Genomic DNA, 56,321 nt, shown 5'->3' on the forward strand with positions numbered 1-56,321 from the left:
GGCGACCTGGACCTCCGGCGTCGGCCCGGTCTGGGACGTGGCCGACTGGTGGAACGAGCCGATCGTCTATCAGAAGCTGGTGCTGTGGACCGTCCTGCTCGAGGCCATCGGCCTGGCCGGTTCCTGGGGTCCGCTCGCGGGCAAGTTCAAGCCGATGACCGGCGGAATCCTGTTCTGGGCGCGGCCAGGCACGATTCGCCTGCGGCCGTGGCGGCGGGTGCCGTTCACCAACGGCGATACCCGCACGCTGCTCGACGTCGTCCTCTACCTGGCGTTCCTCGGCACGCTGCTGATGGCGATCGTGCTGCCGGGCGTCCCGAGCGCGTCGCTACCTGGCCACACCTCTGGGTTGGTGAATCCGGCGCTGCTGATCGCGCCGATCGCGCTCTACCTGCTGTGCGGGCTGCGGGACAAGACGATCTTCCTCGCCGCGCGCGGTGAGCAGTACCTGCCCGCCCTGGTCTTCTTCGCGGCGCTGCCCTTCGTCGACATGATCATCGCGGCCAAGCTGCTGATCTGCGTCGTCTGGATCGGTGCCGGCGTATCCAAGTTCGGCAGCCACTTCTCGAATGTGGTTCCGCCGATGGTGTCCAACAGCCCCGCCGTCCCTTTCCGGTGGATCAAGCGGCAGCAGTACCGCGACTTCCCGCGCGATCTACGCCCGTCCAAGGTCGCCTCGTTCCTCGCCCACGTCGGCGGGACCACGGTGGAGATCATCACGCCGCTGGTGCTGCTGTTCTCGACCAAATACTGGCTGACCCTGGCCGGCGTGGTGATGATGGTGGTGTTCCACTGCTTCATCATCTCCACCTTCCCGCTGGCTGTTCCGCTGGAGTGGAACGTCCTCTTTGCTTACCTGACGGTGTTCCTGTTCCTCGGCTTCCCCGCGGCCGACGGCTATGCGGTCACCGACATGTCCTCGCCGTGGCTGGCCATCGGGATCACCGCAGCGCTGGTGTTCTTCCCGGTCCTCGGCAACCTGCGCCCTGATCTGGTGTCGTTCCTGCCGTCGATGCGGCAGTACGCGGGCAACTGGGCCTCGGCGCTGTGGGCGTTCGCACCCGGCGCCGAGGAGAAGCTGAACACGCTGCCGCACCGGCCTGCCGAGAACCAGATCGACCAGTTGCAGGCCATGGGCTACCCGAAGGCGATCGCCGAGATCACCATGCAGCAGACCATCGCGTGGCGGTCCATGCACAGTCAGGGCCGCGGCCTGTTCTCGCTGCTGTACAAGCACATTCCCGAGCTGGATCGGTGGACGGTGCGCGAGGCCGAGTTCGGCTGCAACTCGCTGATCGGCTTCAACTTCGGCGACGGGCACCTGCACGGCACCGATTTGATCGCGGCGGTGCAATCCCGTGTCGGCTTCGCCCCCGGTGAGTGGATCATCGTGTGGGTGGAGTCCCAGCCGATCCACCGCGGCACCCAGCGGTACCAGGTCATCGACGCGGCGCTCGGCGTCGTCGAGCGCGGCGAGTGGCGGGTGCGCGATGCCGTGCAGACACAGCCATGGCTGCCCGACGGTCCGATCCCGCACGAAGTGACCTGGCGGCGCGCCGGATACGAGGCGCCGACGCTGCCCGTCGGGCCCGCGCCCGAACCCGAGCCGCAGCGCGTCGGCTGATCCGCGACCAACGGAACGGAGAGCGATATGAGCACAGCACTGGTGGTTGGCGGCGGCCCCAACGGCCTCGCGGCGGCGATCGTCCTGGCCAGGGCGGGACTCGAGGTCACCGTGCTGGAGGCCGCCGACGAGATCGGCGGCGGCGCACGGACCCGCGAAGCGATCGTCCCCGGTCTGCTGCACGACCAGTGCTCGGCCATCCATCCGATGGCCGTCGGCTCTCCGTTCCTGCGGGCGCTCGACCTCGCCCGCTACGGGCTGACGTGGGCGTGGCCGGAGATCGACTGCGTCCACCCGCTCGACGACGGCAGCGCCGGTGTGCTGCACCGATCCGTCGCCGACACGGCCGCGGGCCTCGGCGCCGACAGCCGGGCCTGGCGGCTGCTGTTCGAACGCCCCACCGCCCGCTACGACCGCATGAGCCCGGACATCATGCGGCCGCTGCTGCGGGTGCCGCGCCATCCATTGAGCTTGGCGCGCTTCGGGATTCCCGCACTCGCCTCGGCCGACCTGCTCGCGGAGGCCTTCCGCACCCCGCAGGCGCGCGGTCTGTTCGGCGGCGTCGCCGCGCACGCATTCCACCCGCTGAACCGGCCGCTCAGCGCCAGCATCGGCCTCGGCATCCTCACCGCGGGCCACGCCTACGGGTGGGCCGTCGCCGCGGGCGGATCGCAGCGCATCACCGACGCGATGGCGGCGCTGCTCGGCGATCTCGGCGGCAAGATCGAGACCGGGACGCCGGTGCGGACCGCGACGGACCTGCCGCCGGCGAAGGTCGTCCTGTGGGACGTGGCGCCCACGGCCGTCGCCGACATCATGGGCGACCGGCTGCCCGTGCGAATCGGCAAGGCGTTCCGGCGTTTTCGCTACGGCCCCGGCGCCTTCAAGGTCGACTTCGCCGTCCAGGGCGGTATCCCGTGGACCGCCGAAGCCGCCCGCCGCGCGGGCACCGTGCACCTCGGCGGCAGCTACACGGAGATCGCCGCGACCGAGCGCGACATCCACGTCGGGCGGATGCCTGAGCGGCCGTTCGTGCTGGTCGGGCAGCAGTACCTGGCCGACCCGCAGCGCTCGGTCGGCGATATCCACCCGATCTGGGCCTACGCGCACGTCCCGCACGGCTACACCGGCGACGCCACGGCCGCGATCATGGACCAGATCGAACGATTCGCGCCCGGCTTCCGCGACCGCGTCGTCGGCGCCGCCGTGCGCACCACGACAGAATTCGCCGAGTACAACCCCAACTACGTCGGCGGCAACATCATGACCGGAGCCAAGGACATCCCCCAGCTCGTCTTCGGACCGCGAAAAACCCTGTGGCCCTATGACATCGGCATCCGGGGCCACTACCTCTGCTCGGCCGCCACCCCGCCCGGTCCTGGCGCGCACGGCATGTGCGGCGCCAACGCCGCCGAACGCGCCCTGCGCCGCCTGCGGTGAGCGGTGTCGGCAGCGCGTCAGGGTGCAGACGCGCCTGCGTGACCGGACACGGTCTCCGCCTGCGGGGCAAAAACCGGCCCGCTAGCTGCTGGCACGTCGCGGCGGGTAACACCGCGTGGACTGGGTCTCGATTATCTGGGTAGTCCTCATCCGGTGCAGTGAGAGGAGGACCATGAAGATCATCGTCCTGTTGCTGTTGGCCCCGTTCCTGTGGCCTTTCTACCTCGTCGTCTGGTGTTTCCAGAACCCCGACAAAACGAAGCAGGCATACGGCAGGGTGCGGGAGTCGATGCGGCGGCACCCGGGCGCGTGGGCTTGGGCCGTCGCGGCATTCGGCTTGCTCATCGGAATCGGCAACCTGTTCGACGCCGAACTCGATGGCGCCGTCATCGGCTTCGCAATCGTGGCGGGATGTCTCGGTGTCCAGCTGAAGCTGCGCCGCAATGCCGCCGCCGAGGTCGCCGCCGCGCTGTCCGCCCGCGCCGACGCCCAGCATCTCGCATACCTGCGCGGCGACGAGTGGGGGATCTACGGGACGCGGAATCGGCCTGTCCTCTGAGACTCTCGTACTGAAACGCTGTTGCCCCTGATGAACCGGCGATATTCCGGGTGACAAGCCCAATGCGCACCGGGGAGAGCGTGCGCTGTGCGGGGGGTTCCGGTATTCATGGGACCACAGGATGATCATGCGCGCGTCGCCGTCCGACGCCGCGGTCGTCGGGCACCAGGGGAAGGAAAACAGTGACCTTGTCACGACCGGTACTCACCCGCCGCACGCTCCTTGCCGCGGCCGCGCTATTGCCGCTGGCGGGCTGCGCCACGGAACCGGCACCGCCGCCTACCGCGGCTCCGGCCACCCCGGCGGAAGCCCATCACGAGCGCCTCATCGAGTTGGAACGCCAGTTCGACGCCCGCCTCGGTGTCTACGCCCTCGCGACGGGCACCGGCGCGACCGTCGCCCACCGGGCGGACGAACGCTTCGCGTTCTGCTCGACGTTCAAAGGGCTGGCCGCGGCGGCGGTGCTGCACCGTAATCCGCTGTCGCACTTGGACACCGTCGTCTCCTACACCGAGGCCGACCTACTGAAGAACGCCGCCGTCACCCCGCGGCACCTCGAGACGGGCATGACCATCCGCGACTTGTGCGACGCGGCAATCCGTTTCAGCGACGGGACCGCGGGCAATCTGCTGCTCCGCGACCTCGGCGGCCCCGCCGAACTGACGGCGTACGTGCGAAGTCTCGGCGACACCGTCACACGGATGGATCGCATCGAACCCGCGATCACGGAAGCCACACCGGGCGACCCACGCGACACCACCTCGCCCCGCGCCCTCGGCACCGACTACCAGCGGCTCGTGCTGGGCGACGCCCTGCCCGCCGACAAGCGCGCCTTCCTCCGCGACCTCCTCGAGCGCAGCGTCGCTGGCGCACAACGTACCCGGGCCGGGGTGCCGCAGGGTTGGACGGTGGCCAACAAGACCGGCACCGGCGACTACGGCACACTGAACGACATCGGCATCGTGTGGCCGCCTGGCTCCGCCCCGCTCGTCATCGCGCTGATGTCGAGCAAGGCCACCGTGGACGCCCCCTATGACCAGGCTCTGCTCGCCGGGGCCGCCGCTTACGTCGTCGACACGCTCACCTGAGCGTTGTCGCCGAATTCTTCACGACACCAAGGTGATTGCCGCGCAGTCGCCGAGTTCTGCACGGCGTGCAGGTGATTGCGAGGGTCAGGCCACGAGAACGAGCGCGCTGGTAGCCATCGCGAGGATCGAGACCACCTGCATTCCGGCTGCGCCCATCAGCAGGTAGGCCTTCAGCGACGTCCCGGCCCGCAGCGAGGCGATCGACTCCAGATTGCAGTACGCCGCCACGTAGCGGGCGTCCACTTCGGCGTCGCGCCAATGCTCGGTCAGCATCGCGCGCATGGAATCGAGGGAAGTAACGCGATAGCGCCAGCTGACCCCCGCGAGGACGGCCAGCACCGCCGACCCGAGCAGGGCGAGCATCGCGACGTAGAGCGCGACGAGCGCGGTACCGGTGAGCGTGAAGTCCTTGCCCTTCAACACCGCCACCACCGCGAGCACGAGCGTGACGAGCCCGGTCGCGCTGGTGACGGCGGACGCGGCCCGCGTGTTGAGTGTGTCGCGGCGGGAGTACTCGCGCTCGAGCTGGTCGTGAATGAAGCTCGCCCACCCGGCGCCCTGTTCCGCCATCGCCGAACCGTCGCTACTTCGTCCGGAACAATCGCTTGAAGAACCTTCTGATCGCGCCCTCTGCCGGGGCTCCATACGGCCCGCCGTAGGGCTGCTGTGGATACCCCGGCGCCGCGGGGCCGTAGGCGTGATCGAACGTGATCCACCCCGTCGGTGGCGGATCCTTGTCCTCGCCCGAATCCTGCTGCTCGGTCATCAGACTTCGATTGTGGCAGTTTCGGGGTCCGCTCATGCGCGGATCGGCAGCCCGAATCCCATCGGCCGCTTCGGAGCGGGTCCCGCATTCGCCGCGACGCGGTGGTACACCGGACATCGTGCGGTTGCTCATCATCTCCGACACCCACATTCCGAAACGCGCGCGCGACCTCCCGGAGCCGGTCTGGCGCGAGGTGGACGCCGCCGACGTCGTCGTGCACGCGGGCGACTGGGTCGAGGTGGCGCTGCTGGATCGGCTCGAGGCGCGCAGTAAGCGACTCATCGGTGTCTACGGCAACAACGATGGACCCGCGCTGCGGGCGCGCCTACCCGAGACGGCCCGCGCCGACCTCGACGGCCTTCGCCTCGCCGTCGTGCACGAGACCGGCCCGGCCGCGGGCCGCGACGCCCGCTGCGCCCGCGCCTTCCCCGACACCGACGTCCTCGTCTTCGGCCACAGCCACATCCCGTGGGACAGCGTCACCCCCACCGGCCTCCGCCTGCTCAACCCCGGCTCCCCCACCGACAAACGCCGCCAACCCGACCACACCTACCTGACCGCCACCGTTCGCTCGGGTCGGCTGAGCGACGTTGAGTTGCACAAGATTCCGCCCGAAGGTTGTGGGCGCGAGCGACGGATGATTCGATTCAGCCCGTGACCGAGAAGATCGATGAAACTCGTATCGTCAGCGCCAGCCGGGAGATCGCCGCGGATTCGGCCGACATCTTCGAACTCATCGCCGACCCCGCGCAGCAGCCTCGCTGGGACGGCAACGACAACCTCGCCGAGGCCCCCGCGGGCCAGCGGGTGCGCGCAGCGGGCGACGTGTTCGCCATGACCCTCACCAACGGCGCCGTGCGCGACAACCACGTCGTCGAGTTCGTCGAAGGCGAGCGCATCGCCTGGCACCCGTCGGAGCACGGCAAGGAGCCGCCCGGTCACCTGTGGCGCTGGGAGCTTGCGCCCGCGCAGGAGGGCCGGACGCTGGTGACGCACACCTACGACTGGACGAAGCTGACCGACGAGAAGCGTCAGGTTCGGGCCCGCGCCACCACCGGCGAGAAACTGTCCGCTTCCCTCGAACGCCTCGCGCAATTGGCGGAGGCGGAAACGAATTCCGCCGGATAACGCTCCCAGCCCGTTCGTCGCGGGCACGTCCCGGCGGCAGGTCGCGTGGTGGACGACCTCTGAGCCGCCGGGCCTCAGCTCACCGCCTTCTTCACCAGCTCGCCGATCCGCGCTTCCACCTCGGCGGACAGCTCGCTCAGCGCGAACGCGGTCGCCCACATGCCGCCCTCGTCCAGCTTCGCCGGGTCGTTGAAGCCGAGCGTCGCGTACCGCGCCTTGAACTTCTTCGCGGGCTGGAAGAAGCACACGATGGCGCCGTCCTTGGCGTACGCGGGCATTCCGTACCACAGCTTCGGCGTCAACTCCGGCGCATTGGCCGTCACGATGGCATGAACCCGCTCGGCCATCGCACGATCGAAATCCTCCATCTCGGCGATCTTCGCCAGCACATCGTGCTCCCCGTCTGCCTTGGTAGCCCGGGAACCGCGGCGCGCGGCCGTCTTCAACTCCTGCGCGTGCTCCTTCATCGCGGCCCGCTCCTCCTCGGTGAACCCCACCGAAGCAGCACCCTTCGCGACGGTCTCCGTACCGGACTTCTGCGCCTTGCTCATTGTGGGTTCCTTCCTCACGGACTCGATGACGACACTGTCAATGCTAGGAACCGGACGCGCGCGGCGGCTTCTTCAAAACTGATCAATCGGGCCGCACCCCGTCCCGCGAGCCCCGCGCGGCCTCGCCACCTCCGGATTGTGCCGCGGCACAGCCGATCCACTCGAACGAGATGCCCGAGCATATGGCGAGGCCCGGCATACCCGCGTAACGCTGATGAACGCCGAAAAGGAGTTCCTCATGACCGAAACATCGACCGCGACGGCCGCGCAGCCCCTTGGCGAGAAGGCCCTGGCGAGCGCCTCGATCGACCGGCTCACCCGCGGCGTCACCGGCACCGCGGCAACGGTGACCACCACCTCCCCGCTCGACGGCCGGATCCTGGCGACCTTGCCGCAGAGCACGCCCGCCGACGTCGAGGCGGCGTTCGACCGGGCCAGGGCCGCGCAGCGCGAATGGGCGCGCGTGCCCGTGCAGCGGCGGGCGGCGCTGTTCCTGAAGCTGCACGACATCATGCTGGATCGGCAGTCGGAAGGACTGGACATCGTCCAGTTGGAGACCGGCAAGTCCCGCATGCACGCGCTCGAGGAGTTGATGGACGGCGTCGGATCGACCCTCTACTTCGCACGGCGCGCGCCGCGGTTGCTGTCCCCCAAACGACGCGCGGGCGCCTTGCCGCTGCTGACCCAGACCCGCGAGGGATACCACCCGAAAGGCGTGGTCACGACGATCACGCCGTGGAACTATCCGCTCTCGCTCACCATGGACGTGATCCCCGCGCGGCTGGCGGGAAACGCCGTGGTGCACAAGCCGGATACCCAGACGGCGCTGTCCAGCCTGTGGCCGCGAATGCTGCTCATCGAGGCGGGACTTCCCGCCGACCTGTGGCAGGTGGTCATCGGCGACCCGGCCGATATCGGCGACACCCTCATCGACAACGCCGACTTCGTCTGCTTCACCGGATCCACCGCGGCGGGCAAGGCCATCGCGACACGGGCCGCCGCCACTCTCACCGGCTGCTCCCTCGAACTCGGCGGCAAGAACCCCATGCTGGTGCTGCGCGACGCCGATATCGACGCCACCGTCACCGCCGCCGTGCGCGGCTGCTTCGCCAATGCCGGGCAGCTGTGTGTGTCCATCGAGCGCATTTACGTCGACAGGGAGGTCTACCCGCGGTTCGTCGACGCCTTCGGCGCCAAGGTGCGCGCGCTACCGCTCGGCGCGGCAATGGAATTCACCGACGGTGTGGGTTCACTGACCTCAGTCGAGCAGCTCGACCGCGTCCGGACGCACGTGGCGGACGCGGTCGCGGCGGGCGCGCAGGTGGTCGCGGGCGGCAAGGCCAGGCCCGATGTCGGTCCGTACTTCTACGAGCCCACCGTGCTCACCGATGTGCCGCCCTCCGCCAAGCTGTATCGCGAGGAGACGTTCGGCCCCGTGGTGTCGGTCGCGCCGTTCGATTCCGAGGACGAGGCGGTCGAGCTGGCCAACGACACCGAATACGGTTTGAACGCGGCCGTTTTCAGCAAGGATGTCAAGCGGGCTCGCACCGTTGCGGCCCGGATTCAGGCGGGCACGGTGAATATCAACGAGGGTTACGCCGCCGCCTACGCCGCTCAGGACGCACCGATGGGCGGCATGAAGCAATCCGGGCTCGGCCGTCGCCACGGCACCACCGGTCTGATGAAATATGTTGAACAGCAAAATATCTCGGCACAGCACGGGGTCGGATTCGACCCCGCGTTCGGCCGCACCGCTGCCCAGCACGCCGACTTCCTGTTGAAGGCCATGAAGGCGATGAAGTTCATGCGCATTCGCTGAACCCAGCCCCGCAGCCGAAAGCCGCCGCCTGGAAGCAGGCGGCGGCTTTCGTCTGTTCAGAGCCCTTTTCCGCATGCATGTCCGTCCTCGATCAGGGATGCCACTCCGCGAAAGCCGGTGGAATGCGGTCCGCGGCTGCGTTCGATGCGGCTGGGACCGAGGGTCAGCCGAGGGGCATTCGAGTAGCGCGCTACTCGTGATAGACGCCTGTCGCATCAATAGGGTCGCGATTGCGGTCGACCGATTGGGCACCGTTTCCGAAAATTCAGAGGGAGGTGCGGTGATGGTTTTTCGGTCCGTTGGCGCGGGTGGCCAGAATCTGCCGGAGGACGTGCAGGATGTCCAGAAATTGATCAACCGCAGTATCGCGCTGCTCGGCCTGCCGTTGCTCTCGGTCGACGGCGCGCTCGGTCCGCTCACCCAAACGGCGATCACGGCGTTTCAGCTCGCCCACGGTGGAGTCGGAGACGGCGTGATGCGCATCGCGGTGGGCGACGAGCCCGTACCGCCCGGTCCGGAGCCGATCGAGTTGACCCAAGGTCAAGCGGACGGCGCGACCATCGCCGAGGCGTGCAAGGCCGCCCGAGAGGACTGCAAGGCGCAGGCGGCTTGCCAGCCGGGGACGCTGAAGATGGACAAGAAATGCATCTGCTGGAAGGGCGGGGCGGCCGGCGGATTCACGTGCACCGTCGGGTGCGGGTGCAGCGTGCCGAACGTCTGATTCTCGCTGAAAGGGGCTCTGCTCCAGAAGAAGTCGGTTCAGCGATGCGCGCCGCACGCTCTGGTGACGACATCGACCCACACCTGCGGATCCGTCGACCACAAGTTGTGGGCCACTCCGGGTAATTCCTCGAAGCTGCCGCGCGGGACCAAGGCCGCGAGTTGCCGGAGCGGCCACGACGGGCGGATATCGTGCTGCGGGGAGATGAACGTCATGGCGACATCGGAATCGGCCAGCAGGCGGAACAGGTCGGCTTCGTGGATCCACTGCACGAACGACGCGTCGAGTGCGGCGTGAACGTCTGGCGCCCAGTCGATTTCGAGGTCGTCTTCCAGATGCCGCGATGAATGGTACGTCTGGGACCAGGTGCGGTCTTTGTGCAATCCGTGCCCGGCGACGCCGACCACGGATCGGACGCGATCGGGGTGTTCCAACGCGTAGCGCACCGCCAGGTCCGCGCCCCAGGAATGGCCGAGGACAACCCAGCTGTCGATGTCTCCGGATCGCCGCACCGCTTCGATATCGGCGACTGCCTGCTCGAGGTCGTGCGGCCCACCCTCGGAGCGTCCAACGCCCCTCGGCTCCGGGTACCACGCCCGCATCCCGCGCGGTGCCAGCTCGTCGTCCTCCAGGTAGTGGACGCAGCCCGGTCCACCGGAGAGAACCACTACATAGGGACCACTTCCCGTAACACCGACGTGCAACAAAGTTCCGTCATCTGCCGACACCATCATTGATCGCAATTCGCCCCCTCACCGCGGGCGAAACCGAGGCACGGCATTCGCCGCGCTCTACCCTATCGCCGCCCCGTCGGATGTGATGCAGAGCGAACCTCCGAGGCGACCGAGCGAGGGACCCCCGCAACAACGGCAGAGCCGACGTCACCTCGCTCCCGCCGTCACACGCTTGGCGGCGGGTCGAATCCGCCCGCGCCGTACGGTGCCGCGCACCCAAACACATCCCGCGTTATCTGGTCCCGTGTTTATCCGGAACCGCTCGGCGGCGAAAACCAATCGAGCGTCTGACCATGCGCACCGGCATATCCCAGCGGAACCCCGTCCAACGCGACAACGAACCGTCCAGGAGTGTCTCGCGCGGACACCGGCAGCCGAGCGGCCACCGATCCCACGACGCCGCAACCCTCGTTGGACAACCAATGACAGGGCAAGTCCCGGACCGTCCGTTCGAAGCGGACACGCTCGTCGACGCTCAGATAAGTCAAGACAGCGCTGTGGAAGACCACCACCGTCGCCCCATCCGGCGCGGCCTCGACCAACTCGGTCACCGTCTCGTTCAGATCGCCGGTCACCACATCCACCGGTCTGGCCCGGGCGATCGCCACCGCTTCGCGCAGGCGTCGCAGCCGCTCTGGCTGCCCGGGCCAGACCAGGCACTCGAGCCAACGCATCTCGTCGGCATCGCGCACATCCAGCGGGTGCAGATCGACGCCCGCGCGCGACACGACCTCGGGCAAGCGATCCGGGATCGGCGGCTCACCCGAAGTCACACACCGCAACGTCACACCGGAGGCGCCACCGGCTGGGTGCAGCTCGCTTCGATCGTCGTAGCGATAGCTGAACAGATCCGGATAGAGACACAGCCCCGCGGACGCACCCACCTCGATCAACGCCAGAGGACCGGGAACCTGCGCCAGCGCCGGGAGCAACACCGCGGCCCTGCCGACCTCGTTGGTTTGCGTCCTGCGCGTCGTCACGACCTGCGCGACAGCATCCCAATGTCGAAACATCCAGTCCCGGAACTCGGAAAACGACGTCTCGGCGACCCCGAGACAGCGTGCCGCCGTCAGCACGAGATTCGGCTGCCTCTTCTCCTCCGGAAGCCGGTCGATCAACGACAGCAGCCGCCGATCCGACGCAATCCCCAACGCCCACAACTCATAACACGACGAATTGCCCCGAGCCTCGAACTCGGCGAAACGTCGATACCGGCCAGCCGTCGTCTCCCACTCCACCCCTCCCTTCTATCCGAACATCCCCCGGCCGACCAGCCAACGGATCCGGTTGACGAAAATCCGTCGCCGACCACATGAGAGGCGCCGTAGGGATTGCCGGATCGGAACCGATGGGATCGCAAGTCCAGCGGCCTGGTCAGCGCCGCGCTGCACCCGATCGAGTGCGGCGAACTCCTCGTCGCGGAGCGCTCGATGTGGCTCGACGTGCCGAATGATGTACGGCCGTCACTGACCGGATGATCGTGCAGGAGACTCTGTGTGGTGAGCAGGTTGAGAATGTGGTTGCCGCCCAGCGGTTTCCGGTCTGGACGCCGATCCGCCCGCCGCGTCGACGACCTGCATCCACTCGTGACCGAGCGAAAGGCACTCAGAGGCCCCTCCGGCTAGGCGCCGGTCGAGAGCAGCTGGTCGAAGAACGCCCGGTAGCCGCGCAGCGCCTGCCGGAGGTCTTCGGTGTCCGACGGGTCGCCGCGCCGCTCGTCCAGTTCGCGCTTGCGCTGCTGGTAAGTGGCGATCATCTTGTCGATCGTGTCGCCGACCAAGTCGTCGGCGCGGGCGACAGCGGTCCTCGGATCGTCGACGAAGGCCACCTGAACCTCCCGCCACTGCGTGCGCAGGCGATCGAAATCGGCTTCGGCGAACAGCGGCGCAGGCCCGTCACCTGCGGCGGGAACCTCGGTCGGCCCGCCGGCCTCGATGCGTTCGGTGTCGGCGGCGGGTTCCCCTGCCGCGGTTCTCTCACGCGCATCGCCGGGCAGTCGCGGCTCGGACTCGGTGCTCATGATTTCACGTCCTTGTTCTCCTGGCCGGTCACACCGACCAGGTCCTGAAACAGTTCTCGGTAGTGCACGATGGCGGTGCGGCGGTCCTCGGTGGACACCGCGTTGCCCGCCGGTCGCGTCGCGATCTCGTGCGCGGCGCGATAGTGGCCCAGCGGCTCGGCGTGCTCCACGGACAGATCGGCGATCTGCTGCTCGTAGTTCTCCGTGGGATAGCCGCGTTCGGACATGATCGTGGTCACCAGGCGGTCGGCCTCGGTCAACGCCCCCGCAGGATCATCGATGAAGCGCTCCTGCACCTCTACCCACCGGGTGTGGTAGACCTGCTTCTCGTCGTCCGACAGCTCACGTAACCGCAATTGTGCGTGCCTGCGTTCACGTTCGGTGAGTTCGCGCTCGGCGGCCTTGCGGTCTTCACGTTCCTGAACCGTCCGGACGTACTCGGGGCCGAACCTGCGGCGTAGTCGCTGTCTGCGCAACATAGCTTGGCTTCCACCGCGTGTCGGCGTTCGGCGGGCGCCGGTCTGCTCAGCGGGAGGTTGGTGTCCGCCCGTTCGAGCCCGGTCGCGAGTCTCGTGACGGCTGCGAGCGGCGACGCGGTGAAGGCCGGACCCGTTACGGGCGCTCGGCCGTTCCCCCGCCGTTGCCGCGGGCTTCGATAGCCTTCACGGTCTTTCCGAGAGCCTGCCGCAAGACGGGCCTGCCGACGGTCCCGACCACGACTCCGAGGACCCGGCCCTTGAGGTTCTTGCCCTCGCGCACCAAGACGACATCCACATCGGTCGTCCCATCGGGCCGGCGCGTGAAGGTATACGTGTGACCCGAATGGCCGCCCCACACATTCGAGTCGGTGGTCGTCATGACGACGCGGTCAGGGTTCGACCAGTCGTAGTGCAGGCGTTCCCAGATGCCGTGCGAGCCCTCGGTGACGTCGGCCTCGCTGCGGCCCCGGTCGTGCACCTCGAGATATTCGTCGGCGCTGTTGCCGAACAGCTGCGAGCGGCCCGGCCCGAAATCGGTGAGCGCCGCCACGAACTGCTCCGGTGTCGAGTTCGTCGTCTCCTTGAAGTGGATGGTGGACATTGTTTGCTCCTTTGCCTCAGAGAATCCGATCGAGGTCCTCCTCGAGGTGTTGGCACACGGCGTAGGGTGCCCCGGCACGAGCCGATAACACCCGTCCGCCCGAGGCAATTCGGAACGATCATCGCCGCCCGAGCTCTACGTGTTCATCGGGCCTTCGGTCGGACCGGCTGCAGCCCCCTTCGACGGAGGTAGGCGGCCAGCCGGGGTGCCGACAGGAATCGTCGTGGTCGATTCCGCTCATGCTCGACGGTTCGTCTCCGGGAACCGGCGCCGGATGCGGTCGATATAGCGTTGCAGGGTACGCCGCTCGGCCACCGATTCCGCGCGGGAGGCGGGGCTGAGGCGGTGAGCGAAACCGAGCTCGCGATCGAGTGCTGTAGCTCGGTTGGCCAGCAACTCCAGGAAGACTCGGGCTTGGGCAAGGTCGGGATCTTCGTCCATCGATCAGGCCGATCTGTTGTATCCAATAGCGTGCGCTCGCCCAGTGCGCTCCCGACCGTCGCGGCCCACGGCGGCATGGGAATCGCCCGATTCTATACCGACACATCCACCCGGACGTCCTGTGCGATCGGAGAGCGCCCCGTCGTCCGCGGGGACCTCACTTCCGAGACCTCGGGACTCTTCATCATCGAAACCGACGCATCCCAAGCGCCAACGCAGGCCCGCGTCAACGGACCACGGGCGACCCCTGACTCCGGTACTGTTTGAGCGTATGAACACTCCGAGCTTGCGAATTCGCTGCAACTTGTGTGTTGTGATGTTGTGACCAACACTTCCGGAGACGCGTATCCCATGGCGGACACGATGACCACCTCCGTCGCAGTGCGTGACGGTGCGACCGTGCTCACGGTGGCCGGCGAGGTCGATCTTGCGACCGCGCCCGCACTGGAGACCGCGATCGAGGGCATCCTGGCGAGCAAGCCGACGGCACTGATCATCGACCTGACCGCGGTCAGTTTCCTCGCCTCAGCGGGGATGGCGGCGCTGGTCGCGGCGCATCAGCGGGCCGGGTCGGCGACGACCATCGCGGTGGTCGCCGACGGACCTGCGACCAGTCGTCAGCTCAAGATGACCAGCCTGGATCAGGTCTTCGCGCTGCATTCGACGCTCGAGGCGGCGCTGGCCTCGCTGCGACCCAACTGACCCGAACACGACGGCGTCCCGGCGTATGTCGCCGGGACGCCGTCGTATTTCGTCAGACCAGCTCGCGCAGCTGCTCGATCAGCTTGACGCGCTCGGCAGGCGTCGCGGCCATCGGCACCACGTTCAGCGCGGTGACGCCCGCCTCGCGGAAGGCGGCGACCCGTTCCTTGACGAAACCGGCCGGTCCGACCAGCGAGATGTCGCGGACCAGATCGTCCGGCACCACCTTGGCCGCCTCGTCCTTGCGGCCGGCCAGGTACAACTCCTGGATGCGATCCGCCTCGGCGCCGTAGCCGTACTTGGTGGCGAGGGTGTGGTAGAAGTTCTTGCCCTTGGCGCCCATGCCGCCGATGTAGAGGGCCAGGTGCGGCTTCACGAACTCCAGCAGCGGCGTCACGTTCTCGCCGATGGCCAGCGCCGGACCGGCGAACACGTCGAGCGGGCCGAGGGCGGGATCGCGCTTGGCCAGCCCCGCGTCCAGCGACGCGCCCCAGACCTCCTTGGCCCGCTCGGGCAGGAAGAAGATCGGCTGCCAGCCCTCGGCGATCTCGGCGGCCAGCTCGACGTTCTTCGGGCCGAGCGCGGCGAGAAGCACCGGAATGCGTTCCCGCACCGGGTGATTGATCAGCTTCAGCGGCTTGCCGAGGCCGGTGCCCTCGCCCTCGGGCAGCGGGATTCGGTAGTGCTTGCCCTGGTATTCGAGCCGTTCCCGGCGCCACACCTTGCGGCAGATCTCCACCAGTTCCCTGGTGCGCCCGATCGGCGCGTCGTAGGGCACGCCGTGGAAGCCCTCGATCACCTGCGGGCCCGACGCGCCGAGGCCGAGCAGGAACCGGCCCTCGGAGACGAAGTCGAGGCCCGCGGCGGTCATCGCCGTCAGGCTCGGGGTACGGGTGTAGATCTGCAGGATGCCGGAGGCCAGCTGCAGTCGCTCGGTCTTCGCCGCCAGGTAGCCGAGCGCGCTGACCGCGTCGAAGGAGTACGCCTCGGGCACGAAGACGGTGTCGAGTCCGGCCCGTTCGAGGTCGGCCACCTCGGCCGCTGCTTCCTTGAACCCGCCCGAGTAGTTGATGCCCAATCCGATCCGCATGTGCTCAACATAACCCCGGGTATGCACCGGCTGCGCACCGGCCGTCCGACGCGGTGGCCGGGCGGGGTGCACGCGGTCGCAGGCGGTAGCGTGATCATCAGTTCACGTCGCCGGAGAACGAAAGGCAACCCGTGTCGCAGCCGAGCACGTCGTCCCAGGAAACTGCGTCTTCCTTCGGCGAGGTCACCCTCGCGCAGTACCTGTCCGATCTGGCCGCCAAGATCCCGGCGCCCGGCGGCGGTGCGGTGGCCGCGCTACACGCGGCACAGGGCGCGGCACTGATCGCCATGGTGGCCCGCTACACGACCCGGGCCAAGGACGTCGAACACCGGCCGATCGTGGACCGCATCATCGAGGCCGCCGACGCCGCAGGCGCACGCGCGCTGGCCCTTGCGGACGCCGACGCGGCCGCGTTCACGGCGGTGGGCGCCGCGTACAAGCTTCCGAAGGGCACCGACGAGGAGGTCGCGGCCCGCACCGCGGCCATCAACGCCGCCCTGGTGGAGGCGGCGCGGGTGCCCGCGGCGGTGGTCGACGAGGCCGACGAGGTGCTCTCGCTGGCCGCGGAACTGCTGCCGATCGGAAACCCGAACGTCGTCACCGACATCGGCGCCGCGGCCGACGCCGCCCGCGCCGCCGCCACGAGCTCGCGGCTCAACATCGAGATCAACGTGGCCTCGCTGCCCGCCGCATTGGGCGACAAGTTCGCGCCCGCGTTGCTGCGCATCGAGGAGATCACCGCGCGTGCCGACAGCCTGCACGCCGAGGTCGTACACACCGTGCGCAGCTAGCAAGACCCTTGGGCGACACGCCCATCAGAGACACGCCGACATCTTCTCGGCGATGAAGCCCTGACCTGGGCGCGGCCGGCGGTGCGGGCCGCGATGTTTCGGCGGGTCTCCCCAGGTGACCATGTCCGGACCTACGGTTGATGATCATGAGTGACGATCGCTCGTCCTCCGAGACGCCCGGCTCCGATCCGGCACTCCAGGTGCGCGCGCGACGCGAGCAAGCCTGGAGCAATTTCCGTGCCGCACGCATCGCGCTCGCGGATCTGCGCATCCGCGCCAACCTGCAGGGCAGGCCCGCCTGGCTCGGCCGCTTGCCGGGCGGTGCGTACGAGCGCGCCGAACGGCGTCTCGACCGGCTGCGGCGCGAACTGGGCAGGCACGGAGTCGGGGCCGACGATCACTGCTGGGGATTGCTCTCCGGCGGCGAGACGCCCACGTTGGCCGGTGTGGTCGGCATCGAGACGACCATCGCCGTCCTCGCTACGCGTTTCGCGGTGATCGCGCCGCAGTGGGCGCGGCAGCTGCGCGCGATCGCCCGCGACTGCCCCTTCGTGCGCGAACAGGCCGCCGAAGGCGACCGCCGGTGCGTCGACGAGCTCACCGACCGGCTGCTGGAGATTGTCCGGCTCGCCCCTTCCGAGGCGGCGCGGCAGCGGCTGATCGACCACCTCCCCGGCGAATTGCGCCCGATCCCCTCCGATATCGCGCAGTTGCGCAGGCGCGGACCGGGCCCGATCGAAATCGACTTCGAGATCCACACCAGCACAATCGAACTCGAGAGCATCACGGTCACGCCCGCGCTACGCGGGATGGGCATGGGCAGCGCGGGGCTGACGCATCTGTGCCGCACGGCCGACGCACACCGCCTGCACATCGCCGGCCAGCTGCTGCCCACCTACCGCGACGACGAGGCCGCGATCCCCGCTCTGGCGAACTGGTGCCGCGGACACGGATTCACGGTGCACGAACGGCTCGGCGGGCGTATTTCCCGCCCGCCCGCGACGCCCAAGCCGGAAGTGCGCTCGGCGTGGGGGCTCGGCGGCGCGCCGCAGGCGTAACCGGACCGGTCCTTCGCATCCGTTCGCCCAGCACACCACAAAGAAACCGACCGGTCTCACGGTTACCTCGCCGAAATCCTGCCCTACATATTCGGCAAGCCGGGTTGATCATGAAGGCGTAGACTGGTTTTTCGCGTACGACACCATCTCGAAAGGGGTGGAGCCATGAGGAGCGTACTTCGCCACCTGTTCCTCACGATCGTGGTCATCGCCGTGACCGCGTTCGGCTCCGGTGCGGCGGAAGCGACGCTGATCGGTCCCCCGTCCTCCGACAGGATCACGGCGATCACGCCGACCGCACGACAGGAAGTCGGCGTCGCGCATCCGGTCACCATCCAGTTCGCCGCACCCGTCACGAATCGTGCTCGCGCCGAACGTCTCGTGACCGTCGGATCGACCGGCCCGCTCGACGGCACGTTCGCCTGGACGACCGATCGCGAGCTCACCTGGACGCCGACGGGCTTCCTACCCGCACGCTCCGACATCACCGTCCGAATCGGCAACGCCCGCACCGAATTCCGCACCAACGAGGGTGTCTACGCCGAAGCCGACATGTCCGCGTACACCTTCACCGTCAGCATCGGCGGCCAAGTCGTGCGGAGCATGCCCGCCTCCATGGGCAAGCCCGGATTCGAAACTCCCACAGGCACTTACCCGGTACTGGAGAAGTTTCGCTCGGTGGTCTTCGATTCCCGCACCATCGGCATCCCGCTGAGTTCGCCGGAGGGCTACCTGATCAACGGCGAGTACGCCGAACGCCTCACGTGGGGCGGCGTTTTCGTGCACTCGGCGCCGTGGTCGGTGGATTCGCAGGGCTATGCCAACGTCAGCCACGGCTGCATCAATCTCGCGCCCGACGACGCGGCCTGGTACTACGAAACGGTCGGCATCGGCGACCCGGTCAACGTGCACTGGTGAGCCCGGGTCCGGCAGCCGCCTCCCCCGCGCGACGCGCCCCCGGACGTTTCGCAGAACGCAGTTCCCTGGCAGTATCGTGCCGGGGAGCTGGTTTCGATGTGGGACTACCCGACGGCGTGACCTGATGAAGGCGGGGAGATGGAACGACCGGACATGACGACACGACCCGGACGAAGCATGATGCCGCGGGCTACCGCGCCCGGGACGCCGCCGTGGCCCGGCGAACAGTATCGCGGCGACCGGCCGGGCGGCGAGCCCCGGCGGCCGTACGACTTTGCGCGCGAACCGGAGTGGGAACCCGAAGCCGAATTCGTCCCGGAGCCAGTGCATTTCCCCGAAGAGGACGTCTTCGCGCGGATGATCGACCGCTCCCCCAAGCGGCCGCCGCTGCGCCGCTGGGCCCCCGCGCTGATCGGTTCCGTCGCCGCGCTGGCGGTAACGGCCGCGGCCTTCCAGTACTTTCGCGGCGGGCCTGCACCGCAGCCCACCGCCGCCAACACCCCCGCCCCGACGATCGAGCCGATGGTTGTTCCCGCGTCCCGCTGCCCCGCGGAGCGCGTCGGCAACAAGATTCAGGGCAACGGCGACGGCGGCACGGATTCCGGTCCGGCCGCGATCTTCGCCTTCCAGTACGCGTACTACGTAACGCGCTCCGCGGAACAGGCGCGCACCGTCGTCGCGCCGAACGCCTCGGTGCCCACCGTGGAAGCCATCCAGCACGGCATCGACAGCATTCCCGCGGGCACCACGCACTGCGTCGCGATCACACCCGGCGCGTTCGCCGGCCAGTATCGCGTCGTGATCACCGAGACCAGACCCGGCCGCGATCCGATGACCTACAACGCCCAGTTCGTCAGCGTGGCGCGGGCGGGCGACCGCACCCTCATCACGAGCATCGCCGCCGCGGCCTGAACCGCACGGTGCGTCTCGGCGACGGTTCCCCGCCGCCCGACGCCCTCAGCCGCGCAGCTTCTCCGCCGCCGCGACCACGTGCCGCATGAGCAGCGCGGTGGTCACCGGGCCGACGCCGCCGGGGACCGGGCTGAGTCCGGCGGCCTTGCCGCGCACCGAATCCGCGTCGACGTCGCCGACGATGCCGCCGTCCGGCGCCTCGTTGGTGCCGACGTCGATGACGATCGCGCCCTCGCGCACATGCTTGCCGGTGATCAACCCGGCCCGGCCCGCCGCCGCGACCACCACGTCGGCGGTCGAGGTCACGGCCGCCAGGTCGGCGGTGCGCGAATGGCACACGGTGACGGTGGCGTCCTCGGCGAGCAGCAGCTGCGCCAGCGGCTTGCCGACGATGTTCGAACGGCCGACGACCGCGACCAGCTTGCCGCGCAGCGGGATCTCGTGGTGCTTCAGCAGTTCCACCACGGCCTCGGACGTGGCGGGCACGAAGCCGTCCAGCCCTGCGGCGAGCAGCCCGAGCGAGAGCGGGCTGACGCCGTCGACGTCCTTGTCGGCGGAGATCGCCGAGCTCACGTCGTCGAGCGAGACGCCGGCGGGCAGCGGGGTCTGCAGCATGATCGCGTCGAAGGAGGGGTCGGCGCTGCGCGCGCCGAGTTCCGCGCGGATCTGGTCCGCCGTGGCGTCGGCGCCCAGATCGATACGGTCGCACGCGATTCCGAGTCGCTCGGCGGCCTTGCGCAGCGAGTTGACGTACCAGGCGCTGGCCGGATCGTCGTTGGCCACGATCAGGGCGAGCCGCGGGGCGTGCACGCCCGCGACGAACGCGGCGGCGCGTTCCTTGGTGTCGGCGTTGATGGCGGCGGCGAGTTCCTTGCCGGTCAGCGAAAGGGTGTCCACGAGGTGACAGCTTAGTGGGCGCAGCCGGAGGCACTCCGACAGCAACCCGTGAATTACCGGATTCCGCCGGCGGCGGTCGTATCGTGGACGGAGCTTTGCCACCGGCCAACTGTCAGCTGACGTACCGAAACCCGTTTTCACGCGTGGAAAGGTGTCGACTGTAGTGAAGATCTCGAGGCATTGGAAAATCCTGGTCGCGTCGTCGTTCGCGGCTTTCACCCTCACCGGTCTGGTCGGCGCGCCCGCCCAGGCGTCCCCAGAAACCGACTCCCTCTACAACTCCGCCCAGCGCCACTTCACCGACGGCAACGAGGGTGCGGGCCTCGCCGACCTGCGCGCGCTGCTCGGCAACGATCCCGGCGACGCCGAAGCGCTCTCGTTGCAGGCCATCTGGTCGCACTACGCCAACGACCTGCCCGCGCTGGCCAACGCCATGGCCCGGCTGCAGGCCACCGATCCGGGGATGGCCGCGGGCACCGGCCACGTGATCAACGCCATCGGCGCCGCGGTCGCCACGCTGCCGAATCCGCTGCCCGCGCTGGTCGGTCCGCAGACGGGCATCGTGGTGCTCGGCTACGGTCTGCTACCCGACGGCGGGCTGCGCCCCGAGCTGGTGAACCGGTTGACCGCCGCCTGGATCCAGGCCGTCGCGTCACCGTTCTCGCCGATCGTGGTGACCGGCGGCAACCCGCAGAACGGGATCACCGAGGCCGACGCCATGCGGCACTGGCTGGTCGGGCGCGGTATCCCGGCCTCCCGCGTCCATGTCGAGAACCGGGCGGGTTCGACGGTGCAGAACGCGCTGTTCAGCAGCAGGCTGCTGCGCGATGTCGGCGCGACAAGCGCCGTCGTGGTGACCTCGCCCAATCACATCCGCCGCGCGGTCGCCGATTTCATCGTCGCGGGAACCCGCGTCGTCGGCGCCACCACGTCGCTCGAACAGCTGGTCTCCCAGCTGCCGCCGCCCACCCGCAACGCCCAGCGTGGCATCTACCTCGACGCGACTCGCACCTTCCAGTTGGACACGTCTCGATAAGCGCTCGCACCGCGGCCCGAGTGAGACGCCCTCGCTCGGGCCGCGCAGCGCTCGAGAGGCGATCTCGCTCCGGCCGCAGGAACACGCGGGTGTGCCGAGGCACATCCGTTCGAAGTCATCGATACCCGCTGGCAGACGCCGGGCCGCCTGGTGCAGGATGGCCGGGTGTCAGGTGTGGAGGCCGCCGAGGTGGCGGCGCGGTTGCGGGTCGCGGGATGTGTGTTCGCCGAGGAGGAGGCGCGGCTATTGATCGATGCGGCGGCCGAGACCGGTAGCGATCTGAACGGTCTTGTCGCGCAACGGGTTTCCGGGAGTCCGCTGGAGCACCTGCTGGGCTGGGCGGAGTTCCGCGGGCTGCGGGTCTCGGTCGGGCCGGGGGTGTTCGTGCCACGGCAGCGCACCGCCTTCCTTGTCGAGGAGGCGCTCGCGCTCGCGGGCGCGGTCGATTCGGTGCCCGTGGTGGTCGACCTGTGCTGCGGTTCAGGGGCGTTGGGTCTGGCGCTGGCCACCGCGCTCCTCGCCGAGGGACGGACCGTCGAACTCGCCGCCGCCGATATCGAACCCGCCGCCGTCGCGTGCGCGCACCGGAATCTCGATCCGCTCGGTGCGGCCGTCTACCAGGGCGACCTGTTCGAGCCGCTCCCCGACGACCTGCGCGGCCGCGTCGACATCCTGCTTGCCAACACCCCGTACGTGCCGTCCGGCCACATCGCGGGCATGCCGCCCGAAGCCCGCGAACACGAACCGCGCACGGCCCTCGACGGCGGCGCCGACGGACTGGACGTCTTCCGCCGCGTCGCCGCCGAGGCGTCCGAGTGGCTCGCCCCCGGCGGGCATCTGCTGGTCGAATCGAGTCCCGAACAGGCGATCGTCGCCATCGAGATCCTCGCGGCACACGGCCTCACCGCCCGCGTCGCGGAGTCCGAGGAGTTCTACGCCACCGTCGTCGTCGGCGCCCGCCCCTGACCACCGCGCTGCCGGGGGCGGTTACTTCTTGCGACCGGTGAACTCGTCCATGGAGCGGTAGACGCCGACCGTGTCGAGGAAGAGGTCGCGGAGCTTGAGCGGCAGAATGCCGGACAGCGCCCGGTTCAGGCGGGAGGTCCACGGGAGGACGACCAGCGGGTTGCCCTGCTTCATCTCTGTCCAGGAGGTGTCGACGACGTCGTCCTGCTCGAGGATCGGGGTGAGCCAGAAACCCTTGGCGCCGTCGAACATTCCGGTGTTGATGTAGGTCGGGCACACGGTGGTGACCTTGACGTGGTCGTGGCCCGCCTGCTCCAGTTCCAGGCGCACCGAGTCGGACCAGCCCAGCGCCGCCCACTTGGACGCGGCGTAGACCGACATGCGCGGGTTGGCCACCAGACCGGCGGAGGAGGCGATGTTCAGCACCCGCGCCTCGCCGGCGCCGCGCACCATGGCGGGCAGGAATTCGAGCGTGATATACATCGGCGCGAGCGAGTTGATCGCCATGGTCTTGTCGATGTCGGCGCGGTTCTCGGTTTCCCAGAAGTAGGTGTTGCCGCGCACGATGCCCGCGTTGTTCACCAGGATGTCGATGTCGCCGACCTCATCGCGCACCGCCGCCGCGGCCGCGGCGATGGCGTCGCGGTCGGACACGTCCACCACGAACTCGTGGATCCGCGACCCGCGACCGGCGAGTTCGGCGGCGGTGCCCTTCAGCGCGACCTCGTTCACGTCCCACAGCACCACCGCCGCGGCGCCCTCGCGCACCGCGCGCTCGGCGAACAGCTTGCCCAACCCCATGGCGGCACCCGTCACGAGGACCTTCTTGCCCGCGACCGTGTCCAGTTTCATCCGTTCCCTATCCCTGCGGTCGGTCTTCACTTCTGGCCTGGCGCTTCACTTCTGGCCGGTGCTTCATTTCTGACGCAGCGTCTTCATGACGTTGAAGTAGAGCGTCATGGTCTTGGCCCACAGCTCCTCCGACATCCCGGGCAGCGGCGCGATCGGCAGCACCCGCTGCACCGCGATGGTCTGGGTGTCGATGTACTTGAGCAGGCCCTCGGGACCGTGCCGTCGGCCGGTACCGGAGATGCCGAGGCCGCCGGACGGCGCGTCGGCGCTGCCCCACGCGGCGATGAAGCCCTCGTTGACGTTCACCGAGCCCGCGTTGATGCGCGCGGCCACCGCGCGGCCGCGGTGCACGTCCTTCGTCCACACGCTGGCGTTGAGTCCGTAGGCGGTGTCGTTTGCCGCCTCGATCGCCTCCTCGTCGCTGCCGACGCGATAGATCGAGACCACCGGGCCGAAGGTCTCCTCGCGGTAGACCGTCATGCCGGGCCGCACGCCGGCGAGCACCGTCGGCTCGTAGAAGAAGGGTCCGAGATCGGGTCGCGCGCGGCCGCCCGCCAGCACCGTCGCGCCCTTGGCCACCGCGTCGTCGACGTGCGCGCGCACGGTGTCCAGCTGACGCTGGAAGGTCAGCGAGCCCATGTCACTGCCGTAGTTCAGCTCCGCGCCGAGCTCGATCGCGCGCACGTTGGCGACGAACTCGGCGACGAACCGGTCGTAGACCGCCTCGTGCACGTAGATGCGCTCCATGGATTCGCACAGCTGCCCGGCCGAGGCGAAGCAGGCGCGGATGGCGATCTTGGCGGCGCGCGACACGTCGGCGTCGGCCAGCACCAGCAGCGGGTTCTTGCCGCCCAGTTCCAGCGAGTAGCCGATCAGTCGTTCGCCCGCCTGCTGGGCGATGGTGCGGCCGGTGGCGCTGGAGCCGGTGTAGTCGACGTAGTCGGCGCGTCCGATGACCTCGCCGCCGATCACCGAGCCGCGGCCGAGCACCGCCTGCCACAGTCCGCGCGGCAGCCCGGCGCGCACGGCGGCATCGATGGCCCACAGCGCGGTGAGCGCGGTCTGGTTGTCGGGCCGCGCGACTACGGCGTTGCCCGCGACGAGCGCGGGCAGCGCGTCGGAGGCGGCCAGCGCGAGGGGGTAGTTCCACGGGGAGATCACCGCGACGACGCCCTTGGGCCGGTTGCGGACGTCCACCTGGGTCAGAACGGGAAGCACGCCGCGCGGCTTGCGGGTGGCGAGCAGCTTCTCGGCGACCGAGGCGTAGTACCTGGCGTTCACCGCCACGTCGCCGACCTCGTCGAAGGCGTGCGCGCGGGACTTGCCGGTCTCGGTCTGCACGATGTCGAGGATGGTGTCCTGCTCGGCGAGCACGATGTCGTGGAAGCGGCGCAGCACGGCGGCGCGCTCGCGCACCGGGCGGCGCGCCCATTCGCGCTGCGCGGCCCGCGCCGTGGCGAAGGCCCGCTCGATATCGGCGGTGGACGACTGGGGCAGTGCGGCGACGAGCCGCCCGGTGGCGGGCGCGAACACCTCGGCCGCGGGCGCGCCGCCCGCGACGGCATGCTCGAGCAGCGGCCGGACCAGGTCGGCGGGCAGTGCTGCGGCTTCGGCGGGCAGCTTGGCGGCGGTCGTCATGGTCGGACCTCTCGAAGGACGGTTCGGGTGCGCATGTCCAGAGCATTTACTGAACAGTGGTGTTAGATTAATCCTCGTGACGTGTCCCGTGTCAAGCTCTCCGTTGTGCAGCACAGACATGCCCGACATCCGGCTGTGAGGCCTCACCATGTCCACTGACGCGACGACGACGCGCCGCGGCCGCCCGCCGCAGACCAGGGAGCAGGCCGAGGAGGTCAAGGCCAGGATCGTGCTGGCCACGGCGGAAGTGTTCACTCGCAACGGCTCCCGCGGCCTGAGCGTCTCCCAGATCATCGAGCACGCCGGGCTGGCGCGACCGACGTTCTACCGATACTTCGGCAACGCTGTCGAACCGCTGCACGTGCTGCTCGCCGCCTCCAACGAGGGCCTGGTCGGCGGCATACGCGCCGCGCTCACCGGCACCGACGAGCCCGTCGACCTCGGCATCCGGCTCATCGACGCCTACCTGGGCTGGGCGCGCGGCCACGGCGCGATGCTGCGCCCGCTGTTCGCCGAGCTGCACGATCCGGCCTCGCCGGTCTCCGCCTATCGGGAGCGCGCCCTCGACGACATCCGCGCGACCGTCCGCGAAACCTTCACCGAGCTGGGCCGCCCGGTCCCCTCGCCGCTCGATCTGGACGCCGCGCTGCACGTCTGCGAGTACGTCGTCTACCGCATCTCCGCAGGCACCACGCCCGGCGCCGAACCCGACGCCGAGACCGTCGACGCCGCGCGGCTCACCATGATCCGCGTCCTGCTGACCACCCTCGGCACCCGCGCCGACATCGAATACGCCCTGGACATCCCGAATCTCTTCCCGGCGGCGTCCAGCTCCCCCGAGGCGGGCTGAACGCCGCCACTCGACCCCTCCGGGGCCGATTCGGGCATGAGAGGATCGGGGGATGGTCGCCGATTCCGACGAATCCTTCGCCCGTATGCGCAACTGGCGTGGCCTGGCCCCCGCCGAGCGAATCGCCACGCGCAGAACACAACTCGTCGAGGCGGCCACCGAGCTGATGGCGACCGTCGGCGCGGCCGAGATCTCCATGCGCGGGGTGTGCAGGCAGGCCGGCCTGACCGAGCGCTATTTCTACGAGAGCTTCCCGAATCTGGAGGCGCTGCTGATCACTGTGCTGGAGACCGTGGTCGTCGGGGCGCGCGACCACCTGCTCGACGCACTGACCGAGGCGCCGATCGAACGCGAGGCGATGTTCCGCCACGTCGTGGCCGCCTTCACCGACTATCTGACGGCGGATCCGCGCCGCGGCCGGATCATGTTCGTGGAATCGCAGGCCACCTCCGTGCTGTCGCAGCGCGGCGACGAGCTCATCGAGTTGTTCACCGCGCCCATCGCCATGACCATCGGCGCGGGCGACTACCGCGAACCCGGCCCGGACCACCTCGACAGCGTGCTCAACGCGAACGCGATCTTCGGCGCGCTGGCCTACCTGTACCGGCCGTGGCTGGACGGCGTGATCGACGTCCCGCGCGAACGGTTCGACGAGCACGCCGCCCGTCTGCTCACCGCCGTCGCGCTGGTCAGGTCCTCGGACGCGAAGTAGGCACAGCCCGGACGCAGTCCGTCCTTACACCGCGCATGGCCGGAGCGAAGGCGGAGTACGCCGGAGCGAAGGCGGAGGACGCCAATAGACGCCGCCGGACGTAGTCCGTCCTTGGACTGCGCACGGCCGGAGCGAAGGCGGAGGTACGCCTACTCCCCGGCCGGCACCGGATCCAGCCGCTCAGCGCGATCGAATCGCATGGCGCCGTCGGTGATCGCGCCGTGGCGAAACGTGAACAGATCGCGTACGTAGTTCATGTGCAGGGCCCAGGGCGCGCGGTCGCCCTGCATGGGGAACAGGGTGGCGGCGCGCAGCACGTAGCCGGGCATGAAGTTGGTGAACAGCGGCGCCTTGCCGACCGAGGGGTCGCGCACCGGCATGCAGCGGGCGTAGCCGCGCGCGTCCATGTGCCGCAGCAGGCGCACCACGTATTCGCTGACCAGGTCCGCCTTGAGCGTCCACGAGGCGTTCGTGTAGCCGATCACGAAGGCGAAGTTCGGCACACCGGAGAGCATCATCGCCTTGTAGGCGAGGTGATCGGCCATATCGACCGGCTTCCCGTCCACCACGAGTTCCATGCCGCCGAAGGCGAGCAGGTTCAAACCCGTTGCGGTGACGACGATGTCGGCATCGAGGTGACCGCCGGAGGCCAGCGCGAGACCGCGCTCGGTGAAGGTCTCGACGCGATCGGTGACGATGTCGAGCTCGCCCTTGCGGATGGCGCGGAAGAAGTCGCCGTTCGGCGCGAGGCACAGCCGCTGATCCCACGGGTTGTACTTCGGCGTGAAGTGGGTGTCGATGTCGTAGCCCGGCGGCAGCCAGCGCTGCTGCCACCCGCGGATGCGCGCCCGCATGCGTTCCGGGTAGCGCTGGCTCAGCTGATAGATCGCGGTCGTGATGGCCACGTTCTTCGCGCGCGCGACCGCGTAGGCGGCCTTGGCGGGCAACCACTTTCGCGCCCGGTGGGCCAGGTCGTCGCGTTCCGGCGCGGAGATGATGTAGCTGGGTGAGCGCTGCAACATGGTGACGTGCGCGCCCTGCGCGGTCAGCGCGGGCCCGAGCGTGACGGCGGTGGCGCCGCTGCCGACGAGCACCACGTGCTTGCCCGCGACGTCCAGTTCGTCCGGCCAGTGCTGCGGGTGGATGATCGGGCCGGCGAAGCGCTCGGTGCCCGCGAAGTCCGGCGTATAGCCCTCGTCGTACCGGTAGTAGCCCGAGCAGCACCACAGGAAATCGGTGGTCAGCGTGACCACGTCGCCCGTGTCGGTCCGTTCGGCGCGCACCGTCCACCGATTGTCCGAAGAGGACCATTCGGCGCGCACCACGCGGTGGTTGTAGCGGATGCGTTCGTCGATCCCGTTCTCCCTCGCGGTGTCGCGCAGGTAATCGAGGATCGTGTGACCGTCGGCGATCGCCTTCTCTCCGAGCCAGGGGCGGAAGCGGTAGCCGAGCGTGTACATGTCCGAGTCCGAGCGAATTCCGGGGTAGCGGAACAGATCCCAGGTGCCGCCGAGGGCGGCGCGGCTCTCCAGCACGGCGAAACTGCGTCCGGGAAAGGCCTGCCGCATGTGGTACGCCGCGCCGATGCCGGACAATCCGGCACCGACGATGAGCACGTCGACGTGCTCGGTCTCGGTCGTCATCACACAGCTCCTCCGGTCTCCTGCGGACGGGTGCGGCGCCGCATCCGCGATACCCGAAGCCTAATCGCGCCGTCGGCGCGGCCCGTCGACGGCCCGTTGCGGAGCCGGAGCAAAAGCGCAGGTATGCCCAGTGCCTGGTTCGATGTCCCCTTGGCCGTCCACCCGGACCGGAGGCGACCGCGCGCGGGCCCGAAATCGGCGGCGAACCGGTTCGGCTCGGCCGCAACGACATTGCCGAGAATGCGGGTCCGGCAACTACCTGACGATACCGACCGGTTCGCAAGCCACCGCCGCCGAGTGAGGTCACTCACAGCAGGGTCGGCGGTACCAGATCGTACAACCGCTCAGCTATTTCGAACCTCTGTTAGCCAATTGTTCGCTCTCACAACGCGGCCGGACCGCGCCGCCGAGCGTCCGCGCCGCGCGGCAAGCTCGCAAAACTGGTGTCAGGACGGTGAAGTGCCCCCTACCGGCCACCATAGCGAGCGGCCATAGCCGAGGGGTATCCAGTTAGTGACACCGCACGAGACAGACACTCCCCCGCGCTCACTGTCTCAGAAGGATGGTCGATTTCGGACCGTACCCATTTCTAGTTACTGTCCGGTAGTGTTCCGACGCACCGACGATCAGAGAAGATCCGGAACCGTATCTGTCAACGATTTCCAGGAGCTCACGTGTCGCATTCTCGCTTCGAATCCATCGGCGCATATCTGCCCTCGAATATCGTCACCACCGAGGACTTGATCGCGCGGCTCAAGGTGCCGCCGTCGTTCGATCTCGAGCGAATCACAGGAATCAAGGAACGCCGGGTGCACGATACGCGTCCGGAAAGTTACGAGGATTCCTTCGCGCTCGCCATCAAGGCCGCCGAGGACTGTCTGTCCAGGTCACGGTACTCTGCCGCCGATCTCGACGTGATCATCTCCAGCTCGATCACGCGCAGCAAGCACGGCACCAGGATGTACATGGAGCCTGCTTTCGCCTCGTCGATCGCCAAACACGTCGGCGCTCGCAAGGCGATCACTTTCGATATCTCGAATGCGTGTGCCGGAATGCTCTCCGGCACCTATATCCTCGATCGGATGATCCGCGCCGGCATCGTCCGAAACGGCATGGTGGTCAGCGGCGAAGCAATTACGCCGATCTCCGAAACCGCGGTGAACGAGATTTCCGAGAAATACGATCTGCAGTTCGCGTCGCTCTCGGTGGGCGACTCGGGATGCGCGATCGTGCTGGACGAGGCGGTCGACGACGCCGACAAGATCCACTACATCGAGATGATGACGGCCTCGGAGCACTCACACCTGTGCCTCGGCATGCCGAGCGGCCGGACCCCGGGTGTCGCGCTCTACACCGACAACCGCAAGATGCACAACGAGGCCCGGTTCATGCTCTGGCCGAACACCCAGGGCAGCTACCTGGACGCCCAGGGCAAGACCTTCGCCGACGAGCAGTTCGACTACATCATCCACCACCAGTTCGGCGCCGCGGCGGTTCCCTATGCCAACGCGATCGCCGCGCGCGAGTTCGGCTCGCCGATGCCGCCGGACCTCAACGTCATCCACAAGTACGGAAACACCTCCACCACTTCGCATTTCATCGTGCTGCACGATCAGCTCAGCGATCAGAACATCCCGGCGGGATCGAAACTGCTGATGATCCCTGCCGCTTCCGGCGTCGTGACCGGCTTCCTGTCCGCCACCATCTCCTCCCTGAAGGTCTGAGGTAATCGACATGGGCGTACGTATCAAGTCCACCGGAGTCAGCCGGGCAGGCGACACCCACAGCATCGTCGTGCACAGCGGTCGCGCCGCGCGGCGCGCGATGGACCGTGCAGGCATCGGGCCCGAGCAGGTCGGCGTGCTGATCAACGCGGGCGTGCACCGCGATTCGAACACCGTGGAACCCGCGGTGTCCGCGCTGATCCAGAAGGCGGCGGGCATCGGCCTCGAGTACGAGAAGGACGATCCGACCTCGTTCTCGTTCGACCTGATGAACGGCGCGGTCGGGGTGCTCAACGCGGTGCAGGTGGCCACCGCGATCCTGGAGACCGGCAGCTCCGAGCACGTGCTGATCGTCTCCGGCGACACCCACCCGTCGCTGACCCGCGCGGTCGCCGACGACGAATTCCCGTACGCCACAGCGGGTGCCGCATTGTTGCTGGAGCGCACCGACGAGCCCGAGGGCTTCGGCCGCGTGCACAACGCGACCGCCGAGGGCACGCCTGCCATCGAGGCCTACGTCGACACCGCCACCATGGGTACCGTCGGCCGCGGCCTGATGACCATCGAGCGCGAAGCAGGCTTCGAGGACCGTCTCCTCGAGGTCGCGCTGGAGACCGCCCGCGCGGCGCTGGCCGAGGCCGACGACGTCGACCTGGCCGCCACGGTGCTCATCGCCTCCACGCCCAGCGGGGAATTCCCGCTGCGGCTGGCGGACGCGCTCGGCATCGCGCGGGATTCGGTGCGCACCCCGGACCTGTCCGACGGTGACCCGCACACCGCCGCGCTGCCGCTGGCCTACGACCGTGCCGTGGCGCAGGATTCGTTCGGCTCGCACACGCGGGTGCTGTTCGTCGCGGCGGGCGCGGGCCCGTCGGCGGCGGCGGTGCTGTACCGGCTGCCTGCCCTCGTCGGGGCGCCCGCGTGACCGCAGGGACTTACTGGCAGGCCATCGACCGGTTCCGTGCGTTCGCGCGCACGGAGCCGGACCGCCAAGCGGTGATCTACCCCGAGGGGCAGAATCCCGATGGCCTGCCGGCCTACCGGCACCTCACCTATCGCGAACTCGACGAATGGTCGGACGCGATCGCCGAACGGCTCACCGCCTCCGGCGTCGGGACCGGCACCCGCACCATCGTGCTGGTGCTGCCGAGTCCCGAGCTCTACGCAATCCTGTTCGCGCTGTTGAAGATCGGCGCCGCGCCCGTGGTCATCGACCCGGGCATGGGCGTGCGCAAGATGCTGCGCTGCCTGCGCGCAGTGGACGCCGAGGCGTTCATCGGCATCCCGCAGGCGCACGCTTTGCGCGTCCTGTTTCCCCGGAGCTTCCGCGGCGTGCGCACCGCGGTCACCGTCGGCAAGCAGTGGTTCTGGCGCGGTGAGCGGTTGCAGGACTGGGCTCGCCGCCCGCAGCGGCCCGCGCCGCAACGCGCACCCGCCGACCTCGACAGTCTGCTGATCATCGCCTTCACCACCGGAAGCACCGGTCCGGCCAAGGCGGTGCAGCTCACCCACGGCAATCTCGCCGCGATGGTGGAGCAGGTCGACACCGCGCGCGGACACGTCCCACCGGACACCTCGCTGATCACGCTGCCGCTGGTCGGCGTGCTGGATCTGCTGCTCGGCGCACGTTGCGTGCTGCCGCCGCTGATTCCCAGCAAGGTCGGCTCGACGGACCCGGCGCACGTGGTCGACGCCATCGGCAAATTCGGTGTGCGGACCATGTTCGCCTCGCCCGCGGTGCTCATCCCGCTGCTGCGCCACCTGGAGCAACACAAGACGGCTCTGCCGACCCTCGCCAGCATCTACTCCGGCGGCGCGCCGGTGCCGGACTGGTGCATCGCCGGGCTGCGCGAGGTGCTGAACGAGGACGTGCAGATCTTCGCGGGCTACGGCTCCACCGAGGCGCTGCCCATGTCCACCATCGAATCCAGGGAACTGCTGGGCGGTTTGGTGACCAGAGCGCACCAGGGCGATGGCACCTGTATCGGGCAACCGTCGGACCGGGTCGAGGCACGCCTGGTGGCCATCACCGACGCGCCGATCCCGACTTGGGCGCGCGCCGAGGAGCTGGCGGGCGAGCTGGAGAAGACCAGGGGCGTCGGCGAACTCGTCGTCTCGGGCCCGAACGTGAGCACCAGGTACTACTGGCCCGACGAGGCCAACCACCAGGGCAAGATCGTCGACGGCGACCGGATCTGGCACCGTACCGGCGATTTGGCCTGGATCGACGAACAAGGCCGAATCTGGTTCTGCGGGCGCAAGAGTCAGCGGGTGGTCACCGCGGACGGACCGATGTTCACCGTGCAGCTCGAACAGATCTTCAACACGGTGCCCGGCGTGGCGCGCACGGCGCTGGTCGGCGTCGGCCCGAAGGGCGCGCAGCGGCCCGTGCTGTGCGTCGAGCTGAAGCCGGGCATGGATCGCACCGCCGTCGAAATGAAGCTGCGCACCCGCGCCACCGAATACGAGCTCACCAAGCGGATCACCGATGTGCTGGTACACCCCAAGTTCCCGGTGGACATCCGGCACAACGCCAAGATCGGGCGCGAACAGCTCGCGGTGTGGGCAGGCAAGCAGCTGAAGGCCGAGGCGCGGCGATGAAAACGACCGCGCTGCGGGCGATTCCGATCCTCGGCTGGCTCTACCTCGCGGCCGGCTTGGCCGCGGCGCTCGCCGAACGGGCGCCGCGCAACCGATGGCTGCGGGCCGTGTGGTGGATCGACGCGTTTCTCAGCGTGGTGGTGCACGCGGCCCAGATCCCGGTCGCGCTGCGCGCCACACGTGGTGCGGGCCATTCCCCGCTGAAGACCGCGGTGCTCACCCAAATCTTCGGCCTGACCTGGTACGGGGATCGGCTCGGCTCCGGCAGGGCCGACGCGACCGGCGACGGCACACCACCCACCGATCATCGAGAGGGGCAGCGATGAAGATTCTCGTTACCGGGGCCTCCGGCTTCCTCGGCGGCGCGCTCGTGCGCAGGCTGGTGGCCGACGGCGCGCACGACGTGCGAATCCTGGTGCGGCGCACCAGCAATCTGAAGGACCTCGGGGACGCGCGCGAGCGGGTCGAGATCGTCTACGGCGACCTCACCGACGCTCCGTCGCTGGTGGAGGCGACCGGCGGGATCGACGCGGTCGTGCACAGCGCCGCGCGCGTCGACGAACGCGGCACCCGCGAGCAGTTCTGGGAAGAGAACGTCCGCGCCACCCAGCGGCTGCTCGACGCGGCCAAGCGGGGCGGCGCGTCGCGGTTCGTGTTCATCTCCAGCCCCAGCGCGATGATGGACTACCACGGCGGCGACCTGCTCGACGTCGACGAGTCGCTCCCCTACCCGCGCCGCTACCTGAACCTCTACGCCGAGACGAAGGCCGCCGCCGAGCGCGCCGTACTCGCCGCGAACGCACCGGGTTTCGCCACCTGCGCACTGCGGCCGAGGGCGATCTGGGGCGCGGGCGACCGATCGGGGCCGATCGTGCGGCTGCTCGACCGCGTCGCCGAGGGCCGCCTGCCGGATCTGTCGTACGGGCGCGACGTGTACGCCTCGCTGTGCCACGTCGACAACATCGTCGAGGCGACGATCATGGCACTCGCCTCCGAATCCGTCGGCGGCAAACCGTATTTCATCGCCGACGCCGAGCAGACGAACGTGTGGCAGTTCCTCGGGCAGGTGGCCGCGAAGCTGGGCTACCAGCCGCCGACGCGGCAGCCGAACCGGCGGGTGCTCGACGCGGTGGTGGCCGTGATCGAGACGGTCTGGCGGATTCCGGCGGTGGCCACCCGCTGGTCGCCGCCGCTGTCGCGCTACGCGGTGGCGCTGATGACCCGCTCGGCGACCTACGACACCGGCGCGGCGAGCCGCGATTTCGGCTACCGGCCGATCGTGGATCGGGAGGCCGGGCTGGCGAGCTTCCTCGCCTGGCTCGACACCCAGGGGGGCGTCCGCGAACTCACCAGGCATCTGCGCTGACCCCGACCCGGAGGCAATCATGAGCAGCGACACCACCTTTCGCCGTCCCATCACCCCGACCGAGCGTCTGTACTTCGCCGCGCGGGAGCTGGCCCCGCCGTTCCTGATGCAGGTGGCGGTGCACGGCCATGGCGCGCTCGATCCCGCCGAACTCCAGCGCGCGGTCGACGTCGCCTCGGCGGCCATCCCCGGCTCCCGGCTCGTCCGGGACGGAGCCGACTGGGTGGACACCGGCATCGCGGCCACCGTGCGGGTCGTCGACGGCCACACGTTGACCTATCCCGAGCTGGAGAACGACCCCGTCCTCAACAGCCCGATCGGCCCGACGCCGGACCGCACCTGCGAAATCCTGCTGCTCACCGCCGATCCGGTGACCATCGTCTTCCGCGCCTTCCACGGCGTGATGGACGGCATGGGCATGCGCATGTGGGTGGACGACGTGTTCCGCGCGCTGCGCGGCGTCGAACCGCTCGGCGCGCCCGACCCGATCGCCGACGCCCAACTGGTCGAACGCATCGGCGCGCCCGGCAAACCCACGGTGCTGCTGCCGACCTTCCAGTCGGCGGCCGGTCGCGGCAAGCAGGATCCGGCCGCATCGCGCTGGCTGCTGCGGCACCGCACGATCGAGGGGACCGGCAAGGGCATCCTCGCGCGGGTCGCCGCCGTGCTCGCCGAGGCCGGGCAGGCCAAGTCCCGCATCATGGTTCCGGTCGACCTGCGCAGGCACGACCACACGCTGCGGTCCACCGCCAACCTCGCGCTGCCGCTGTTCCTCGACATCGCTCCCGGCGACGACTGGAAATCCGTGAACGACCAGTTGCGCGCGGGCCTGAAAGAGAACCGTGAGCTCAACCAGATGGACAACGGCGGGCTGACGGCGTTCCCGGCCGCGGTGGTGCGCGGGGCGATGCGCGCGGGCAACTGGGTCGGCGCGCGCCTGGGCCGGAATCTGGTCTCCGCCGCGGTGACTCACGTGGGTGTCTTCGATCTGGACGGGATGGCGGTACCCGGCTACACCCCGACGTCCATCCGGGTGCTGCCCCAGCACAGCGGGATGATGCCGCTGCTGTTCGCCATCGTGCAATCGGGCGGGCGGCTGGAGATCACGGTGTCCTGCCGCAACGGCGCGGGGGTCGAGCAGCGGCTGGAGGCGCTGCTGGATCGCCTGGTGACCACCTTGGAACGCGAACTCGCGGCCTCGCCGGCGCACTGACGCCGGACAACTACGGCACAACCACTGCGGCACAGGAGTTTCCGATGAGCGAAACCTATCCGTACTTTCCGGGGGACGACCATCGGGCAGGTCGGCGATGATCGCGTGGGCCCGGATCGTTATGGCGCGACCGCGCACGGTGCTCGGTGTCGCGGTGGTTGTGATGGGGTTGTGCGGCCTGTTCGGCGCGGGCGCCGCCGAGCGGCTCAGCGCGGGCGGCGTCATCGACCCGAACAGCGAATCCGCACTGGTCGACCGGCTCGTCACCGAGCACTTCGGCCCGCAGAATCCCGACGTGGTGGCGATCTACACGGCCCCGGAGGGCCAGACACTCGAGGACATCGGGCCGCGGGTGCGCGCGGCGATCGCCGCCATCGATCCCGCGCTGCTGGCGCGGCCGGTCGAAAGCTATTGGAACAGCGTCCCGCCGCGCACGAACTTCCTGCGCTCCCCTGACCGGCGCCACGCGCTCGCGGTGGTGTTCACCGCGGGTGACGAGACCGAGCGCATCGCCGCCTATCCGAAACTCGAAGCGGCGCTACATGTTCCCGGCATCGACACCGAGCTGTCCGGCTACAGCGCGCTGTCCACCGAGATCACCGCCCAGTCGCAGCGGGATCTGCTGGTGGCGGAGTCGATCTCGCTGCCGGTGACCCTGCTGGTGCTGGTGCTGGTGTTCGGCGGCGTCGCGGCGGCCTCGCTGCCGGTGGTTGTCGGCATGCTCGCGGTCGCGGGCGCGATGGGCGCCATCCGGCTGCTCAGCGAGATCACCGAGGTGAGCACCTTCGCGGTCAACATCGCCTCGCTGCTCGGCTTGGGCATGGCGATCGACTATGGACTGTTCCTGGTCAACCGATTTCGCGAGGAGATCGCCGACGGGCACGACGTGCCGAAGGCGATCGAACGCACCTGCGCGACCGCGGGCCGCACCGTCGCCTTCTCCGCGCTGCTGCTGATCTGCGCGTTCGCCGGTACCTTCGTCTTCCCGCAGGCGGTGTTGCGCTCCTTGGGTTTCGGCGCCATCGCCGCCGTCGGGTTGGCCGCCGCGCTGTCGCTGACCGTGCTGCCCGCGATGCTCGCGCTGTTCGGGCCGCGCATCGGGCGCGCCAAGGCGAACGAGCGCACCGAACGGTTCTGGGGCCGTATGGTCGGCGCCGTGCTGCGCAGGCCGGGCACGGTCACCATCGCGGTGGGCGCGGTGCTGCTCGCGCTGGCCGCGCCGCTCGGCGGAATCCGGCTCGGCGACATCGACCACCGGGCGCTGCCCGAGGGTAACGCGATGCGCGCGACCGTCGACCGGCTCACCGCCGACTTCCCCGCCGCGAGTAGCGGTGTCACCGCGGTGCTGCGCGGCGTGGACGGCTCGGTGCCCAATGCGGCCGCGGTCGACGAGACGTGGCGCGCACTCGGTTCCGTGTCCGGCGTCCGCTCGGTGCTGCAAGTCGGGCGGGCCGACGATTTCGTGGTGTTGCACGTCTTCCTGAACGCCACCGATCGCAGCGACGCCGCGACGGCCGCGGTGCGCGACATCCGCGCACTGGAGCCACCGCCGGATACCGTGATTCGGGTCGGCGGCGACACCGCGGCCACCCGGGACAGCGTCGATTCCATCGTCGCGCGAATGCCGCTGATGGCGCTGGCCATGGTGCTCGCCACCGTCGGCCTGCTGCTGGCCGCCTTCCGCTCGATCGTGTTGCCGCTCAAGGCGGTAGCGATGGCCTTCCTCAGCCTCGCGGCGACGTTCGGCGTGCTCACCTGGATCTTCGCCGACGGACACCTGGCGGGCCTGCTCGGCGTCAGCGTCGGGCCGATCGCCGCGGGCATGATGGTGCTGATCATCGCGGTGGTCTTCGGCCTCTCCACCGACTACGAGGTGTTCCTGCTCTCGCGCATGGTCGAGGCGCACAACGCGGGCGCGGACACCGCCGAGGCGGTGCGCGTCGGCACCGTGAAGACGGCGCGCGTCATCACGGCGGCCGCCGTCCTGCTCGTCCTGGTCACCGGCGCGTTCACGCTCTCGCCGCTGACGCCGATGCGGTTCCTCGGCATCGGCATGATCGTCGCCCTTGTCATCGACGCGACCCTGGTGCGGATGCTGCTCGTGCCCGCCCTGGTACAGCTCATGGGCCGCGCCAACTGGTGGATGCCGGGGGCGAAACGTCCCAGACGGCACGTGGCAACCGTGCTGGAAAAGGCTGAGGCCCCCGCGGCCACCTCCTCCTGAGCGAAGCTCGGCAATCGGCGGGCGTCGTCGTCGGCGCGCCCTCCGACACCGGAAGACCGGCGATCACCGGGGGTATCGTCACGGGAGGTGGCCGAGTCCACCGGAACTTTCTCGAGGTCAGCGAGCGCGTGGCACACGAGAGGAGACGGTCATGGCGGTGAATCCGGCGGTCCTGGTGGGCGTGGACGGTTCCGCGGGTTCGGCGGCGGCGGTGGTCTGGGCGGCGCAGACTGCCGCGCGGCATCGGGCGCCACTGCACTTGCTGCACATCGTGGACGTGGTGGCCGACTACGGTCCCGGCGCCACGGAGCCGCTCACCAGCGCCGACTACGCGCGGCTCACCGATCACGGTCGCAGGCTGCTCGACGCGGCGACCCGGCAGGCCGAGAAAGCGGCGGCGGAATTCGGGGGCGTCGAGGTCACCACGGAGCTCGCGCAGGCGGTGACCACCCCGAGCCTGCTCGATCACACCGCGGGCGCACGGATGATCGTGGTGGGGACCAGGGAGCGCGGCAGCCTGCGCCGGGCCCTGCTCGGTTCGGTCAGCTCGGCATTGGCGCGGCGCGCGCACTGTCCCGTCGCGGTCGTGCGGGAAGGCATCGACCTGTCGCCGGAGGTGCGTTCGCGGCCGGTGATCGTCGGCGTGGACGGCACCGAGGTGAGCGAGCCCGCGGTCGGCATCGCGCTGGCCGAGGCGGCGGTGCGCGGGGTGGACGTCGTCGCACTGCACGCCTGGACCGGCGTCGAACTGCCCGAGCGCTACGGATTCGAGCCGGGCTCGATCGCCACCGAGATGGACTACGTGCTCGCCGAGAGCCTGGCGGGCTGGCAGGAGCGCTTCCCTGGCGTCCGCATCCACCGGGAGGTCGTCAAGGACCGGCCGGCACGCCTGCTGCGCGAACGTTCCGAGCGGGCGCAGCTGCTGGTGGTCGGCAGCCGGGGGCGCAGCGGATTCAGCAGCATGGTGCTCGGCTCGACCAGCCAATCCCTGGTTCTCTCCGCGAACTGCCCGATCGTCATCGCCCGCGACACCCACTGACGAGCCGAGCGGCTCGGCTCCGCCGCCCCGCGTGCACAGGAACCGACGGCGCGCTGGGTGAATTCGTGTTTCGATGGAACCGGTTCCGGGGCCAGCGCGTCTGATACATCGACGGAACCAGTGGAAGGGGCGACCGCCATGGCCGTGACGAACCCGTTCGGGGCATTCATCGAGGATGCGAAAGCCGGTGCGCTACAGGTGCGCCTGGAACCCCAGGTGTTTCTGGACCTGGACCGCGCGTGCCAGGAGCTGATCGCCGCGCTGTCGGCCGCGCAGCACGACGCGCGGGCGATCGGCGGCCTCGGCCACTGGGGGCTCGGCGAGGAAGATCCCCGCTTGTGGTCGGCGATCGAATTGGTGAAGCTGTTCCGGGAGAAGGCTTTCGGCGGACCCAACAACGCCTACGACACGCTCGCCGAGTACATCGCGGTCGCCACCGAGATCCAGGCCCTGTTCGGCGCCATCCGCGCGGCTTTCGAGCGCACCGACGCGGAATTCGCCGCGCGCATCAGGGAGATCACCGGGTGAGAACCCGGCGGACCATTTGCCTGTCGTAGAATTCCGTCCGCCGAAAATCCTGATATGTCCCGGCTGCACAGATCGTCGATCGTGCGATCGGAAGCGCCGATCCGACGCTGAAGGGCTGATCGGCGGATTGCCAACGACATATCTTCCAGGCCGGACGGTCGACGTCGGGGATGCGTTCCTTCGCGGCGGCGTTCGATCGCACGTGTCAGCGGTTACCGCGACGACCCATGCGCACATATTCGATCGGTCGGTCGCAATAGGAGAGGATTACGAAACATGGCGCGTACCAAGGAGTTCGACCCGGACGTCGTGCTCGACCTCGCCATGGATCTGTTCTGGCAGCGCGGGTTCGAAGCGACCTCGATGGCCGATCTGGTCGAGCATCTCGGCATAGCCAAGGCCAGCATCTACGCCGCCTTCGGCTGCAAACACGAACTGTTCACCAAGGCGCTGCAACGCTATCTGCAACTCGCCGACGAACAGATCACCGCCGCACTCTCGCAACCGGGCCCTGCCCTGCCCGCCATCCGAGCGCTCATCGATCACTTCGTCACCGAAGCCTGCGTCGAGCACCGCTACCTGGGCTGCCTGGTGTCCAATACCGCCGTCGAACTCGCCGCCCGGGACCCCGATATCGCCGTGCTGGTCGAATCCGGCTGGGCGAGCTGGGAAGCCACGTTCACCTCAGCCTTCACGCGCGCCGAGACGCAGGGCGAACTGGCCGCCGACCGCGATCCCCGTGCGCTGGCCCGCTTCCTGCTGGTTTTCCTCCAAGGCGTCTGGGTTTTCGAACGCACCCCCTACGGCGCCGCACGACTGCACGACGCCGCGGAAATGACAGCGGCGTTCCTGTGTGATTCACCCCGCTGAGCCACGCGGGTTCTCACACCGCCGCGACGGTGAACCTGACGCCGCGGTGCGCCGGACGCTCCGCCTCGTCCAGCAGCGCGACCGCGAAGTCCTCCAGGGAGATCCGGGAGACGCCGTCCTGATCGCTGAGCAGTTCGTCACCGCCGACGCGGTAGGCGCCGGTGCGCTCGCCGGGCACCAGTTCCGCGGGCGGGCTCAGGTAGGTCCAGTCGGCGGCGGCATCGGCGCGGCACACGGCCAGCTGGTCGGCGCAGGCCCGGGCGATGGCCCGCAACTCCGCCGGGAAGTCCGGCATCTCGTGCAAGGTCGCGCCCTCGGCGCCGGGGACGATCAGTGTCGCCGCGCCGCCGACCACCAGGAGCCGAACTCCGGCGCGGGCCGCTCCCGAGAGCAGCGCCGCGGTCATCCCCGACAGCTCGCCTTCCCTGCCGACGGCGGGGCGGGTCGCCGTGATCACCAGATCCTGCCCCGCACCGAGCGTTTCGATATCCTGCGCCTTCGCGGCGTCACCCGTGCGCACCGCGACGCCGACCGGCAGGCCCGCCGCCCTTTCGAGGTCGCGCACCACCGCCGTCACCTCGTGTCCGCGCGCGAGTGCCTCGGCCACGACCCGGCGACCCACCTCTCCCGCCGCTCCGAACACCGTGATTCGCATCGTGAGAACCTCCTCGCTCCGTTATCTCTTAGCGCTAAATAACTTACCTCAACACTAAACTATTCCGGGCGAGCTGCCCCTCGAGGACGCGCCGAGTCCGGCGGCGCTCCTCTAAGCTGCCGACGTGACCGATCACGTCGACCGCGTCCTGGCCCAGTGGCAGGACCAGCGCCCCGACCTGGATGTCTCGCCGATGGCAGTTCTCGGGCGGCTGAGCCGTCTTTCGCTGCTGGTCGGCGTGGAATTACGCAAGACGTTCGCCGCGCACGGGCTCGACGCCGCCTCGTTCGACGTCCTGGCCACGCTGCGCCGCAACGACCCGCCGCACCGGCTGACCCCCACCGAGCTGACCCGCTCGGCGATGGTCACCTCAGGCGCCGTCACCCAGCGCCTCGACCGGCTGGAGGAACGCGGACTGGTGACGCGCTCCCCCGACGATCGAGACGGACGCGGCGTTCAGGTGACCCTCACCGAGGCGGGCCGGGAACTCATCGACACGGCGCTCCCCGACCACGTGTCGACCGAACACCGCCTCCTGGAACCACTTTCGGCGACGCAACGGCAGCGCCTCGCCGCCACCCTGCGGATCCTCCTCGAATCCCTCGGTGACACCGTCTGATGGGCCAGGCAGCGCGAAACACCTTTCCCGGACAACTCACCACGAGGCAAGCCCCGGAGTCGCTGTTCTGGGCTCGGCCGACCGCTCGCTGTATCGAGGAGGTGCTGCACCCACCCGATCCATGACGCCAACTACGGCTTCGATACCCACCATTCGAACAATCGACACCCGCCCCGGCTCGCCGGTCGCGAATGCGACCAACGGCGACCGGAAACGGGGCGGGCTCGGTCCGGCTGACAGACCGACCGCGCTTCGCGGCAACGGTCGGTCTTCGGCGAAACTCTTACGCGGTCTGCCGCTTCGGCAGTTTCCACCCGGGCCGCGGGAAGTGGCAGGTGTATCCGTCCGGGTAGCGCTCCAGGTAATCCTGGTGCTCCGGCTCGGCCTCCCAGAAGTCGCTCGCGGGGGTCACCTCGGTGACGACCTTGCCCGGCCACAACCCCGAGTCGTCGACATCGACGATGGTCTCCAGCGCGGTCCGCCGCTGATCCTCGTCCAGGTAGAAGATGGCCGAGCGGTAGCTGGTGCCGATGTCGTTGCCCTGCCGATCCTTCGTGGTCGGATCGTGGATCTGGAAGAAGAACTCCAGCAGCGCGCGGTAGTCCGTCTCCGCCGGGTCGTACACGATCTCCACGGCCTCCGCGTGCCCCGGATGATTCCGGTACGTGGGGTGATCGTTGCGCCCACCGGTGTACCCGACCCGCGTGGACAGCACCCCCGGCTGCTTACGAATCAAGTCCTGCATGCCCCAGAAGCATCCGCCGGCCAGAATCGCCTTCCGCGTGTCGGTCACGCGTCCTCCTTCGCGAGCTGATGTAGTTCCCGACAACCATTATCGGCCCCACGTTCAACCGCAGACCCGGCGCGAAAAGTCCCGACCTCGTCGTCGGCCCCGCACGGCAGGACGCGGCTGACGGCGTCTCGCTCGTCGCCGCCGACGCGAGCGTTACCAACTGTCCATGGTCCGATGCCCGAGTCGCCAGACCCGGCACACCCCGCCGTCGCTGACGGCGGGGTCCCGCCCGGCTTTCGCTACGAACGGGCGGGAGCGATCAGGCGATCTGCGAACCCACCGCGCCGCCGACGAGGCCGCCGACCGCGGCGGCGGGAATGCCGAGGGCGGCCGCACCGACGGCTGCACCGATCGCGGCGCCCGCCACCGTCCCCGCGCCACCGACGCCGAATCCGACGCCCGCACCGATCAGGCCGCCGCCGACGCCGCCGACGAACGCGGCGGGCACACCCGCGACGGCCGCGCCGATCAGCGCGCCCCCGGCGATGTTGCCCGCTCGATGCGAGTCGATGCCGATGCCTTGCGACGCCGCCGCCACCTGGGCTTCGAAATCGGCGATACCGTGATTCACCCCGGCCAGCAGGTCGCCGGGCACTTCCTGGGGAACCGGGGCGCTGAAGTCACCGACGCGCAAAGTGTGCGGCGCGGCCTCGGGCAGCAGCTGCGGCTCCGGCTGAACCTCCGGCTCGACCGGCGCGCTCTGCGGAACCGGCTGCGGTTCCGGGGTCGCGGGTTCGACGTACTGGAGTCCGGGGTCCGGCTGCGGTTCCGGCACCTGGACGGGCTCCGACGGGCCCGGCTCGGACGGCCGGATCGGCTCGGTGGTGACGCCGGGCTGGCGGGGCGTCTCCGGGGTCACCACGGGCACCGGCTGCTCGGGCTGAGTGATGCCGGGCGTCGCCGGCGTGCCGACCGGGTCCGCGGTCGCCGTGCCCGCGCAGACCACGGCTAACACGATCGGCACCGCACCCACCATGGGCCGGACGGCATTACGTGCCCCGGAGTTGGTTACCCGACGATGCCGACCTGCCACGGCGAACTCCCACTGCGTAGGTGAAACACATTCGGAGAACAGGACATCGATCGCTGCCGCGACGAACCCTCTTCCCGGCCAGTAAGTTACAGCACAACCGCCCCGGTGGACACATCGTGGAAGGCGAGCGCCGATCCGGCACAGCGCCGCAGGGCGAAAGCTCAGCTCACCGCCGTCTCGGTGGCGGTCGCCACGGTGATGCGCGGGCGGCAGACCCTCGATCGCCGCGCCGGAGCCGCCGTGCCCGACCTCACCTAGGTGGTGATCCGCTCCACCCCTGGGGGACGGACCTCAGCACTCGGGGGCCTGCTACCGGCGGCCGATATGGCGGACAGTAGGACAAGCCACCATCAGCGAACCGGAGCACACCATGTCGAACGTCAACAGCATCGCCACCTCGGCGCGACGACGTGTCACGGTCCGGACCGAGGACGGTGTGGAACTCGCCGTTCGCGAATACGGCCCGCGCGACGCGGACCTCACCATCGTGCTGTTGCACGGGCACTGCCTGCACACCGAGTCCTGGACCTACGTCCGAGACGCGCTGTTGCGGCACTACGAGTGCGCCCGGGTCGTCTGCTACGACCATCGCGGCCACGGCGACTCGGCCGCGGCGTCGCGCCGGACCTACACCATCGAGCAGCTCGGCGACGACCTGCGCGACGTGCTCGACACGGTCGCACCCACCGGACCGGTCGTCCTCGCCGGCCACTCGATGGGCGGCATGGCCGCGCTGACCTACGCGGCGCGGAATCCGCACCAGATCGGCACGCGCATCGTCGGCGTAGCGCTGATCGCGACCGCCGCGGCCGGGATCGCCGATGCCGGTTTCGGCCGCCTGCTGCGCAATCCGGCCCTCTCCCTGTTCCAGACCGCGGTCCGTCGCGCTCCCGGCGTGATGCATCACGCGAAGCTCGTGGCGAGCAAGGTCTTCGCGCCGCTCATCCGCACCGCCGAATTCGGCGATCGCAAGGTCAGCCCGGCCGTTCTCGCCCTCGCGGGCGCGATGCACAACCAGACGTCGATCGTGACGATGGCGAGCTTCCTGAGCGCCTTCGCCGCCTTCGACCGGACCGAGGCGCTCGCCGTGCTGTCGAGGATCCCCACCTTGGTGCTGTGCGGGTCGGCCGACCTGATAACACCGCCGTCCCACTCCGTCGCGATGGCCGCGGCCGTGGAGTACTCGGATCTGGTGCTGCTGGACGGCGCAGGCCACTCCGTGATCCTCGAACAACCCCGGCGGGTCGCCGAGGCCATCGGCCGCCTGCTCACCCGCGCGGGCGGCACGTGCTGGAGCGCGAGCCCGCAGCTCGAACTGATCGCGTGATCGGCCGTCGGGCGGACGAGCTACTCGCGCGGGGTGTCGAAGGCGTCGAGGAGCTCCTCGGCGGCGAGCGCCGCGGTCAACGTGCCCTCGCGCACCTGCTTTTCCACCTGTCCGCGAATCGCTTTCACGTTCGGGTTGTCGGCGAGCCTGCGCAGCAGCTGGTCGTGCACCATCGTCCAGGTCCAGTCGACCTGCTGGCGGCGGCGCTTCTCGTCGAACTCACCCGCGTCGGTGAGCACCCTGCGGTGCTGGAGCACCGTGTCCCAGAACTTGTCCAGGCCGATGCCCTGCAGACCGCTCATGGTGAGCACCGGCGGACGCCACAGCGCGTCGTGCGGGTGGATGAGGCGCAGCGCACCGGCCAGCTCGCGCGCGGCCGCCTTGGCCTCCACCTCGTGCTTGCCGTCGGCCTTGTTCACCGCCACCAGATCGGCGAGCTCGAGCACGCCTTTCTTGATGCCCTGCAACTGATCTCCGGTGCGAGCCAGCGTCAGGAAGCAGAACACGTCGACCATGTTCGCGACCGTCACCTCGGACTGGCCGACCCCGACGGTCTCCACCAGGATCACGTCGTAGCCCGCCGCCTCCAGCAGCACGATGGTCTCGCGGGTCGCCTTGGCAACGCCGCCCAGCGTGCCCGCCGTCGGCGAGGGGCGGATATAGGCGTTGCGCTCCACCGAGAGTCGCGCCATCCGCGTCTTGTCGCCGAGGATGGAGCCGCCGGTGCGGGTAGAGGACGGGTCGACGGCGAGCACCGCCACCCGATGCCCCTTGCCGATCAGGTCCATGCCGAGCGCGTCGATGAACGTCGACTTGCCGACACCGGGCACACCGGTGATGCCCACCCGATTCGAGAGGACCGCGCTCGCGGAACCCTGCGCCTCGGGCGTCAGCTTCAGCAGCAGCTGCTGCGCCAGGGCTCGATGATCGGCCCTGGTCGACTCGACCAGGGTGATGGCCCGCGCCAGGGCGGCCCGCTCGTTGTTGCGGACCGCCGTGGCGAGTGCGTCGACGTCGATGGTGCGGCGCGCCGCTCCCTCACGGGCTGGAGCGGAGTCTGCTTCAGTCATTCGGCCGCGCCGCTGCCGATCTCGTGACCCAGCTCGGCCGCGAGCTTCTTCAGCAGATCGATCGCCGCGTCGGCGATGACGGTGCCGGGCGGGAAGATCGCGGCGGCGCCCGCCTGGTAGAGCTCGTCGAAGTCACCGGGCGGGATGACGCCGCCGACGATGACCATGATGTCGGGTCGCCCGACATCGGCCAGCGCCTGCCGCAGGGCGGGCACCAGCGTGAGGTGGCCTGCCGCCAGCGAGGACACACCGACGACGTGCACGTCGTTGTCGGCCGCCTGCTGCGCCACCTCTTCCGGGGTCTGGAACAGCGGGCCCACGTCGACGTCGAAGCCGAGGTCGGCGAAGGCCGTGGCGATCACCTTCTGTCCTCGGTCGTGCCCGTCCTGACCCATCTTGGCGACGAGGATGCGCGGCCGTCGTCCTTCGGCCTCGGCGAATTCCTCGACGAGCTCGCTCGCCGTGGTGATGTTGGTGACCTTCCCTGCCTCGTCGCGGTAAACGCCGGAGAGCGTGCGGATCTCGGCCTGATGGCGGCCGTACACCTTCTCCAGCGCGTCGGAGATCTCACCGACGGTGGCCTTGGCGCGCGCCGCGTCGATGGCCAGCGCGAGCAAGTTGTTCGCCATGCCGCCTTCCGAAGAGGCTGCGGCGCGGGTCAATTCGTTCAGCGCCCGCTCGACGGCCTCCGGGTCGCGGTCGGCGCGCAGCTGCCGCAGCTTCTCGATCTGCTCGGCGCGCACCCGCGAGTTCTCGACCTTGAGGACCTCGACCTCGTGGTCCTCCTCCACCTGGTACTTGTTGACGCCGATCACCGGTTGCTGGCCGGTGTCGATCCGCGCCTGGGTCCGCGCGGCGGCCTCCTCGATGCGCAGCTTCGGGATGCCCTCCGAAATCGCCTGCGCCATGCCACCGTGCGCCTCCACCTCGGCGATGTGCGCGCGGGCCCGGTTGGCCAGCTGGTGGGTCAGCCATTCGACGTAGTAGGAGCCGCCCCACGGGTCGATCGGCCGGGTGGTGTTGGACTCCTGCTGGATCAGCAGCTGGGTGTTGCGCGCGATGCGGGCGGAGAAGTCCGTGGGCAGCGCCAGCGCCTCGTCGAGCGCGTTGGTGTGCAGCGACTGGGTGTGGCCCTGGGTCGCGGCCATCGCCTCGATGCAGGTGCGCGCCACGTTGTTGTAGGCGTCCTGCGCGGTCAGCGACCAGCCCGAGGTCTGCGAATGGGTGCGCAGCGACAGCGATTTCGCGCTCTTCGGCTCGAACTTCGCGACCAGCTCGCTCCAGAGCAGCCGTCCCGCACGGAGTTTGGCGACCTCCATGAAGAAGTTCATGCCGATGGCCCAGAAGAACGACAGCCGCGGCGCGAACTTGTCGACCTCCATGCCCGCGTCGATGCCCGCGCGGATGTACTCCACGCCGTCGGCGAGGGTGTAGGCCAGCTCCAGGTCGGCCGTGGCTCCGGCCTCCTGGATGTGGTAGCCGGAGATGGAGATCGAGTTGAACTTCGGCATCTTCGCGCTGGTGTAGGCGAAGATGTCGGAGATGATCCGCATCGAGGGCTTGGGCGGGTAGATGTAGGTGTTGCGGACCATGAACTCCTTCAGAATGTCGTTCTGAATGGTTCCGGCCAGCTGTTCGGGCGCGACGCCCTGCTCCTCCGCCGCGACGACGTACAGCGCCAGGATCGGCAGCACCGCGCCGTTCATCGTCATCGACACACTCACCTGGTCCAGGGGAATGTGGTCGAAGAGCTGGCGCATGTCCAGGATGGAGTCGATGGCGACGCCCGCCATGCCGACATCGCCCTGCACGCGCGGGTGATCGGAGTCGTAACCGCGGTGCGTCGCGAGGTCGAACGCGACCGACAGGCCCTTCTGACCGGCCTGCAGGTTGCGGCGGTAGAACGCGTTGGAGTCGGCGGCGGTGGAGAACCCCGCGTACTGGCGGATGGTCCACGGCTGGTTGACGTACATGGTCGGGTACGGACCGCGCACGAACGGCGCGACACCCGGCACGCTGTCGAGCGGGTAGCCTTCCGCCGCGACGCCGTCCCGATCGGCCTTGGTGAACACCGGCGGCACATCGATGCCCTCCGGTGTCGACCACACCAATTGCTCGGAGGTGTAGTTGTTGGCCGCCGCCGCGCCCTGCACGTAGGCCTCGACCTGGGCGGCGTCCACCGCGGCAGGTTCGGGCGCGTGCTCGTCGAGCGGCACCTCGGCGAAATTGCCGATCACGTGCTTGATCTCACGCGTAGTCATCAGGCTCCCACCTTCTCCAGCAGGCCGGACAGCGCCGCCACCGCATCGATCTTCGCGGCGAGGAATCCGTCCGGGCGCTGCGTGCCGCTCAGCTCGGCGACGGCCTTCGCCGCGCCCGCCAGCAGCACCGTTGTCACACCCGCGGCGCGCAGCGCGTCGACCGCCGCACCCGCCTCCGCGCCGTAGCGCGCGTCCGAACCGCAGAGCACCGCGATCGATGCGCCGGCTTCCGTTGCCGCGGAGGCGATTCCGGCCACATCGAGGGGCCCCGGGTTGATCGACTCGATGCCGCCGGAGGCCAGCAGGTTCGCGATGAAGGTGACCCGCACATTGTGCTCGGCCACCGTGCCGAGCGGCACAAGCAGCGCCTTCGGCCGGTTTCCGTTGTCCGCCAGGTACACATCGGACCGGTCGCGCAGCGCTTCGAAGGCCGCACCGTAGCGGGCGACCCGGCCCGGCGTGCGGGCCGCCGCCGAGAGCGGCTGCTCGGCCAGGTTCGGGAATTCGTTGACACCGGTCACCGCGGTCTTGCGGTGCGCGACATCGGAATCGCGGGCGGCCCTGGTGGCGGCGACGCGTTCGGCGAGCAGACCGGAGTCCAGCGCGGCGAGGTAGCCGCCCGCGGCCTCCAGTTCCTGCATGAACGCCCAAGCCTTGGCGGCCAATTCGGCGGTCAGGTCCTCGACGTACCAGGAACCGGCGCCCGGATCCTGGACGTGGCCCAGGTGCGACTCCTCGAGCAGCAGCAGCTGGGTGTTGCGGGCCATGCGATCCGCGAACGACTTGGACACGCCCAATTCACCGGCGGGCAGCGCGGAGTCGAACGGCAGCACGGTGACGGTGTCCGCGCCGCCGACGCCGGCGCCGAAGGCGGCGAGCGTGGTGCGCAGCATGTTCACCCAGGGGTCGCGCTGGCTCATCATGGCCGCGGAGGTGACCGCGTGCTGCGGTGCGCCACCGAAGTCCGGCGCGCCGCAGGCGTGCGCGACGCGGGCCCAGAGCTTGCGCGCGGCACGGAATTTCGCGATCGTCGCGAACTGGTCGTCGGTGGCGGCGAACCGGAATTCCAGCTGGCCCAGCGCGTCCGCGATGTCCTGGCCCTCGGTCAGCGCGCGCAGGTACTCCAGGCCAGCGGCCACCGCCGCGCCCAGCTCCTGCGCGTCCGAAGCGCCCGCGTCGTGGAAGACGGTGCCGTCCACCGTGATCGCGCGCACCGTCTCCGAACGGGCGATGGACTGGGCGGCCAGCGCGACGGCCTCCGACAGCTCCGTGTCGGCGACGCCCGCGAAGCGGCTGGTGAGCGGCGCAGCGCCGAGAGAGAGCTGAATACCGGCGCGCTGCGGCGCCTGGTAGCCGTCGAACACCGCGAAAAGCGCTGCGGCGGCCGACGACACCTGCGCGCCTGCGTCGAGGGTCAGCGGCGCCAGCTCGAAGAGCAGGCCGTCCAGCGCCGCGGGTAGCTCGGCGAGAGGGACGCCCCGCTCGCCCACGCCGAGCCAGACCGCGCTGATGCCGTTCTCCAGTCCGGCCAGGATCTCCCGCTTGGCCGCGGCGCCGTCGCCCGGACCGACGAAGGCGCTGACGTACCAGCCGCGGTGCACGTCGCGGGTGGCGTCGCGGCCGCGCACGAAGGGGAAGGCGCCGGGCAGCGGCAGTTCGGGGCGCTCGTCGCGCCGGGTGTACAGCGGCGCGACGGTCAGCCCATCGTAGGTGGTCTGCGCGAGCAGCTGCTCCGGCTCGTCCGGCAACTCGGCGACCTCGACCCTGCGCGCCTTGGCGAGCACACCCGCGACACCCTTGCGCCAGGCGCCGTACTGGGGAACCGGATCCGCGCCCTCGGGCCGCCCCGCGAGCTCCGCGCCCGGAGACGGATCTGAAGCAATCGGCATAGCTGCTTTTCCTCTTCCACTCGACCACGGGGCGCACCCAGGGGTGTACGCCCAAACCATCGCATTCGCCCAGCTCAGCGAGCACTTCGGTTAACGAGCATTCGTCCCGTTTCCCTCGATGCTAGCGGCAGCGGCAGCGCCGGTTGACCCTGGCCGCCGCTACCAACCGGTAACCTGTCGCGGGTGACCAGGCTGTTCCGCAACCCGCGTACCCTCGCCCTGCTCGTCGGTGTGGGTGCGCTGTTCGTCGCGGCGCTGCTCGTCCCGCTACCCGGCCCGACGCAGATCCAGCAGTGGGCGGACTCGGTCGGTCCGTGGTTCCCGCTGCTGTTCTTCGGGGTCTACTCGATTCTCGCAGTGGCGCCGCTGCCGCGCACGGTGCTGACCGTCAGCTGCGGTGTGCTTTTCGGAGCATTGCTCGGCACCGCGGTCGCGCTCTCGGCCACCGTCGTAGCCGCCGGGTTGGCGCTCGTCCTGGTGCGCACCCTGGACCGCAACAAGGTGGCGTCCCGGCTCACCCATCCCGCCGTGCGGGCCATCGACGATCGGCTGGCGCGGCGCGGCTGGCTGGCCGTGGGTTCGCTGCGGCTGATCTCCTTCGCGCCGTTCTCCGTGGTCAACTACTGCTGCGGACTCTCCTCGATTCGCTTCTGGCCGTATCTCGCCGCCAGCTTCGCCGGTTCCGCACCCGGCACCATCGCCACCGTCGTCCTCGCCGACGCGCTGACCGGCGGCTCCCATCCCGCGATGCTGGTGGTCTCGGGCGTGTGCCTGGCCATCGGGCTGCTCGGGCTCGTCGTCGACGCACGCTGGCGGACCGAGATCCCGGCGGCGCGGACCGCTCCGTCCGAAGAACCGCTCGTCGACGCGGTCGCTGCCCGCGACTGACTCGCTCGCTCCGACCGGCATCGCCGAAAGTCCTGTCCGAGTGTCGCTTACCTGTTCATGCGTGTGGTGGAAGCGCCCGACAAGGACGCGCTCGCACGACCTCGGTTTTTCGATGCTCTGTTAGAGTCGAGCGCATTCGGGCTGTGGTCGAAGGGGAGGGCATGACGCGCAGAATCGTGGGGATGATGCTCGGGGCGGCGGTCCTGTTCGCTGCCGTCGGCTGTGGTGGGACGACCGAGGGGACACCGACCACCAGCACCGCGCAGCCTGCGTTGTGGAACCCGTGCAACGAGATCCCCGATGATGTGCTGCGGGCCTCGGGCGTCGACCCGGCGACCGAGGAGAGCGGTATCGCGGGTGTACACCAAAGCGGGTGGGAAATCTGCGCGTGGCGGGGGAAGACGTACGCCATCACGGTGTACGCGACACGGCGAACCGTGGCGGAGTTCGAGAAGAAGGAAGGAAACATCGAGTTCCAAGACGTCACGGTGGCTGGTCGACAGGGTCGGCAGTTCAAGGTTCAGGGAAATTCCAAGGATCGGCACTGTGACATCTTGTTTCCGGTGTCCGCCGGTGGCGTCGTCCAACTGTCGATCTCGAACCGGGCATCCCTCGATGATCTGGAGAATCCCTGCACGGTGGCATATCGGATCGGTGAGCGGATCGTTCCAGTCTTTCCGCGCTGAGACCTGCGGAGGGCGAATGAGCAAGGGGAGGGCGAATGAGTGAGGTGAACACGTCGCCGTGGCGGCGTCTGGCGGCGCAGGCCCGGACCGGACAGTTGTACCTGAACGACGAAGCGGCGGCGCGTCAGGTGCTGGCTGCTTGTAATCAGCGACTCGATGACCTCGACGAGACCGCAGAACTGGCCAAACGATGCCAAAATGTCCACGGTTTCGGCGATTTCGAGATGTCTGACGTGTTGGCCGCGAAATTCCGTCGGCAGGCAACGGGTACCGACGATTCTATCGACGCAATCATCGACAAAGACATCGAAGTCGTGAGAGACATGCGCGACATCATGGCAATCTCCATCGCGCGCCTCAACAACCAGGACTACACGAACGCGGCATCTCTCACCGCGATCATCGATTCCGTGAGGACCCCATCATGACCGGCACGTTCGGCGGCATGTTCAGCTGGAGCGCCGGGGACATGGGCTCGGCCATGGTGGAGGGCCTGACCGACTGGATTGCCGGTGAGGAACGCGAGCCGGGCACCAAGCCGGGGGATGTCCAGGGGCAATTCAATCGACAGCGTGATGGTGTGCGCGGCGCGGCGGCCGATGTCGGTTTCCAGGGCGCGTTCCATCCGCGAACGGTGCTGGAGGACGACGAGTTCGAGCGCGACAGTGTCGCCAAGCTGCGCAGGCGAGTCGACGCGATCGACTTGACCGCCGTGGGTGACCTGATCGGCGCGTGGAAGGCCACCGGTGACCGCGCCGCCGCATCGCTGAAAACATTCACCGACAGCATCACCCGCCTCACCAACGACGGGGTGTGGCAGGGCGCGTCCGCGGACGCCGCCCTCGCGGCCTCGCGGGATTACGCGACCCACGGCGCCCAACTGCCGAACGCGGCCTTGCTCACCAGCAACAAACTCGCCGAACTCAAGACGGGTTTGGAACCGACGAAACTGCTTGTCCCGCACGAGCCCGAGGACCGCTCTTTCCTCGACAACTCACGGTCGTGGATCGCTGGGCGCGGCTGGCGCGGCAACACCGAGGCCGAGCGCACCGCGAAGGCCGAGGCGTTGCGGGTGCTGACCACGGTGTTCGCCCCGGTCGTCCGGGAATCCGACACCAATGTGCCGGTGCTGCCCCAGCCGTACAACCCGGTCCAGCGACCCGGTGACGAACCGGTGATCCTTGGACCCGGGCCTGGTCCAGGCGGCCCCGGCCCAGGCGGCCCCGGTCCAGCCGGCCCCGGCCCAGGCGGTACGCCGGGGAACCAGCCGGAGAACCCGATCGTCGATCCGGACGACTCGGACGACAATCCGGGCGGAACAGATCCGTCCTCGACCTCCCCGAGTTCGACGAATCCCGCCGCGACCAACCCCGCCGCGACCAACCCGGCGTCCACACCGACGACCAACCCGGCCGGAGTGCCGGGCAGTCCCGGTTCGCCCGGCCCGGGAGGTCCCGGTGCGCCCGGCCCCGGCACGCCGAGCACCCCCTCGCCGGGTCAATCGATTCGAGGGGTGCCACCCGCGGCCACGACGCCCGCATCGATATCGGCGGCGAGCGCGGCGACGCGCGCCGGCATGACCGGACTCGGCGGTCTAGGAGCACCCGGTGCGCGCGGCGGGAAATCCGACGAGGAGTCGACCAAGGGCATCCCCGACTACCTCATCAGCAGGGAACACGGCGAGGAACTGACCGGGCTGGACGGCCTGCCCAAGATGGTCCCACCGGTGATCGGCGAATGACGCGACGATCGATCGCGGACGGAACGACGAAAGCGGAGAGATCGTGACCACAGTGCGGCAGTGGCGCTTCAGCGCGCTCGAATTCCGCACCCTGTGGGAATCCACGGGCCGCGACGTCCTGCCGTATCCGCTGCGGCACCAGTTCACCACCCGATACCGCTCCGACAGCTTGCGCCTGCGCCAGGCGGCCGCGCGGGCGGTACGACCCCAGCTCGACGACGATCTGGTGCGGGCGGTGCACGTGCTGTTCGCCCCCGAGGCGCGCATCGAAGTCGCGGGATTCCTCGGCGCCGATCGCGAACGCCAACTGCGCGCCCACGCCGGTGTGCACTACCAGCACGGTGCGCTGGCGGTGCAGCAGCACAGTGACGACGGATACGGCGACGTGACGCTGACGTTCCTCCCCGTCGATCAGGTGGCCGGTGCGATTGCCGATACGTTCCCGAAAAGAGCTGCGGGACAACATGAACCGATCACCATCTTCGCCGAGGAGCTGGAACGCCCCCGCCCGGTCGTGCGCGACAGCTGGCGGCCGACGCCACGCGACGAGTTCGAGAAGTTCCTCAACCGCCCCGTCGCCGCCTCCATCCACGTCGGCGTCTACCCCTTGGGCAGCGCCGACAACCGGCACATCAAGGGCCGCAAAGACTTCCAGATCACCGACTTCGTGGACGACGGCCGCTACGTCACCTTCGGCACTCGCACCGTCGTCGCCAAACCGACCACCCGCGATCGCATCACCGCCACCATGCGCGAAATGATCACCCGCACCGTCGACGAAGTCCGTTCCGGCGACCACCCGCCCCGCTGACCCGATCGGCGCTCGGGGCGTTCGCATGTCGGCGCGGTGGCACCGAATCCCGCCTTCGGGTTGAGGCTCCCAAGTCGCGCGACTGCCCGGTCGGGCGACCGTCAGTCGACGGTCAGTTCGCTCGGCACGGCGATCACGTCGACCATCGCGCCGTTGCGCAACACGGTGACCGGGAGGGGCCGATCGATGGCGTCGGCGAAAAGCTGGCGCTGGATGCCCTGGGCGTCGCGGACTTCGGACCGCGCGACGCTGAGCACCAGGTCACCGCGGCGCAGCCCGGCGGTTTCGGCGGGCGCGCCGCGCACCACCTCGACGATGCGCACCCCCGCCCGCTGTCCGGTGCGCTCGGCCACCTCGGACGGCAACGGAGCGGGGACGCCGACCAATCCGAGATAGGCGCGGCGGACGCGGCCCTCGGAACGCAGGGTGGCGATAATGCGCCGGGTGGTGGCGTTGATCGGAATGGCAAGTCCCAGGCCGATTCCCGCGACGGCGGTGTTGATGCCGACCACGCGGCCCGCCGAATCCGACAGCGCGCCACCGGAATTGCCGGGATTCAGCGCGGCGTCGGTCTGGATGACGTCCTCGATCACCCGTCCGGCGCGCCGGGAGGCGACCGGCACCGCCCGACCGAGCGCGCTGACCACGCCCGCGGTGACCGAACCCGCCAAACCCAGCGGGCTGCCCACCGCGACGACCAGCTGACCGACCACGAGCTTGTCCGCGTCGCCGAGCACCGCCGCGCCGGGCCCGCGGCCCCGCACGCGCAGCACGGCCAGGTCCGAGAGCGGGTCGATGCCGATCACCTCGAATCGGGATTCGACGCCGTCCGCGAACACCACCTCGCCGTGCGCGGCCGCGCCGATGACGTGGGCGTTGGTGAGCAGGTATCCGTCGTCGGTGAACACCACGGCCGAACCGCTCCCCCGCCGGGTGCGCAGGCTCGCCACGTGCGGGGTGACCGATTCGGCCACCGCGATCACCGTTCGCGAGTACGCGTCCATCGCATCGTCCATGCCGACCACCCTCTCGCCATCGATACCAGGCACCTCCAAGGATGCCCTCGCCCGCCGCGGCGCGCACCGTCTTCGCCATCGCCGCGAAAACCGCCGGGCACGGCTGGCGAAGGTCCAGTCGCTCAAGCGAATTCCTCGTCTCGGAACGTCACATGACGGGTTCTTCGTCGGCGCGCCGCGTCAATCCCGCTGAACATGTCAAGCCCTCCGGCGTCGCCGCCGCGCGTGATCGGCGCCGCGTTCGTCGACCGGGGCGCTTCGACGGACAATTTCCAGCGCGACCGCCTGCGCACCGGTACCACCGATCCCGATCCAACAAACGGCGAAATGGCCGCGAAGGTGACGACGAGTCAGTTTTCGCCCGCGAAACCGAGGTGAATTCAGGATGTTACGGCGTTCATACCGAAGAGCGCCGGGTACCGCCACCATGAGGCAGTGGTGAATCACGATCATCGATCCGCCGTCGATCGGGTCCGTTAAACTCCCCGTGTGGCGGAATGTGCCCATCAGGCCGAATCCCCGTACACATCGATCATCTGCTTCACCGACGATTCCGAACAAGGAGTGCGAAGTGGATTATGCCGGAACATCCGAGGATCGGATAATACGCGCGCGTTGCCTCGTCGTACCGCCCGATTCCACGGGCGCGCCGCGCGAGGTGATCAGAACAGTGGAAGCCATCGATCCGCGCGGTCCCTTGATTCGCACCCTGGAGGTGGGCGTCTGCGGGACCGACATCCAAATCGTCGCGGGGACCGAGGGACAGCTTCCCGCGTCGGCGGAGGAAATGGTGCTCGGCCACGAAGTCCTCGGACGAGTGGTGAACAGTTCGACACCCGGAATCGAAACCGGTCAGCTGGTTACTTGCGTGGTCCGCGATCCGGATCCGGTGCCGTGCAGCCAATGCCGCCGCGGCCGGCCCGACCTGTGCAGCAACGGATCGTGGAAAGAGCGCGGCATTCGAGAACTCGACGGCTTCATGGCGGAGTACTGGCGCGCGCCCGCGGACAAGCTCGTTCCCGTTCCGGAGGAGCTGATCCACCTCGGCGTGCTGATCGAGCCCGCATCCATCGTGGTCAAGGCGCTGGACACGCTGCGAACGATGGACGAGCGGCTGGGCATGTCGGACCCGTCCGGCCACACGCTCGTGATCGGCTGCGGCATCATCGGCCTGCTCACCACCGCGTTCCTGCGATTCGCCGGGCACAAGGTGACCGTGGTGGATCCCGCGCCGCCTGGTTCGCTCGCGGCCCAGGCGGCGACCTCGTTCGGCGCGGAATATCAGTCCCACCAACTGGTTCCCGGCGACATGGTGACCGAGCAGATGATCGCGGCCCACCGCAGCATCATCGACGCGGCGGGCGTGGCGTTCCTGCCGCGGTTGCTGGCGACCCACGGCGCGGAGAACGCGTCCTGCTGCGTCGTCGGCCTGCCGAGCGGGCAGCATGCCGAGGTGGACGGCGGTGCGTTGCTCGGCACCATGGTCAAGCGAAACCAGGTGCTGTTCGGCGTCGTCAATTCCTCGCGGGTGCATTTCGAGGACGCGATAGAACTCCTGCGCGAGGTCGACGCCACCTGGCCGGGCGTGATCGGCTCGACGATGACGCGCATTCCCTTCGATCGTTTCCGGGAAGCATTTCTTCCGCACGCGCGGGCGGGCGCGAAAGAAACTCTCGTCTTCCGATAATCGTCCGCAGAATCCGGTAGCGGCGGCCGGCAACCGCCGCTACATCTCTTCGTATCCGATTATTCGAATATTGCTGTACTCCAGCCCGTCCAATTCGCAGTGCACGATCAGGAAAAAATCCTTCTTGCCGTGAATGAGATTCCAGACATCGGTGCCGCGGGCCACGCGCTCGAGCAGTGCGATGGTGGCGATCAACGTGCCGAAGGCCCAGACGCCGAACAGCGCGACGCACCGTTTCCCGGAC

Annotated in this window: 58 protein-coding genes (2 of these 58 only partly in view); 36 read left to right on the forward strand and 22 right to left on the reverse strand. The window is 69.0% G+C overall.

Translation table 11 applies throughout. The annotated features are described in order from the left end of the window. The 4 genes from AB0H50_RS29715 to bla form a co-directional block, all read left to right on the forward strand. Positions 1-1,624 carry the 3' portion of a DUF3556 domain-containing protein gene (locus tag AB0H50_RS29715; RefSeq protein ID WP_357459016.1) on the forward strand. 185 nt of this gene lie to the left of the window's left edge, so 1,624 of the gene's 1,809 nt are visible here — the last part of the coding sequence; its start codon lies off the left edge, out of view; the stop codon is at positions 1,622-1,624. Between the two features lie 27 nt (positions 1,625-1,651). After that, complete coding sequence (locus tag AB0H50_RS29720; RefSeq protein ID WP_357459019.1) at positions 1,652-3,064, forward strand: NAD(P)/FAD-dependent oxidoreductase; 1,413 nt, start codon at positions 1,652-1,654, stop codon at positions 3,062-3,064. Positions 3,065-3,236: 172 nt separating this feature from the next. Further along, positions 3,237-3,623: a hypothetical protein gene (locus AB0H50_RS29725; RefSeq protein ID WP_357459021.1), complete on the forward strand. Its 387-nt coding sequence runs from the start codon at positions 3,237-3,239 to the stop codon at positions 3,621-3,623. A 188-nt stretch (positions 3,624-3,811) separates the two neighbouring features. Next, complete coding sequence (gene bla, locus AB0H50_RS29730) at positions 3,812-4,711, forward strand: class A beta-lactamase (RefSeq protein ID WP_357459375.1); 900 nt, start codon at positions 3,812-3,814, stop codon at positions 4,709-4,711. A gap of 84 nt (positions 4,712-4,795) precedes the next feature. Here the strand turns inward: bla and AB0H50_RS29735 are convergent, their stop codons facing one another. Next, positions 4,796-5,281: a hypothetical protein gene (locus AB0H50_RS29735; RefSeq protein ID WP_357459024.1), complete on the reverse strand. Its 486-nt coding sequence runs from the start codon at positions 5,279-5,281 to the stop codon at positions 4,796-4,798. A 13-nt stretch (positions 5,282-5,294) separates the two neighbouring features. Then, complete coding sequence (locus tag AB0H50_RS29740; RefSeq protein WP_357459026.1) at positions 5,295-5,477, reverse strand: hypothetical protein; 183 nt, start codon at positions 5,475-5,477, stop codon at positions 5,295-5,297. A 118-nt stretch (positions 5,478-5,595) separates the two neighbouring features. Here AB0H50_RS29740 and AB0H50_RS29745 point away from each other — a divergent pair, with 118 nt between their 5' ends. Further along, positions 5,596-6,135: a metallophosphoesterase gene (locus tag AB0H50_RS29745; RefSeq protein ID WP_357459028.1), complete on the forward strand. Its 540-nt coding sequence runs from the start codon at positions 5,596-5,598 to the stop codon at positions 6,133-6,135. Next, positions 6,123-6,605 (forward strand): SRPBCC family protein, encoded by a 483-nt coding sequence (locus AB0H50_RS29750; protein WP_357459377.1) that lies wholly within the window; start codon positions 6,123-6,125, stop codon positions 6,603-6,605. The genes AB0H50_RS29745 and AB0H50_RS29750 overlap by 13 nt, the downstream gene beginning before the upstream one ends. 74 nt (positions 6,606-6,679) lie before the next feature. Here AB0H50_RS29750 and AB0H50_RS29755 read toward each other — a convergent pair whose 3' ends face one another. After that, positions 6,680-7,156, reverse strand: a complete 477-nt coding sequence (locus AB0H50_RS29755) for a DUF1801 domain-containing protein (protein ID WP_357459030.1) — start codon at positions 7,154-7,156, stop codon at positions 6,680-6,682. Between the two features lie 238 nt (positions 7,157-7,394). Between AB0H50_RS29755 and AB0H50_RS29760 the strand changes: the two genes are divergently transcribed. Both AB0H50_RS29760 and AB0H50_RS29765 read left to right on the forward strand, forming a co-directional pair. Beyond that, on the forward strand, positions 7,395-8,975 hold the full coding sequence (locus AB0H50_RS29760) for a succinic semialdehyde dehydrogenase (protein WP_357459032.1): 1,581 nt from the start codon (positions 7,395-7,397) through the stop codon (positions 8,973-8,975). A 283-nt stretch (positions 8,976-9,258) separates the two neighbouring features. After that, positions 9,259-9,696, forward strand: coding sequence for a peptidoglycan-binding domain-containing protein (locus AB0H50_RS29765; RefSeq protein WP_357459034.1), 438 nt, complete (start codon positions 9,259-9,261; stop codon positions 9,694-9,696). A 38-nt stretch (positions 9,697-9,734) separates the two neighbouring features. Here AB0H50_RS29765 and AB0H50_RS29770 read toward each other — a convergent pair whose 3' ends face one another. From AB0H50_RS29770 to AB0H50_RS29795, 6 genes are all read right to left on the reverse strand, one after another. After that, positions 9,735-10,364, reverse strand: coding sequence for an alpha/beta fold hydrolase (locus tag AB0H50_RS29770; RefSeq protein WP_357459036.1), 630 nt, complete (start codon positions 10,362-10,364; stop codon positions 9,735-9,737). A 314-nt stretch (positions 10,365-10,678) separates the two neighbouring features. Further along, positions 10,679-11,668, reverse strand: coding sequence for a DUF2332 domain-containing protein (locus AB0H50_RS29775; protein ID WP_357459038.1), 990 nt, complete (start codon positions 11,666-11,668; stop codon positions 10,679-10,681). Positions 11,669-12,051: 383 nt separating this feature from the next. After that, positions 12,052-12,450, reverse strand: coding sequence for a hypothetical protein (locus AB0H50_RS29780; RefSeq protein ID WP_357459040.1), 399 nt, complete (start codon positions 12,448-12,450; stop codon positions 12,052-12,054). Next, positions 12,447-12,929: a hypothetical protein gene (locus AB0H50_RS29785; protein ID WP_357459042.1), complete on the reverse strand. Its 483-nt coding sequence runs from the start codon at positions 12,927-12,929 to the stop codon at positions 12,447-12,449. The genes AB0H50_RS29780 and AB0H50_RS29785 overlap by 4 nt, the downstream gene beginning before the upstream one ends. A 133-nt stretch (positions 12,930-13,062) precedes the next feature. Continuing rightward, a complete protein-coding gene (locus AB0H50_RS29790) occupies positions 13,063-13,530 on the reverse strand; it encodes a hypothetical protein (RefSeq protein ID WP_357459044.1) in 468 nt (155 codons plus the stop codon). A gap of 237 nt (positions 13,531-13,767) precedes the next feature. Beyond that, the gene (locus AB0H50_RS29795; RefSeq protein ID WP_357459046.1) at positions 13,768-13,971 is read right to left on the reverse strand and encodes a hypothetical protein; all 204 of its coding nucleotides are present in this window, start codon (positions 13,969-13,971) and stop codon (positions 13,768-13,770) included. A gap of 363 nt (positions 13,972-14,334) precedes the next feature. Here AB0H50_RS29795 and AB0H50_RS29800 point away from each other — a divergent pair, with 363 nt between their 5' ends. Beyond that, entirely contained in the window at positions 14,335-14,673 is a 339-nt protein-coding gene (locus AB0H50_RS29800; RefSeq protein WP_357459048.1) for an STAS domain-containing protein, read from the forward strand. Positions 14,674-14,725: 52 nt separating this feature from the next. Here the strand turns inward: AB0H50_RS29800 and AB0H50_RS29805 are convergent, their stop codons facing one another. Further along, complete coding sequence (locus AB0H50_RS29805; protein ID WP_357459050.1) at positions 14,726-15,763, reverse strand: LLM class F420-dependent oxidoreductase; 1,038 nt, start codon at positions 15,761-15,763, stop codon at positions 14,726-14,728. A 131-nt stretch (positions 15,764-15,894) separates the two neighbouring features. Here AB0H50_RS29805 and AB0H50_RS29810 point away from each other — a divergent pair, with 131 nt between their 5' ends. The 4 genes from AB0H50_RS29810 to AB0H50_RS29825 all read left to right on the forward strand — a co-directional run bounded on the left by AB0H50_RS29810 (position 15,895) and on the right by AB0H50_RS29825 (position 19,442). Next, the gene (locus AB0H50_RS29810; protein ID WP_357459052.1) at positions 15,895-16,554 is read left to right on the forward strand and encodes a cyclodeaminase/cyclohydrolase family protein; all 660 of its coding nucleotides are present in this window, start codon (positions 15,895-15,897) and stop codon (positions 16,552-16,554) included. Between the two features lie 146 nt (positions 16,555-16,700). Continuing rightward, positions 16,701-17,612, forward strand: a complete 912-nt coding sequence (locus tag AB0H50_RS29815) for a hypothetical protein (protein ID WP_357459055.1) — start codon at positions 16,701-16,703, stop codon at positions 17,610-17,612. 165 nt (positions 17,613-17,777) lie between these two features. Continuing rightward, the gene (locus AB0H50_RS29820; RefSeq protein WP_357459058.1) at positions 17,778-18,530 is read left to right on the forward strand and encodes a L,D-transpeptidase; all 753 of its coding nucleotides are present in this window, start codon (positions 17,778-17,780) and stop codon (positions 18,528-18,530) included. Between the two features lie 153 nt (positions 18,531-18,683). Continuing rightward, positions 18,684-19,442, forward strand: a complete 759-nt coding sequence (locus AB0H50_RS29825) for a hypothetical protein (RefSeq protein ID WP_357459060.1) — start codon at positions 18,684-18,686, stop codon at positions 19,440-19,442. A gap of 45 nt (positions 19,443-19,487) precedes the next feature. On the opposite strand, the gene AB0H50_RS29830 is transcribed toward AB0H50_RS29825, so the two are convergent. After that, a complete protein-coding gene (locus tag AB0H50_RS29830) occupies positions 19,488-20,339 on the reverse strand; it encodes a bifunctional 5,10-methylenetetrahydrofolate dehydrogenase/5,10-methenyltetrahydrofolate cyclohydrolase (protein ID WP_357459063.1) in 852 nt (283 codons plus the stop codon). A 163-nt stretch (positions 20,340-20,502) separates the two neighbouring features. Here AB0H50_RS29830 and AB0H50_RS29835 point away from each other — a divergent pair, with 163 nt between their 5' ends. Then, positions 20,503-21,375: a YdcF family protein gene (locus AB0H50_RS29835; protein WP_357459065.1), complete on the forward strand. Its 873-nt coding sequence runs from the start codon at positions 20,503-20,505 to the stop codon at positions 21,373-21,375. 165 nt (positions 21,376-21,540) lie between these two features. Beyond that, entirely contained in the window at positions 21,541-22,341 is an 801-nt protein-coding gene (locus AB0H50_RS29840) for a putative protein N(5)-glutamine methyltransferase (protein WP_357459067.1), read from the forward strand. Positions 22,342-22,362: 21 nt separating this feature from the next. Here the strand turns inward: AB0H50_RS29840 and AB0H50_RS29845 are convergent, their stop codons facing one another. Next, complete coding sequence (locus AB0H50_RS29845; RefSeq protein WP_357459068.1) at positions 22,363-23,193, reverse strand: SDR family NAD(P)-dependent oxidoreductase; 831 nt, start codon at positions 23,191-23,193, stop codon at positions 22,363-22,365. A 63-nt stretch (positions 23,194-23,256) separates the two neighbouring features. Next, complete coding sequence (locus tag AB0H50_RS29850; protein ID WP_357459070.1) at positions 23,257-24,831, reverse strand: succinic semialdehyde dehydrogenase; 1,575 nt, start codon at positions 24,829-24,831, stop codon at positions 23,257-23,259. Between the two features lie 148 nt (positions 24,832-24,979). Between AB0H50_RS29850 and AB0H50_RS29855 the strand changes: the two genes are divergently transcribed. Together AB0H50_RS29855 and AB0H50_RS29860 are read left to right on the forward strand one after the other, a co-directional pair. Further along, the gene (locus AB0H50_RS29855) at positions 24,980-25,681 is read left to right on the forward strand and encodes a TetR/AcrR family transcriptional regulator (protein ID WP_357459073.1); all 702 of its coding nucleotides are present in this window, start codon (positions 24,980-24,982) and stop codon (positions 25,679-25,681) included. Between the two features lie 52 nt (positions 25,682-25,733). Next, entirely contained in the window at positions 25,734-26,393 is a 660-nt protein-coding gene (locus AB0H50_RS29860; RefSeq protein WP_357459075.1) for a TetR/AcrR family transcriptional regulator, read from the forward strand. A 149-nt stretch (positions 26,394-26,542) separates the two neighbouring features. Here the strand turns inward: AB0H50_RS29860 and AB0H50_RS29865 are convergent, their stop codons facing one another. Further along, the gene (locus AB0H50_RS29865) at positions 26,543-28,036 is read right to left on the reverse strand and encodes an NAD(P)/FAD-dependent oxidoreductase (protein WP_357459078.1); all 1,494 of its coding nucleotides are present in this window, start codon (positions 28,034-28,036) and stop codon (positions 26,543-26,545) included. A gap of 674 nt (positions 28,037-28,710) precedes the next feature. Here AB0H50_RS29865 and AB0H50_RS29870 point away from each other — a divergent pair. The 10 genes from AB0H50_RS29870 (at position 28,711) to AB0H50_RS29915 (ending at position 39,601) form a co-directional block, all read left to right on the forward strand. Beyond that, positions 28,711-29,760 (forward strand): 3-oxoacyl-[acyl-carrier-protein] synthase III C-terminal domain-containing protein, encoded by a 1,050-nt coding sequence (locus AB0H50_RS29870; RefSeq protein ID WP_357459081.1) that lies wholly within the window; start codon positions 28,711-28,713, stop codon positions 29,758-29,760. Between the two features lie 10 nt (positions 29,761-29,770). Next, complete coding sequence (locus AB0H50_RS29875; protein ID WP_357459084.1) at positions 29,771-30,685, forward strand: hypothetical protein; 915 nt, start codon at positions 29,771-29,773, stop codon at positions 30,683-30,685. Next, positions 30,682-32,361, forward strand: coding sequence for a fatty acid CoA ligase family protein (locus tag AB0H50_RS29880; RefSeq protein ID WP_357459086.1), 1,680 nt, complete (start codon positions 30,682-30,684; stop codon positions 32,359-32,361). The genes AB0H50_RS29875 and AB0H50_RS29880 overlap by 4 nt, the downstream gene beginning before the upstream one ends. Continuing rightward, the gene (locus AB0H50_RS29885; RefSeq protein ID WP_357459087.1) at positions 32,358-32,687 is read left to right on the forward strand and encodes a hypothetical protein; all 330 of its coding nucleotides are present in this window, start codon (positions 32,358-32,360) and stop codon (positions 32,685-32,687) included. The genes AB0H50_RS29880 and AB0H50_RS29885 overlap by 4 nt, the downstream gene beginning before the upstream one ends. Further along, positions 32,684-33,727: an NAD-dependent epimerase/dehydratase family protein gene (locus AB0H50_RS29890; protein WP_357459089.1), complete on the forward strand. Its 1,044-nt coding sequence runs from the start codon at positions 32,684-32,686 to the stop codon at positions 33,725-33,727. Before AB0H50_RS29885 ends, AB0H50_RS29890 begins: the two co-directional genes overlap by 4 nt. 19 nt (positions 33,728-33,746) lie before the next feature. Continuing rightward, positions 33,747-34,940, forward strand: a complete 1,194-nt coding sequence (locus AB0H50_RS29895) for a peptide synthetase (protein WP_357459091.1) — start codon at positions 33,747-33,749, stop codon at positions 34,938-34,940. Between the two features lie 97 nt (positions 34,941-35,037). Next, complete coding sequence (locus AB0H50_RS29900) at positions 35,038-37,164, forward strand: MMPL family transporter (protein WP_357459093.1); 2,127 nt, start codon at positions 35,038-35,040, stop codon at positions 37,162-37,164. A 151-nt stretch (positions 37,165-37,315) separates the two neighbouring features. Continuing rightward, positions 37,316-38,203: a universal stress protein gene (locus AB0H50_RS29905; protein WP_357459096.1), complete on the forward strand. Its 888-nt coding sequence runs from the start codon at positions 37,316-37,318 to the stop codon at positions 38,201-38,203. Positions 38,204-38,341: 138 nt separating this feature from the next. Continuing rightward, positions 38,342-38,731 carry a hypothetical protein gene (locus AB0H50_RS29910; RefSeq protein ID WP_357459099.1) on the forward strand — a complete coding sequence of 130 codons (390 nt, stop codon included), beginning with the start codon at positions 38,342-38,344 and terminating at the stop codon, positions 38,729-38,731. 276 nt (positions 38,732-39,007) lie between these two features. Further along, the gene (locus AB0H50_RS29915; protein ID WP_357459102.1) at positions 39,008-39,601 is read left to right on the forward strand and encodes a TetR family transcriptional regulator; all 594 of its coding nucleotides are present in this window, start codon (positions 39,008-39,010) and stop codon (positions 39,599-39,601) included. 13 nt (positions 39,602-39,614) lie between these two features. On the opposite strand, the gene AB0H50_RS29920 is transcribed toward AB0H50_RS29915, so the two are convergent. Beyond that, on the reverse strand, positions 39,615-40,256 hold the full coding sequence (locus tag AB0H50_RS29920) for an NAD(P)H-binding protein (RefSeq protein ID WP_357459104.1): 642 nt from the start codon (positions 40,254-40,256) through the stop codon (positions 39,615-39,617). Between the two features lie 124 nt (positions 40,257-40,380). Here AB0H50_RS29920 and AB0H50_RS29925 point away from each other — a divergent pair, with 124 nt between their 5' ends. After that, positions 40,381-40,875, forward strand: a complete 495-nt coding sequence (locus AB0H50_RS29925; RefSeq protein WP_357459107.1) for a MarR family transcriptional regulator — start codon at positions 40,381-40,383, stop codon at positions 40,873-40,875. Between the two features lie 283 nt (positions 40,876-41,158). On the opposite strand, the gene msrA is transcribed toward AB0H50_RS29925, so the two are convergent. Together msrA and AB0H50_RS29935 are read right to left on the reverse strand one after the other, a co-directional pair. Next, on the reverse strand, positions 41,159-41,668 hold the full coding sequence (msrA, locus tag AB0H50_RS29930) for a peptide-methionine (S)-S-oxide reductase MsrA (protein ID WP_357459110.1): 510 nt from the start codon (positions 41,666-41,668) through the stop codon (positions 41,159-41,161). Positions 41,669-41,927: 259 nt separating this feature from the next. Then, positions 41,928-42,632, reverse strand: coding sequence for a hypothetical protein (locus tag AB0H50_RS29935; RefSeq protein WP_357459112.1), 705 nt, complete (start codon positions 42,630-42,632; stop codon positions 41,928-41,930). Between the two features lie 174 nt (positions 42,633-42,806). Here AB0H50_RS29935 and AB0H50_RS29940 point away from each other — a divergent pair, with 174 nt between their 5' ends. After that, positions 42,807-42,959, forward strand: a complete 153-nt coding sequence (locus tag AB0H50_RS29940) for a hypothetical protein (RefSeq protein ID WP_357459114.1) — start codon at positions 42,807-42,809, stop codon at positions 42,957-42,959. A gap of 112 nt (positions 42,960-43,071) precedes the next feature. Next, positions 43,072-44,028 carry an alpha/beta hydrolase gene (locus AB0H50_RS29945; RefSeq protein ID WP_357459117.1) on the forward strand — a complete coding sequence of 319 codons (957 nt, stop codon included), beginning with the start codon at positions 43,072-43,074 and terminating at the stop codon, positions 44,026-44,028. Between the two features lie 20 nt (positions 44,029-44,048). Here the strand turns inward: AB0H50_RS29945 and meaB are convergent, their stop codons facing one another. The 3 genes from meaB to AB0H50_RS29960 are packed head-to-tail and all read right to left on the reverse strand — an operon-like array spanning position 44,049 to position 49,248. Then, a complete protein-coding gene (meaB, locus tag AB0H50_RS29950; protein ID WP_357459118.1) occupies positions 44,049-45,098 on the reverse strand; it encodes a methylmalonyl Co-A mutase-associated GTPase MeaB in 1,050 nt (349 codons plus the stop codon). Then, a complete protein-coding gene (gene scpA / locus AB0H50_RS29955; RefSeq protein WP_357459121.1) occupies positions 45,095-47,359 on the reverse strand; it encodes a methylmalonyl-CoA mutase in 2,265 nt (754 codons plus the stop codon). The genes meaB and scpA overlap by 4 nt, the downstream gene beginning before the upstream one ends. Continuing rightward, positions 47,359-49,248 (reverse strand): methylmalonyl-CoA mutase family protein, encoded by a 1,890-nt coding sequence (locus tag AB0H50_RS29960; RefSeq protein WP_357459123.1) that lies wholly within the window; start codon positions 49,246-49,248, stop codon positions 47,359-47,361. Before AB0H50_RS29960 ends, scpA begins: the two co-directional genes overlap by 1 nt. Positions 49,249-49,431: 183 nt before the next feature. Between AB0H50_RS29960 and AB0H50_RS29965 the strand changes: the two genes are divergently transcribed. The 5 genes from AB0H50_RS29965 (at position 49,432) to AB0H50_RS29985 (ending at position 53,374) form a co-directional block, all read left to right on the forward strand. Further along, entirely contained in the window at positions 49,432-50,136 is a 705-nt protein-coding gene (locus tag AB0H50_RS29965; RefSeq protein ID WP_357459126.1) for a TVP38/TMEM64 family protein, read from the forward strand. Between the two features lie 143 nt (positions 50,137-50,279). Then, positions 50,280-50,822 (forward strand): DUF3558 domain-containing protein, encoded by a 543-nt coding sequence (locus AB0H50_RS29970; RefSeq protein ID WP_357459129.1) that lies wholly within the window; start codon positions 50,280-50,282, stop codon positions 50,820-50,822. A gap of 35 nt (positions 50,823-50,857) precedes the next feature. Beyond that, positions 50,858-51,250 (forward strand): hypothetical protein, encoded by a 393-nt coding sequence (locus AB0H50_RS29975; RefSeq protein ID WP_357459132.1) that lies wholly within the window; start codon positions 50,858-50,860, stop codon positions 51,248-51,250. Further along, positions 51,247-52,563, forward strand: coding sequence for a hypothetical protein (locus AB0H50_RS29980; protein ID WP_357459134.1), 1,317 nt, complete (start codon positions 51,247-51,249; stop codon positions 52,561-52,563). The genes AB0H50_RS29975 and AB0H50_RS29980 overlap by 4 nt, the downstream gene beginning before the upstream one ends. A gap of 43 nt (positions 52,564-52,606) precedes the next feature. Beyond that, positions 52,607-53,374, forward strand: a complete 768-nt coding sequence (locus AB0H50_RS29985; protein WP_357459137.1) for an ESX secretion-associated protein EspG — start codon at positions 52,607-52,609, stop codon at positions 53,372-53,374. A gap of 101 nt (positions 53,375-53,475) precedes the next feature. Here the strand turns inward: AB0H50_RS29985 and AB0H50_RS29990 are convergent, their stop codons facing one another. Continuing rightward, positions 53,476-54,390 (reverse strand): trypsin-like peptidase domain-containing protein, encoded by a 915-nt coding sequence (locus AB0H50_RS29990; protein WP_357459140.1) that lies wholly within the window; start codon positions 54,388-54,390, stop codon positions 53,476-53,478. Between the two features lie 571 nt (positions 54,391-54,961). Here AB0H50_RS29990 and AB0H50_RS29995 point away from each other — a divergent pair. Continuing rightward, positions 54,962-56,077, forward strand: a complete 1,116-nt coding sequence (locus AB0H50_RS29995) for an alcohol dehydrogenase catalytic domain-containing protein (protein WP_357459143.1) — start codon at positions 54,962-54,964, stop codon at positions 56,075-56,077. A 39-nt stretch (positions 56,078-56,116) separates the two neighbouring features. Here AB0H50_RS29995 and AB0H50_RS30000 read toward each other — a convergent pair whose 3' ends face one another. Continuing rightward, positions 56,117-56,321 carry the 3' portion of a hypothetical protein gene (locus tag AB0H50_RS30000; RefSeq protein WP_357459145.1) on the reverse strand. The gene runs 506 nt beyond the window's last position, so 205 of the gene's 711 nt are visible here — the last part of the coding sequence; its start codon lies beyond the right edge, outside the window; it ends in the stop codon at positions 56,117-56,119.

Source organism: Nocardia sp. NPDC050793 (genome assembly GCF_040654065.1).
Classification (GTDB): domain Bacteria; phylum Actinomycetota; class Actinomycetes; order Mycobacteriales; family Mycobacteriaceae; genus Nocardia.

Bases quoted from the DNA above. Each gene is read 5' to 3' on its own strand.
- AB0H50_RS29805 (WP_357459050.1), bottom strand. From the start codon at position 15,763: ATGCGGATCGGATTGGGCATCAACTACTCGGGCGGGTTCAAGGAAGCA.
- AB0H50_RS29900 (WP_357459093.1), top strand. From the start codon at position 35,038: ATGATCGCGTGGGCCCGGATCGTTATGGCGCGACCGCGCACGGTGCTC.
- AB0H50_RS29945 (WP_357459117.1), top strand. From the start codon at position 43,072: ATGTCGAACGTCAACAGCATCGCCACCTCGGCGCGACGACGTGTCACG.
- meaB (WP_357459118.1), bottom strand. From the start codon at position 45,098: ATGACTGAAGCAGACTCCGCTCCAGCCCGTGAGGGAGCGGCGCGCCGC.
- AB0H50_RS29755 (WP_357459030.1), bottom strand. From the start codon at position 7,156: ATGAGCAAGGCGCAGAAGTCCGGTACGGAGACCGTCGCGAAGGGTGCT.
- AB0H50_RS29825 (WP_357459060.1), top strand. From the start codon at position 18,684: ATGACGACACGACCCGGACGAAGCATGATGCCGCGGGCTACCGCGCCC.
- AB0H50_RS29890 (WP_357459089.1), top strand. From the start codon at position 32,684: ATGAAGATTCTCGTTACCGGGGCCTCCGGCTTCCTCGGCGGCGCGCTC.
- AB0H50_RS29815 (WP_357459055.1), top strand. From the start codon at position 16,701: ATGAGTGACGATCGCTCGTCCTCCGAGACGCCCGGCTCCGATCCGGCA.
- AB0H50_RS29795 (WP_357459046.1), bottom strand. From the start codon at position 13,971: ATGGACGAAGATCCCGACCTTGCCCAAGCCCGAGTCTTCCTGGAGTTG.
- scpA (WP_357459121.1), bottom strand. From the start codon at position 47,359: ATGACTACGCGTGAGATCAAGCACGTGATCGGCAATTTCGCCGAGGTG.
- AB0H50_RS29845 (WP_357459068.1), bottom strand. From the start codon at position 23,193: ATGAAACTGGACACGGTCGCGGGCAAGAAGGTCCTCGTGACGGGTGCC.
- AB0H50_RS29855 (WP_357459073.1), top strand. From the start codon at position 24,980: ATGTCCACTGACGCGACGACGACGCGCCGCGGCCGCCCGCCGCAGACC.
- AB0H50_RS29790 (WP_357459044.1), bottom strand. From the start codon at position 13,530: ATGTCCACCATCCACTTCAAGGAGACGACGAACTCGACACCGGAGCAG.
- AB0H50_RS29850 (WP_357459070.1), bottom strand. From the start codon at position 24,831: ATGACGACCGCCGCCAAGCTGCCCGCCGAAGCCGCAGCACTGCCCGCC.
- AB0H50_RS29990 (WP_357459140.1), bottom strand. From the start codon at position 54,390: ATGGACGATGCGATGGACGCGTACTCGCGAACGGTGATCGCGGTGGCC.
- AB0H50_RS29735 (WP_357459024.1), bottom strand. From the start codon at position 5,281: ATGGCGGAACAGGGCGCCGGGTGGGCGAGCTTCATTCACGACCAGCTC.
- AB0H50_RS29885 (WP_357459087.1), top strand. From the start codon at position 32,358: ATGAAAACGACCGCGCTGCGGGCGATTCCGATCCTCGGCTGGCTCTAC.
- AB0H50_RS29800 (WP_357459048.1), top strand. From the start codon at position 14,335: ATGACCACCTCCGTCGCAGTGCGTGACGGTGCGACCGTGCTCACGGTG.
- AB0H50_RS29895 (WP_357459091.1), top strand. From the start codon at position 33,747: ATGAGCAGCGACACCACCTTTCGCCGTCCCATCACCCCGACCGAGCGT.
- AB0H50_RS29975 (WP_357459132.1), top strand. From the start codon at position 50,858: ATGAGTGAGGTGAACACGTCGCCGTGGCGGCGTCTGGCGGCGCAGGCC.
- AB0H50_RS29780 (WP_357459040.1), bottom strand. From the start codon at position 12,450: ATGAGCACCGAGTCCGAGCCGCGACTGCCCGGCGATGCGCGTGAGAGA.
- AB0H50_RS29820 (WP_357459058.1), top strand. From the start codon at position 17,778: ATGAGGAGCGTACTTCGCCACCTGTTCCTCACGATCGTGGTCATCGCC.
- AB0H50_RS29785 (WP_357459042.1), bottom strand. From the start codon at position 12,929: ATGTTGCGCAGACAGCGACTACGCCGCAGGTTCGGCCCCGAGTACGTC.
- AB0H50_RS29920 (WP_357459104.1), bottom strand. From the start codon at position 40,256: ATGCGAATCACGGTGTTCGGAGCGGCGGGAGAGGTGGGTCGCCGGGTC.
- AB0H50_RS29915 (WP_357459102.1), top strand. From the start codon at position 39,008: ATGGCGCGTACCAAGGAGTTCGACCCGGACGTCGTGCTCGACCTCGCC.
- AB0H50_RS29980 (WP_357459134.1), top strand. From the start codon at position 51,247: ATGACCGGCACGTTCGGCGGCATGTTCAGCTGGAGCGCCGGGGACATG.
- AB0H50_RS29760 (WP_357459032.1), top strand. From the start codon at position 7,395: ATGACCGAAACATCGACCGCGACGGCCGCGCAGCCCCTTGGCGAGAAG.
- AB0H50_RS29865 (WP_357459078.1), bottom strand. From the start codon at position 28,036: ATGACGACCGAGACCGAGCACGTCGACGTGCTCATCGTCGGTGCCGGA.
- AB0H50_RS29860 (WP_357459075.1), top strand. From the start codon at position 25,734: ATGGTCGCCGATTCCGACGAATCCTTCGCCCGTATGCGCAACTGGCGT.
- AB0H50_RS29725 (WP_357459021.1), top strand. From the start codon at position 3,237: ATGAAGATCATCGTCCTGTTGCTGTTGGCCCCGTTCCTGTGGCCTTTC.
- AB0H50_RS29910 (WP_357459099.1), top strand. From the start codon at position 38,342: ATGGCCGTGACGAACCCGTTCGGGGCATTCATCGAGGATGCGAAAGCC.
- AB0H50_RS29960 (WP_357459123.1), bottom strand. From the start codon at position 49,248: ATGCCGATTGCTTCAGATCCGTCTCCGGGCGCGGAGCTCGCGGGGCGG.
- AB0H50_RS29905 (WP_357459096.1), top strand. From the start codon at position 37,316: ATGGCGGTGAATCCGGCGGTCCTGGTGGGCGTGGACGGTTCCGCGGGT.
- AB0H50_RS29875 (WP_357459084.1), top strand. From the start codon at position 29,771: ATGGGCGTACGTATCAAGTCCACCGGAGTCAGCCGGGCAGGCGACACC.
- AB0H50_RS29720 (WP_357459019.1), top strand. From the start codon at position 1,652: ATGAGCACAGCACTGGTGGTTGGCGGCGGCCCCAACGGCCTCGCGGCG.
- AB0H50_RS29740 (WP_357459026.1), bottom strand. From the start codon at position 5,477: ATGACCGAGCAGCAGGATTCGGGCGAGGACAAGGATCCGCCACCGACG.
- AB0H50_RS29765 (WP_357459034.1), top strand. From the start codon at position 9,259: ATGGTTTTTCGGTCCGTTGGCGCGGGTGGCCAGAATCTGCCGGAGGAC.